The sequence below is a fragment of the Halobacillus litoralis genome (genome assembly GCF_009856355.1).
Classification (GTDB): Bacteria; Bacillota; Bacilli; order Bacillales; family Halobacillaceae; genus Halobacillus; species Halobacillus litoralis_B.
Genome location: NZ_WMEW01000005.1, coordinates 113,516 through 170,468 on the forward strand (window position 1 = coordinate 113,516; position 56,953 = coordinate 170,468).

The 56,953-nt window shown below is 46.6% G+C and carries 62 protein-coding genes, 1 other RNA gene and 2 pseudogenes (2 of these 65 cut by a window edge); 57 read left to right on the plus strand and 8 right to left on the minus strand.

Annotated features, from left to right (window positions below):
* The 7 genes and pseudogenes from GLV97_RS09285 to GLV97_RS09315 all read left to right on the plus strand — a co-directional run.
* A protein-coding gene (locus tag GLV97_RS09285) for a YpiF family protein (protein WP_160835802.1) crosses the window boundary here: on the plus strand, nt 1-308 show its 3' portion. Its footprint begins 148 nt before the window's first position; the window shows 308 of its 456 coding nt (coding positions 149-456); its start codon lies off the left edge, out of view; the stop codon is at nt 306-308.
* A 134-nt stretch (nt 309-442) separates the two neighbouring features.
* Entirely contained in the window at nt 443-949 is a 507-nt protein-coding gene (locus GLV97_RS09290; protein WP_027954407.1) for a ubiquinol-cytochrome c reductase iron-sulfur subunit, read from the plus strand.
* Nucleotides 950-952: 3 nt separating this feature from the next.
* Complete coding sequence (qcrB, locus tag GLV97_RS09295) at nt 953-1,627, plus strand: menaquinol-cytochrome c reductase cytochrome b subunit (protein ID WP_160835801.1); 675 nt, start codon at nt 953-955, stop codon at nt 1,625-1,627.
* A 25-nt stretch (nt 1,628-1,652) separates the two neighbouring features.
* Nucleotides 1,653-2,411: pseudogene (locus GLV97_RS09300) on the plus strand (c-type cytochrome); the annotation flags it as partial.
* A gap of 281 nt (nt 2,412-2,692) precedes the next feature.
* On the plus strand, nt 2,693-3,292 hold the full coding sequence (locus tag GLV97_RS09305) for a DUF1405 domain-containing protein (RefSeq protein WP_160835799.1): 600 nt from the start codon (nt 2,693-2,695) through the stop codon (nt 3,290-3,292).
* Nucleotides 3,293-3,330: 38 nt separating this feature from the next.
* Entirely contained in the window at nt 3,331-4,014 is a 684-nt protein-coding gene (locus GLV97_RS09310; RefSeq protein ID WP_160889556.1) for a hypothetical protein, read from the plus strand.
* A 59-nt stretch (nt 4,015-4,073) separates the two neighbouring features.
* Entirely contained in the window at nt 4,074-4,748 is a 675-nt protein-coding gene (locus GLV97_RS09315) for a zinc metallopeptidase (protein WP_160889557.1), read from the plus strand.
* A 384-nt stretch (nt 4,749-5,132) separates the two neighbouring features.
* On the opposite strand, the gene GLV97_RS09320 is transcribed toward GLV97_RS09315, so the two are convergent.
* Complete coding sequence (locus tag GLV97_RS09320; protein ID WP_160889558.1) at nt 5,133-6,005, minus strand: YitT family protein; 873 nt, start codon at nt 6,003-6,005, stop codon at nt 5,133-5,135.
* A gap of 161 nt (nt 6,006-6,166) precedes the next feature.
* Between GLV97_RS09320 and GLV97_RS09325 the strand changes: the two genes are divergently transcribed.
* The 16 genes from GLV97_RS09325 (at nt 6,167) to nth (ending at nt 20,716) form a co-directional block, all read left to right on the plus strand.
* On the plus strand, nt 6,167-6,499 hold the full coding sequence (locus GLV97_RS09325) for a nucleotide pyrophosphohydrolase (protein ID WP_160835796.1): 333 nt from the start codon (nt 6,167-6,169) through the stop codon (nt 6,497-6,499).
* Entirely contained in the window at nt 6,499-7,299 is an 801-nt protein-coding gene (gene dapB, locus GLV97_RS09330) for a 4-hydroxy-tetrahydrodipicolinate reductase (protein ID WP_160835795.1), read from the plus strand. The genes GLV97_RS09325 and dapB overlap by 1 nt, the downstream gene beginning before the upstream one ends.
* 15 nt (nt 7,300-7,314) lie before the next feature.
* Nucleotides 7,315-7,728 carry a methylglyoxal synthase gene (gene mgsA, locus GLV97_RS09335; protein WP_160835794.1) on the plus strand — a complete coding sequence of 138 codons (414 nt, stop codon included), beginning with the start codon at nt 7,315-7,317 and terminating at the stop codon, nt 7,726-7,728.
* A 7-nt stretch (nt 7,729-7,735) separates the two neighbouring features.
* Nucleotides 7,736-8,866 (plus strand): N-acetyl-alpha-D-glucosaminyl L-malate synthase BshA, encoded by a 1,131-nt coding sequence (bshA, locus tag GLV97_RS09340; protein ID WP_160835793.1) that lies wholly within the window; start codon nt 7,736-7,738, stop codon nt 8,864-8,866.
* Nucleotides 8,856-10,055 (plus strand): CCA tRNA nucleotidyltransferase, encoded by a 1,200-nt coding sequence (locus tag GLV97_RS09345; protein ID WP_160889559.1) that lies wholly within the window; start codon nt 8,856-8,858, stop codon nt 10,053-10,055. Before bshA ends, GLV97_RS09345 begins: the two co-directional genes overlap by 11 nt.
* On the plus strand, nt 10,031-11,023 hold the full coding sequence (locus GLV97_RS09350) for a biotin--[acetyl-CoA-carboxylase] ligase (RefSeq protein ID WP_160889560.1): 993 nt from the start codon (nt 10,031-10,033) through the stop codon (nt 11,021-11,023). The genes GLV97_RS09345 and GLV97_RS09350 overlap by 25 nt, the downstream gene beginning before the upstream one ends.
* The gene (panB, locus tag GLV97_RS09355; RefSeq protein WP_272917340.1) at nt 11,016-11,837 is read left to right on the plus strand and encodes a 3-methyl-2-oxobutanoate hydroxymethyltransferase; all 822 of its coding nucleotides are present in this window, start codon (nt 11,016-11,018) and stop codon (nt 11,835-11,837) included. The genes GLV97_RS09350 and panB overlap by 8 nt, the downstream gene beginning before the upstream one ends.
* 10 nt (nt 11,838-11,847) lie before the next feature.
* On the plus strand, nt 11,848-12,714 hold the full coding sequence (gene panC, locus GLV97_RS09360; protein ID WP_160889562.1) for a pantoate--beta-alanine ligase: 867 nt from the start codon (nt 11,848-11,850) through the stop codon (nt 12,712-12,714).
* 19 nt (nt 12,715-12,733) lie between these two features.
* A complete protein-coding gene (panD, locus tag GLV97_RS09365) occupies nt 12,734-13,123 on the plus strand; it encodes an aspartate 1-decarboxylase (RefSeq protein ID WP_160835788.1) in 390 nt (129 codons plus the stop codon).
* A gap of 83 nt (nt 13,124-13,206) precedes the next feature.
* Nucleotides 13,207-16,014 (plus strand): ATP-dependent DNA helicase DinG, encoded by a 2,808-nt coding sequence (dinG, locus tag GLV97_RS09370; RefSeq protein WP_160889563.1) that lies wholly within the window; start codon nt 13,207-13,209, stop codon nt 16,012-16,014.
* Nucleotides 16,015-16,086: 72 nt separating this feature from the next.
* Complete coding sequence (locus tag GLV97_RS09375) at nt 16,087-16,257, plus strand: YpmA family protein (protein WP_084163023.1); 171 nt, start codon at nt 16,087-16,089, stop codon at nt 16,255-16,257.
* Nucleotides 16,211-16,747, plus strand: coding sequence for a DUF5590 domain-containing protein (locus GLV97_RS09380; protein WP_160889564.1), 537 nt, complete (start codon nt 16,211-16,213; stop codon nt 16,745-16,747). The genes GLV97_RS09375 and GLV97_RS09380 overlap by 47 nt, the downstream gene beginning before the upstream one ends.
* Nucleotides 16,748-16,759: 12 nt before the next feature.
* Entirely contained in the window at nt 16,760-17,944 is a 1,185-nt protein-coding gene (locus tag GLV97_RS09385) for a pyridoxal phosphate-dependent aminotransferase (protein ID WP_160840349.1), read from the plus strand.
* A gap of 21 nt (nt 17,945-17,965) precedes the next feature.
* Complete coding sequence (gene asnS / locus GLV97_RS09390) at nt 17,966-19,258, plus strand: asparagine--tRNA ligase (RefSeq protein WP_160840348.1); 1,293 nt, start codon at nt 17,966-17,968, stop codon at nt 19,256-19,258.
* Nucleotides 19,259-19,351: 93 nt separating this feature from the next.
* A complete protein-coding gene (locus tag GLV97_RS09395; protein WP_224872262.1) occupies nt 19,352-20,047 on the plus strand; it encodes a DnaD domain-containing protein in 696 nt (231 codons plus the stop codon).
* A gap of 9 nt (nt 20,048-20,056) precedes the next feature.
* Nucleotides 20,057-20,716: an endonuclease III gene (gene nth / locus GLV97_RS09400; protein ID WP_160835782.1), complete on the plus strand. Its 660-nt coding sequence runs from the start codon at nt 20,057-20,059 to the stop codon at nt 20,714-20,716.
* Between the two features lie 36 nt (nt 20,717-20,752).
* Here the strand turns inward: nth and GLV97_RS09405 are convergent, their stop codons facing one another.
* Entirely contained in the window at nt 20,753-23,440 is a 2,688-nt protein-coding gene (locus tag GLV97_RS09405) for a PBP1A family penicillin-binding protein (RefSeq protein WP_160835781.1), read from the minus strand.
* A 17-nt stretch (nt 23,441-23,457) separates the two neighbouring features.
* Nucleotides 23,458-24,048, minus strand: coding sequence for a Holliday junction resolvase RecU (recU, locus tag GLV97_RS09410; protein ID WP_160840346.1), 591 nt, complete (start codon nt 24,046-24,048; stop codon nt 23,458-23,460).
* Nucleotides 24,049-24,539: 491 nt separating this feature from the next.
* Here recU and GLV97_RS09415 point away from each other — a divergent pair, with 491 nt between their 5' ends.
* The gene (locus GLV97_RS09415) at nt 24,540-24,806 is read left to right on the plus strand and encodes a hypothetical protein (RefSeq protein ID WP_160835779.1); all 267 of its coding nucleotides are present in this window, start codon (nt 24,540-24,542) and stop codon (nt 24,804-24,806) included.
* Between the two features lie 53 nt (nt 24,807-24,859).
* Nucleotides 24,860-25,222 carry a DUF1798 family protein gene (locus GLV97_RS09420; RefSeq protein WP_160840345.1) on the plus strand — a complete coding sequence of 121 codons (363 nt, stop codon included), beginning with the start codon at nt 24,860-24,862 and terminating at the stop codon, nt 25,220-25,222.
* Nucleotides 25,223-25,270: 48 nt separating this feature from the next.
* Here GLV97_RS09420 and GLV97_RS09425 read toward each other — a convergent pair whose 3' ends face one another.
* Nucleotides 25,271-28,336, minus strand: coding sequence for an efflux RND transporter permease subunit (locus GLV97_RS09425; RefSeq protein WP_160840344.1), 3,066 nt, complete (start codon nt 28,334-28,336; stop codon nt 25,271-25,273).
* Between the two features lie 166 nt (nt 28,337-28,502).
* Between GLV97_RS09425 and GLV97_RS09430 the strand changes: the two genes are divergently transcribed.
* The 8 genes and pseudogenes from GLV97_RS09430 (at nt 28,503) to GLV97_RS09460 (ending at nt 35,161) form a co-directional block, all read left to right on the plus strand.
* Nucleotides 28,503-28,904 (plus strand): cytidine deaminase, encoded by a 402-nt coding sequence (locus GLV97_RS09430; protein ID WP_160835776.1) that lies wholly within the window; start codon nt 28,503-28,505, stop codon nt 28,902-28,904.
* A 751-nt stretch (nt 28,905-29,655) separates the two neighbouring features.
* Complete coding sequence (locus GLV97_RS09435; protein WP_160835775.1) at nt 29,656-30,195, plus strand: CotD family spore coat protein; 540 nt, start codon at nt 29,656-29,658, stop codon at nt 30,193-30,195.
* 93 nt (nt 30,196-30,288) lie between these two features.
* Nucleotides 30,289-30,855 (plus strand): SLOG family protein, encoded by a 567-nt coding sequence (locus GLV97_RS09440; protein WP_160835774.1) that lies wholly within the window; start codon nt 30,289-30,291, stop codon nt 30,853-30,855.
* Nucleotides 30,856-30,934: 79 nt separating this feature from the next.
* Nucleotides 30,935-31,246: a cell division regulator GpsB gene (gene gpsB, locus GLV97_RS09445; RefSeq protein WP_160835773.1), complete on the plus strand. Its 312-nt coding sequence runs from the start codon at nt 30,935-30,937 to the stop codon at nt 31,244-31,246.
* A 94-nt stretch (nt 31,247-31,340) separates the two neighbouring features.
* An RNA gene (gene rnpB / locus GLV97_RS09450) (RNase P RNA component class B) lies at nt 31,341-31,717 on the plus strand.
* A 110-nt stretch (nt 31,718-31,827) separates the two neighbouring features.
* Nucleotides 31,828-32,982 carry a THUMP domain-containing class I SAM-dependent RNA methyltransferase gene (locus GLV97_RS09455; protein ID WP_160840343.1) on the plus strand — a complete coding sequence of 385 codons (1,155 nt, stop codon included), beginning with the start codon at nt 31,828-31,830 and terminating at the stop codon, nt 32,980-32,982.
* A gap of 152 nt (nt 32,983-33,134) precedes the next feature.
* A pseudogene (locus tag GLV97_RS19950) lies at nt 33,135-33,355 on the plus strand (IS5/IS1182 family transposase); the annotation flags it as partial.
* Between the two features lie 306 nt (nt 33,356-33,661).
* On the plus strand, nt 33,662-35,161 hold the full coding sequence (locus tag GLV97_RS09460; protein WP_337194094.1) for a carboxypeptidase M32: 1,500 nt from the start codon (nt 33,662-33,664) through the stop codon (nt 35,159-35,161).
* 44 nt (nt 35,162-35,205) lie between these two features.
* Here GLV97_RS09460 and GLV97_RS09465 read toward each other — a convergent pair whose 3' ends face one another.
* Complete coding sequence (locus GLV97_RS09465; protein ID WP_160840341.1) at nt 35,206-35,754, minus strand: hypothetical protein; 549 nt, start codon at nt 35,752-35,754, stop codon at nt 35,206-35,208.
* Between the two features lie 117 nt (nt 35,755-35,871).
* Between GLV97_RS09465 and GLV97_RS09470 the strand changes: the two genes are divergently transcribed.
* From GLV97_RS09470 to GLV97_RS09490, 5 genes are all read left to right on the plus strand, one after another.
* Nucleotides 35,872-36,639 (plus strand): SDR family NAD(P)-dependent oxidoreductase, encoded by a 768-nt coding sequence (locus GLV97_RS09470; RefSeq protein WP_160889565.1) that lies wholly within the window; start codon nt 35,872-35,874, stop codon nt 36,637-36,639.
* 166 nt (nt 36,640-36,805) lie between these two features.
* Nucleotides 36,806-37,888, plus strand: a complete 1,083-nt coding sequence (locus tag GLV97_RS09475; RefSeq protein WP_160835769.1) for a type III polyketide synthase — start codon at nt 36,806-36,808, stop codon at nt 37,886-37,888.
* The gene (locus tag GLV97_RS09480; protein ID WP_160835768.1) at nt 37,889-38,398 is read left to right on the plus strand and encodes an isoprenylcysteine carboxyl methyltransferase family protein; all 510 of its coding nucleotides are present in this window, start codon (nt 37,889-37,891) and stop codon (nt 38,396-38,398) included.
* Nucleotides 38,399-38,488: 90 nt separating this feature from the next.
* Nucleotides 38,489-38,665 (plus strand): hypothetical protein, encoded by a 177-nt coding sequence (locus tag GLV97_RS09485; RefSeq protein ID WP_160889566.1) that lies wholly within the window; start codon nt 38,489-38,491, stop codon nt 38,663-38,665.
* 145 nt (nt 38,666-38,810) lie between these two features.
* Nucleotides 38,811-39,089, plus strand: a complete 279-nt coding sequence (locus GLV97_RS09490; protein WP_160835766.1) for a DUF6123 family protein — start codon at nt 38,811-38,813, stop codon at nt 39,087-39,089.
* Between the two features lie 14 nt (nt 39,090-39,103).
* Here GLV97_RS09490 and GLV97_RS09495 read toward each other — a convergent pair whose 3' ends face one another.
* The 3 genes from GLV97_RS09495 to GLV97_RS09505 all read right to left on the minus strand — a co-directional run bounded on the left by GLV97_RS09495 (nt 39,104) and on the right by GLV97_RS09505 (nt 40,551).
* A complete protein-coding gene (locus GLV97_RS09495; protein WP_160889567.1) occupies nt 39,104-39,514 on the minus strand; it encodes a ribonuclease HI family protein in 411 nt (136 codons plus the stop codon).
* A gap of 11 nt (nt 39,515-39,525) precedes the next feature.
* Entirely contained in the window at nt 39,526-40,203 is a 678-nt protein-coding gene (locus GLV97_RS09500) for a queuosine precursor transporter (protein WP_160835764.1), read from the minus strand.
* 147 nt (nt 40,204-40,350) lie between these two features.
* Nucleotides 40,351-40,551 carry a cold-shock protein gene (locus GLV97_RS09505; protein ID WP_160835763.1) on the minus strand — a complete coding sequence of 67 codons (201 nt, stop codon included), beginning with the start codon at nt 40,549-40,551 and terminating at the stop codon, nt 40,351-40,353.
* Nucleotides 40,552-40,878: 327 nt separating this feature from the next.
* On the opposite strand from GLV97_RS09505, the gene GLV97_RS09510 reads away from it, so the two are divergent.
* From GLV97_RS09510 to GLV97_RS09600, 19 genes are all read left to right on the plus strand, one after another.
* The gene (locus GLV97_RS09510; RefSeq protein WP_160840336.1) at nt 40,879-42,549 is read left to right on the plus strand and encodes a formate--tetrahydrofolate ligase; all 1,671 of its coding nucleotides are present in this window, start codon (nt 40,879-40,881) and stop codon (nt 42,547-42,549) included.
* Nucleotides 42,550-42,603: 54 nt separating this feature from the next.
* The gene (locus GLV97_RS09515; RefSeq protein ID WP_160840335.1) at nt 42,604-43,458 is read left to right on the plus strand and encodes a DUF72 domain-containing protein; all 855 of its coding nucleotides are present in this window, start codon (nt 42,604-42,606) and stop codon (nt 43,456-43,458) included.
* 8 nt (nt 43,459-43,466) lie between these two features.
* On the plus strand, nt 43,467-44,090 hold the full coding sequence (locus GLV97_RS09520) for an HD domain-containing protein (RefSeq protein ID WP_160840334.1): 624 nt from the start codon (nt 43,467-43,469) through the stop codon (nt 44,088-44,090).
* Nucleotides 44,080-45,039, plus strand: a complete 960-nt coding sequence (locus GLV97_RS09525) for a thymidylate synthase (protein ID WP_160840333.1) — start codon at nt 44,080-44,082, stop codon at nt 45,037-45,039. Before GLV97_RS09520 ends, GLV97_RS09525 begins: the two co-directional genes overlap by 11 nt.
* Nucleotides 45,040-45,061: 22 nt before the next feature.
* Nucleotides 45,062-45,559: a dihydrofolate reductase gene (locus GLV97_RS09530; RefSeq protein WP_160835758.1), complete on the plus strand. Its 498-nt coding sequence runs from the start codon at nt 45,062-45,064 to the stop codon at nt 45,557-45,559.
* Between the two features lie 5 nt (nt 45,560-45,564).
* A complete protein-coding gene (gene mobA, locus GLV97_RS09535) occupies nt 45,565-46,170 on the plus strand; it encodes a molybdenum cofactor guanylyltransferase (protein ID WP_337192725.1) in 606 nt (201 codons plus the stop codon).
* 99 nt (nt 46,171-46,269) lie between these two features.
* Complete coding sequence (locus GLV97_RS09540; RefSeq protein WP_160835756.1) at nt 46,270-46,446, plus strand: twin-arginine translocase TatA/TatE family subunit; 177 nt, start codon at nt 46,270-46,272, stop codon at nt 46,444-46,446.
* 43 nt (nt 46,447-46,489) lie between these two features.
* Nucleotides 46,490-46,678 carry a twin-arginine translocase TatA/TatE family subunit gene (gene tatA, locus GLV97_RS09545; protein ID WP_027954362.1) on the plus strand — a complete coding sequence of 63 codons (189 nt, stop codon included), beginning with the start codon at nt 46,490-46,492 and terminating at the stop codon, nt 46,676-46,678.
* Between the two features lie 110 nt (nt 46,679-46,788).
* Nucleotides 46,789-47,517 carry a twin-arginine translocase subunit TatC gene (gene tatC, locus GLV97_RS09550; protein ID WP_160836470.1) on the plus strand — a complete coding sequence of 243 codons (729 nt, stop codon included), beginning with the start codon at nt 46,789-46,791 and terminating at the stop codon, nt 47,515-47,517.
* A gap of 107 nt (nt 47,518-47,624) precedes the next feature.
* Nucleotides 47,625-47,843 (plus strand): YozE family protein, encoded by a 219-nt coding sequence (locus GLV97_RS09555; protein WP_160835755.1) that lies wholly within the window; start codon nt 47,625-47,627, stop codon nt 47,841-47,843.
* Nucleotides 47,844-47,852: 9 nt separating this feature from the next.
* Nucleotides 47,853-49,007, plus strand: a complete 1,155-nt coding sequence (locus GLV97_RS09560; protein ID WP_160840332.1) for an exonuclease SbcCD subunit D — start codon at nt 47,853-47,855, stop codon at nt 49,005-49,007.
* 1 nt (nt 49,008) lies between these two features.
* Nucleotides 49,009-52,125: an AAA family ATPase gene (locus tag GLV97_RS09565; protein ID WP_160889568.1), complete on the plus strand. Its 3,117-nt coding sequence runs from the start codon at nt 49,009-49,011 to the stop codon at nt 52,123-52,125.
* A gap of 194 nt (nt 52,126-52,319) precedes the next feature.
* Nucleotides 52,320-52,997 carry a uracil-DNA glycosylase gene (ung, locus tag GLV97_RS09570; protein WP_237417216.1) on the plus strand — a complete coding sequence of 226 codons (678 nt, stop codon included), beginning with the start codon at nt 52,320-52,322 and terminating at the stop codon, nt 52,995-52,997.
* A 150-nt stretch (nt 52,998-53,147) separates the two neighbouring features.
* Complete coding sequence (locus GLV97_RS09575; RefSeq protein WP_237416807.1) at nt 53,148-53,654, plus strand: YqfQ family protein; 507 nt, start codon at nt 53,148-53,150, stop codon at nt 53,652-53,654.
* An 88-nt stretch (nt 53,655-53,742) separates the two neighbouring features.
* Complete coding sequence (msrB, locus tag GLV97_RS09580) at nt 53,743-54,702, plus strand: peptide-methionine (R)-S-oxide reductase MsrB (protein WP_160835750.1); 960 nt, start codon at nt 53,743-53,745, stop codon at nt 54,700-54,702.
* A gap of 77 nt (nt 54,703-54,779) precedes the next feature.
* Complete coding sequence (locus GLV97_RS09585) at nt 54,780-55,358, plus strand: TetR/AcrR family transcriptional regulator (protein WP_160840330.1); 579 nt, start codon at nt 54,780-54,782, stop codon at nt 55,356-55,358.
* A 105-nt stretch (nt 55,359-55,463) separates the two neighbouring features.
* Nucleotides 55,464-56,069: an alpha/beta hydrolase gene (locus GLV97_RS09590; protein ID WP_160835748.1), complete on the plus strand. Its 606-nt coding sequence runs from the start codon at nt 55,464-55,466 to the stop codon at nt 56,067-56,069.
* A gap of 69 nt (nt 56,070-56,138) precedes the next feature.
* The gene (locus tag GLV97_RS09595; RefSeq protein ID WP_027954352.1) at nt 56,139-56,342 is read left to right on the plus strand and encodes a DUF6501 family protein; all 204 of its coding nucleotides are present in this window, start codon (nt 56,139-56,141) and stop codon (nt 56,340-56,342) included.
* A gap of 135 nt (nt 56,343-56,477) precedes the next feature.
* Nucleotides 56,478-56,953: the beginning of an amidohydrolase gene (locus GLV97_RS09600; protein WP_160840329.1), read on the plus strand. Its footprint extends 1,117 nt past the window's final position; 476 of the gene's 1,593 nt are visible here — the first part of the coding sequence; its start codon is at nt 56,478-56,480; its stop codon lies off the right edge, out of view.

The window sequence follows — 56,953 nt, forward strand, 5'->3', positions numbered from 1 at the left end:
TGAACTTCATTGAGAAAGAATATAAAGGAAGGGTTTTTCTATCTCCGGATTATACCTACTTGAAGGGTAAGCATGAACACGAGAAAGATCGGTTGAATGAGTGGATACAGCGTTTTAGGGAACAGCCGTTTGAACACGTTTTCCTATTTACATTCGACAGCCGCTGGAAGAAATATGAGGCGGATGTGGACGGCCATTTAATCTGGGTGCCGGGAATGTCCAGCGGAAGCATAAAATCGACAGAGACCCAGGCATTTGTCAAAGAACAGGCCCGCGGAATCAGCGAGCTGATCCAGGCCTACTGGTGACTGGATAAAACTTCCGACAAGGTTTGATATTTTATTGACCAGGCTATAAGATTGCGCTATCATGGTAATGTCCTAGTTAAACCATGTGTGATCGATCCATGCTGCATGGATTACAGCATAGAGGGGGGAAAAGTATGAGCGATAAAAAGAGGGTGTCCCGGCGTCAGTTTCTAAACTACACGCTCACTGGTGTAGGCGGTTTCATGGCTGCGGGTATGCTTGCTCCGATGGTTCGATTCGCAATCGATCCCGTTTTGAAATCCAAAGAAGGCGGAGATTTGAAATCGGTTGCTTCCGTCGATGAGATCACAAAGGAGCCGCAGCGCTTCGAGTGGACCATCGATCAGGTGGATGGCTGGTATGAATCTGAAGTACAGAAAACAGCCTGGGTCTACAAGGATGACAATGATGAAATCGTTGCCCTGTCACCAATCTGCACCCATTTAGGCTGTACAGTGGACTGGGGTTCCAATGATGAGTACCCGAATGAATTCTACTGTCCGTGCCACGGAGGCCGCTACACGAAAGACGGCGATAACGTACCAGGCACACCGCCGACTGCACCATTACCTGTTTTTGAACACGAAACCAAAGAAGGTATGCTTTATTTAGGTGAAGCAAAAGACAGAGGGGGGGCATAACACATGCTTCAGAGAATTTACGACTGGGTGGACGAGCGTGTCGATGTAACCCCGTTATGGCGTGATATAGCGGATCACGAAGTTCCTGAGCACGTCAACCCGGCGCATCACTTTTCAGCATTTGTTTACTGTTTTGGTGGTCTTACATTCTTCGTTACAGTTATCCAGATTTTGTCCGGAATGTTCCTGACCATGTACTATGTACCAGATATCGAGAACGCATGGAAATCGGTTTATTACTTACAGCGAGAGGTTGCTTACGGTCAAATCGTACGTGGGATGCACCACTGGGGCGCCAGTCTCGTCATTGTGATGTTATTCTTACATACACTGCGGGTATTTTTCCAAGGCGCTTATAAAAAGCCGCGTGAATTGAACTGGGTGATTGGGGTCCTCTTGTTCTTTGTCATGCTTGGTCTTGGTTTCACAGGATACCTGCTTCCATGGGATAACAAAGCATATTTTGCTACTCAGGTAGGTCTTGAGATCGCAGCGGCAACACCGTTTATCGGAGATCAAATCCGTACACTGCTTGCCGGCGACCCGACTATTGTTGGTGCTCAAACGCTTACACGATTCTTTGCTATCCACGTATTTTTCCTTCCGGCTGCATTGTTCGGATTAATGGCCTTCCACTTTGTCTTAATCCGTAAACAAGGTATTTCCGGACCACTATAAAATAGCATAAGAAGGAGGGAAAGCTGTGCATAGGGGAAAAGGGATGAAGTTTGTCGGTGATTCAAGGGTCACTGCCGAACAAAAAGCCAATTTACCAAAAGACTATTCAGAATATCCAGGCCGCACGGAAGCGTTCTGGCCCAACTTCCTGTTGAAAGAGTGGCTGGTAGGAGCGGTCTTTCTCATCGGGTTTTTAATACTTACCGCTGCCCATCCGTCACCGCTGGAGCAGCAGGCGGATCCAAACAACGCGAGTTACATTCCGCTTCCGGACTGGTACTTCCTGTTCTTGTATCAATTCCTTAAATATCAATTTGCCGGCGGGGATTATATTGTTCTCGGAGCGATTGTTATGCCGGGTCTGGCATTTGGGGCACTATTGCTGGCTCCATTTCTTGACCGCGGGCCGGAACGGCGCCCTCACAAGCGTCCAATCGCAGTAGGGCTTATGATTCTTGGTTTTGCAGCCACATTCTGGCTGACTTATGAGTCTGTCACACATGCAGATTACGAAATGCGTGCTGAAAAATATGGTGTAAACGTGGAAGCGGTTGAATCAACGATTGATAAATCAGCTCCCGGTTATGCCGTTTATGAAGCCAACTGTCTGAGTTGTCATGGTGATGCCCTCCAGGGGCAGGGAAGCTATCCATCACTAATTGATGCAGAGCTTACTGTTGATCAGGTGAAGGATATCGCAGTCAATGGTAAAGGCGCCATGCCGGCTGGTATCTTTAACGGATCAGATGAGGAACTGCAGCAGCTCGCTGAGTTTGTTGTCGGAGCCGGTAGTGGTGAAGGAGGCTCATCCGAAGGAGAAGGATCTTCCGAGGGTGAAGGCTCATCTGAAGAAGAAGGATCTTCCGAGAGTGAAGGTTCATCTGAAGAGGAGGGATCTTCCGAAGATGAAGGTTCTTCTGGAGAAGAAGGATCTTCTGAGGGAGAAAGCTCTGAAGAAGAAAATTCCGAGGAAGAGAACGGTTCTTCTGAAGAATAAACGAAATAGATCGATGGATGCCGCGCTGAGACATGCGCGGTTTCTTTTGTTACAGGAGGACGGTTCAGATGAAACAGATGATATCATATTTTTTGACGCATCGGCTCTTTTTAATTTTATTATTTTTCATTAATCTTGGAGGAACCCTGTATGGGTACATATGGTATGAGCCGCAGCTGGCGGTTACGGATCCAATCTTTCTTATCTTTGTTCCTGACAGTCCTACAGCCAGCTTGTTTTTCACCATCTTTCTCGGCTTTTATCTTTTCGGGAGAAATGTTCCTTATATAGAAGCCCTTGCTCTTATCACTTTACTTAAGTATGGCGTTTGGGCGGTCGTGATGAACGCTCTGACGTTTATGGAGTACGGCTCTCTGCCATGGACAGGTTATATGCTCATTTTTTCTCACAGTGCCATGGCTGTGCAGGGGGTGCTGTATGCCCCTTATTATGCTATTCGTATCAGACATATCCTTTTTGCTGCTGTATGGACGCTTCACAACGATATTATTGATTACGTGTTTGAGCAGATGCCTGTGTATCCGGCTATTATGGAGTACATGAAGGAAATTGGATATTTCACTTTCTGGCTGAGCCTGGTATGTATTGGCGCTGCTTATTACCTTATGAAGAAGTCCGAACGTCTAAATCGCGCCCGCCTCTCATAAAATTTAAATAATCCAGACAATGAGAGGGGAGAAGTGAAATGGGACAGGTGTGTAAAGTTGTGTTCATATCCCTGATTTTCACACTCATGCCGCTGAGCCTGCATGCTGGGTGGGGTGAGGGAGCCACCGAACAGTGGGATCGATTTTACAACCAGTACAGGTCACTTCTGCATGACGGCAAAAACGAAACGGCAGAGAGGCTTCTGCATAGCAGGGTGCCGGATATGGAAAAATATATCGAAGGGCTGTCTGCGGAGGATCAGGCCGCCTGGGAGCATGTAAGCAGGTCAGAGGAAGAAGGGCGGCTTTCTGAAACAGCTCTCATCTTCTTTGAAGTGCTTGCTTCAGAGGACAAGGAACGAGCGTTGGAACAAAAATTAATGGCGTTTCATATGGGGATGTTTACAGTTCCGGTCGATCATGTCATTCAGGACTGGGAGACGCTGGAGCCTGTTGTGATGCACGTGCATGCCTCGGCTGAAACCGGTCAGGTCAGGCACGCCCTGGAACAGTATCAGCTTCAGCCGACATCGGAATCGGCGGCAGCTGCATCAGCAATGGTGGAAGCACTCATAAATGGCGGCAGTGAGGAAAATGTCTCTTTTATCGGTATGACCGCCGGTGTAGGCGGGTTTATAATCGCTGTACTCTTTTATGTAGGAATACTGAAGCATCCGGCACGTTCAAAAATTAGACACACAATAAAAGAACGTAATAGTTGATTTTCCGGAGGGATTTGACTAAAATTGACCTAAGAACCATTCTTATGGAGGAATGACAAATGAGTTTTATCATTTACTTTGCTTTGATTTTTATCATCCCATTGTGGGCCCAGTCTAAAGTGAAGTCTACGTACAAAAAATATTCACAAGTCCCTACTTCATCATCAATGTCAGGTGCTGAAGTAGCACGAAAAATTCTAAATGACAACGGTCTCTTTAACGTTGCGGTGGAAGAAGTCCGCGGCCATCTGACAGACCATTACGATCCACGTGCCAAGGTGATCCGCCTCTCCTCAGATATTTATCACGGGCGCTCAACAGCCGGTGCGGCTGTAGCGGCACACGAAGTCGGACACGCGATTCAGGATGCTCAGGATTATGCTTTCCTTCGATTCAGGAGTGCTCTTGTCCCTGTAGCCAGCTTTGGTTCCAACATTTCCATCTTCCTTCTTATCGGAGGTATGCTTCTACAGATGACCGGGCTTATTTTAGTCGGGATTGTCTTCTTCGCAGCAGCCGTGCTTTTCCAGCTGGTAACCCTCCCAGTGGAATTTGACGCTTCCAACCGTGCGATGGCTCAACTGGTATCGACCGGTGTTATCCGTAATGATGAAGAGCGGAAGACGAAGAAGGTGCTCAATGCAGCGGCTATGACCTATGTTGCGGGTGCACTTGTTGCCCTTGCCGAGCTTCTCCGTTTTGTTTTCATGTTTATTGGAATGAACGAAGAATAAACGATAGAAAAAGACCTCCGGCTGCGGAGGTCTTTTCTTATCAAGAGAAGTGATTAAAAGTGGTTGTTGTTTCTCACGAATCGCTTGTCGATGGATGCCTGCTGCGGGCACGGCCTCAGCTGAATTGGTCACGAAGATCATTTGACCATGTAGATCTTCGGCTCGCGCTGTTCCCGCAGGCGTCACCATCGAACACTCATTGTGGAATCAACGATGCCCCACCTAAAAAGAGTGATTTTCTTTGATATATATCAAAGAAAATCACTCTTTTTTCTTGTACAATGAAAAAATAGATAAAAGTCAGAGATCCATGTTAGACCGTTACATAGCCTTGCCTATCACAAGTCCTAAGTTTTTCGTTGGCCTCGGCTGCGGAGGTCTTTTTTATTCAATGGGATTTTTATTTTCATCCAGGGTGAAGCCTTCTCCCATGACATCATGGACGTGGCTGACAGCTACAAACGCATGAGGATCAATCTGTTCGATGATGGTCTTCAGCCGCACAATTTCGTTTTTCGCTATAACACAATATAAAACATCCCGTTTAGAACCGGAAAACGATCCGCGGCCGTCAAGTACGGTCACACCACGGTCCATCTCCTGCATAACTTTTTGTGAGATTTCTTGGCTCTTCTCTGATATGATTGTCGTCCCACGGGCGGCGTACGCACCTTCCTGGATAAAATCGATCACCTTCGCGCCGACAAAAACAGCGACAAGAGTATACATCCCGCGAACATGTTCAAGGTAAGTAATTGCAGAAACAAAAATGACGAGAGCATCAAAAACGAACATCGCCCGGCCCATACTCCAGCCAAGATATTTGTTGATGAGTCTGGCGATGATATCCACACCGCCGGTCGTTCCACCGTAGCGGAATATGATGCCTAAACCGACTCCGATAAACACCCCGGCAAATAAAGACGCCAGGGTAAGGTCGTCAGAAAGATCGATGGTAATCATGAATCGCTGGGACAGAGCGATAAATACGGAAACAGCGACAATGCCGATCAAGGAGTATAAAAATGTTGTCCGTCCCAGAATCCGCCATCCGATGAAGAGGACGGGAATATTCAAGACGATGTTCATAATCGCAGGATCCCAGTTAAATAAATACAGCAGTAAAAGGGTGATCCCTGTGAATCCACCCTCACCAAGTTCATTTTGAATGTTGAAATGAACGATTCCGAAGGAGAACACAGCGGAGCCCAGTATAATCAGGATGATATTTTTTAAACGCAGTCCGAAAATCTTCATATTGCCACCTCCATGGTCATGTGCACGATTCTCATTATAGTTGTTTGTCGAATGAGCGGCAATATGAACAGGCAGGAGAAGGTGGAATAAACGGAAAATTTGTCAAATGAGCTCCTTTTGGCTAACATTTAGAGAGAATCCGTGAAGGAAAAGAGGGAAATATGGTGAAGTATACAACACAGGACATCCAAAAACGTGTCGACGATTACATATCACAGTTTAAAGAAGGTTATTTCTCACCTCTCAGCCTGCAGGCAAGGCTTACAGAGGAAGTGGGGGAAATGGCAAGAGAGGTCAACCATAGATATGGGGAGAAGCCCAAGAAAAAGACAGAAAAGGATAAGGCATTGGAAGAGGAGCTTGGCGATGTACTGTTTGTACTCACATGCTTTGCAAATTCTCTTGATATCGATTTATCTGATGCCTTTGAGCAGTCCATGAGCAAGATTGAAACCCGTGACAAAGACCGCTGGACAAAAAAGGAGGAAAAGTAATGGAAACGATAAAGGTGATTGTAGCAGGACCACGTGGTAAAATGGGCAGTGAAGCCTTAAAAATGATTGACCGGGAGCAGCATCTGAGCCTTTCCGCTTGTATCGACCGGAAGTATGATGGTTTGAATGTCAAGGACATTCAGGAGCTTCCTGATCTGGATGCCGTCATTTATACAGATGCAGAAGCGTGCCTGAATGACGTGGAGGCGGATGTACTCATAGATCTCACGACACCGGATAATGGATATACCCATACGAAACTTGCGCTGAACAGCGGAGTTCGTCCAGTAGTCGGCACAACAGGTTTTACGCAGGAGCAGCTTCAGGAATTGACGGACCTTGCAGAGGAAAAGCAGCTGGGTACCGTGATTGCTCCAAACTTCGCCATTGGTGCAGTTTTAATGATGCAGTTCTCCAAGTGGGCTGCCAAGCATTTTCCCGATGTGGAAATCATTGAAAAGCATCATGACCAAAAGCTTGATGCCCCGTCGGGAACGGCAGTGAAAACTGCCGAATTAATCAAGGAAGTCCGTGAACCTCATCATCAGGGGCACAGGGATGAAAAAGAGACCCTGCAGGGAGCGCGTGGCGCTGACGAAGAAGGAATGAGAATCCATAGTATGCGTCTTCCGGGGCTTGTCGCTCATCAGGAGGTTGTCTTCGGGGGACTTGGGGAAACGCTCACAATCAAGCATGATTCCATACACAGGGAGTCTTTCATGAGTGGTGTGAAGCTTGCTGTTGAAAAGGCTGTTGAACTGGATACACTGGTTTATGGATTGGAGCACCTACTCGATTAAAGGGGGATAATGACCATGAATATTGCTTTGATTGCCCATGATAAAAAGAAAGAGGACATCATCCAATTTTCAAAAAAGCACGCTGCTGTTTTCTCCAAGCATGAATTGTTTGCTACCGGAACGACAGGCATGCGGATTGCAGATGAAACAGGGTTGAACGTTACACGCTTCCAGTCCGGTCCGCTCGGCGGTGACCAGCAGATCGGTGCGAGAATTGCTGACGAACAAATGCAGATGGTCATCTTCTTCAGAGATCCGCTTACGGCCCAGCCTCATGAACCGGATATCAGTGCTCTGCTGCGACTCTGTGATGTCCACCAGATTCCAGTTGCAACAAACCTGGCAGGAGCAGAGATCATGGTAAGGGCACTGGATCATGAAGATATCCAATGGAACAGCATCATAGAAGAGAACAGAAAACAGGAGTGAACGTAGTATGGCTAAAATAGGAATCACCTGCTATCCGACAGTCGGAGGATCAGGTGTCATCGCAACAGAATTGGGAAAGCTGCTGGCTGAAAATGGACATGAAATCCATTTTGTTGCCTCACAGGTACCTTTCCGGCTGAACCGGGTGTATCCGAATATTTATTATCACGAGGTGGAAGTCAGCAGCTATCCTGTCTTTCAGCATCCACCGTATGACTTGGCATTAGCGGCTAAAATGGCGGATGTCATCAATCGGGAAGAGCTGGATATTCTTCATGTGCACTATGCGATGCCGCATGCGGTCTGTGCTATTTTAGCCAAGCAGATGTGTAATCGCGATGTGAAAATTATAACAACGCTTCACGGGACGGATATTACGGTGCTGGGCATCGATACGAGCCTTCAGGAAATGATCAAATTCGGTATTGAGCAGTCGGACCGTGTCACCGCTGTGTCCCACAGTCTGGTAGGTCAGACGCAGGAAATGCTACATACAAATCGTTCCATAGATGTGATTTACAATTTCGTGGACGAACGGGAGTATTACCGAAAGTCGAACCAGCACTTGAAAGACCACTATGGCATACGTGATGAGGATGCTGTCCTGATTCACATATCCAATTTCAGGAAAGTGAAACGGGTCCCTGATGTCATCCAGACATTTGCCAGAGTCAGGTCCGAAAGGCCGGCGAAACTTCTTCTGGTTGGCGACGGCCCTGAGTATTCCGCCTGCTATCAGCTTGTGCAGGACCTGGGTCTGGAAGAGGATGTGTTATTCCTGGGAAAACAGGAAAACGTCAGTGATCTTCTTTCCATTGCCGACCTCAAGCTCCTCTTATCCGAAAAAGAGAGCTTTGGGCTGGTTCTTCTTGAGGCTATGGCGTGCGGGGTGCCGTCGATCGGATCGAATATCGGAGGTATTCCGGAAGTGATCGATCATGGTGAAACGGGCTATATCGCTGAGCTGGGGAATATTGAACAGACGGCTTATTTTGCCAACAGAATCCTTTCTGATCAGGAGCATCACCACCAGATGTCTGAACAGGCGAAAAAGGTCGTGCAGGATAAATTTGCAACCGCCACCATCCTGAACGAATATGAAGAATTGTATCGGCAGGTGCTTGCTGATGAAGCCTGATCCTCTTTTTGAACAAGCTTTTGAGGTGATGCGGAAGATTGAGGAAGCTGGAGGGGAAGCTTATATTGCAGGCGGAGCTGTGAGAGATTATGTGAGTGGAAGAGCGGTCGGAGACATTGATATCGCTTCTTCCCTTCCTCCTTCGCGGATCCAGGAAATCTTTGAAAAGGTTATCCCTGTCGGTATTGAGCATGGCACAGTCATCGTGAGACACCGTTCCGTATCCTATGAGGTGACGACTTTCCGGACGGAATCCGGATACGAGGATTACAGGCATCCGGATGAAGTGACATTTGTCTCTGACATTCGCACGGATCTTGCCCGGCGGGACTTTACGATGAATGCGATGGCTATGGACAGACACGGAAAAATCATTGACCCTTTTAATGGGAAGGAAGCAATCCAGCTTCAACAGATCGAAGCGGTCGGCGATCCTTGTGACCGGTTTCAGGAAGATCCTTTACGAATGATGCGTGCTGTCCGTTTTTCAAGTCAGCTTTGTTTCGAAGTAGCAGGAAAAACAAAAGAAGCGCTGGTTCAGCAGGCTCCGCTCTTAGCAAATATATCGATGGAAAGGATCGCCGATGAAACACGTAAAGCTTTTGCTGGGAACGGGGTTAGAAAAGCGGTGGAGCTTCTTGATAAAACCGGTCTGCTTCAACAACTCCCTTCGCTGAATGAAACAGGGATCCAAAGGACCCCGCCGCTTGGTCCGTTGAAAACATGGCCGGAAATTGTCAGTTTCCTCTGGCTTAAGGATCCATCCTTTTCGGTTTCTCCATTTCTTAAAACATGGAAACGTTCGAATCAGGAAAAAAGAGAGACGGATCAATTGAAGGAAGCCTTTACGTTGTTTACCGCTTCCGGTGACGTGACACGATGGCTGGCCTACACTCTGTCGGAACCTTTATACCGCTCTTTTGCCCGTGTGGCAGAAGCAGCAGGTTCAGCCCTGGGGACAATGGAGCGTCTTGTGAATCAGAAAAATCAACTACCTATAAAGGATAGAAAAGACCTGTCATTTGAGTCCGTGGACTTGATTGCTATGTTCCCTGACAAAAAGAAAGGACCCTGGATATCCAAAACGATGAAAGCCATCGAGCGGCACGTCGTTGAGGGGATGCTTGAGAACGATTATGAAAAAATAAAGGAGTGGGTCATCACATGGAATCCACCCGGAAACAATTGATTGAATTATTAACGAAGCAGGATGGTCATATATCCGGTCAGCAGTTATCACAACAGCTGAACATTTCAAGGACCGCTGTCTGGAAGCATATGAATGAACTGAAAAAAGACGGTTATGAAATAGAAGCAGTTCAGCGGAAAGGGTATAAAATCCACTCTTTTCCTGATAAAATCAGCGAAAACACGCTGCAGTGGGGACTGGAAACCCGGTGGATGGGACAGCAGCTGTACCATTACGACCAGGTGGACTCCACCCAGGAAATCGTCCATCAGATGGCCAAGCAGGGAAAGCCTCATGGAACCGTGGTAGTAGCCGATGAACAGATTGGCGGAAAAGGGCGGATGGCCCGGACGTGGGACTCGCCGAAAGGGAAGGGCATTTGGATGAGTTTCCTTCTAAAGCCGGACCTTCCACCTGTTGAAGCACCGCAGCTGACCCTTCTTGCTGCGACTGTCATTGCTAAAATGATTGATGAACGCTCCGATCTTTCGCCGCAGATCAAATGGCCGAACGATGTGCTGATTCATCATAAAAAGGTCTCAGGGATTCTTACTGAGATGCAGGCAGAACAGGATACGATCCAGTACATTGTGCTCGGTATCGGTATGAACGTCAATCAGGAGGAGGAGGATATTCCTTCTGACATCCGTTATAAAGCCTCTTCCTTTAAGATTGAGTCCAGCCGGGAGTGGAATATACAAAAAACGATCCAGCACTTCCTCACATTATTCGAGGCTTCCTATGATCAGTTCATCCGTGAAGGCTTTCAATCTGTCAAGGAAGACTGGGAGACATACGGGTATAGGATTGGAGAGAACGTCACAATTTCTACAATGAAGGAAACTTGGGAAGCGACGCTGCTGGGCATCGAGCCGGATGGTGCTCTGCGTGCCCGCAGAACTACAGGCGAAGAGCAGAAATTGTATTCTGCTGAAATTCATTGGGGAGAAGGTGGATATCTTGCTTAATAAGCAGCAGTTCCTTCAGATGAAACAGGACAGGAAGAAAATAGCAATGGTGACAAGCTATGATTATCCTTCAGCAAAAATGGCAGAAGCTGCAGGAGTTGATATGATTTTGGTTGGTGACAGTCTTGGCATGACAGTGCTCGGATACGATTCCACCATTCCTGTAACCATAGAAGATATGATCCACCACGGGAAAGCGGTCCACCGCGGCGCCGGAAACACCTTCAAAGTCGTGGATATGCCGTTTATGTCTTATCACATTTCAACAGCCGAAACTCTCAGCAATGCCAGGAGGCTTTACCAGGAAACAGGGGCGCAGGCTTTGAAGCTGGAAGGGAGCGGAGACGTATCCCGTGCAATGGCAAAGCTTGTCCAGGCTGGTATTCCTGTTGTCGGACATATCGGACTGACCCCCCAGTCGGTCAATGTGCTGGGAGGATATAAAGTGCAGGGGAAAGATAAAGAGACCGCAGCCAGACTGCTGGAGGAGGCACTGGAAATTGAAGAGGCCGGGGCGATGATGCTTGTACTGGAATGTGTCCCCCGTCAACTGGCCTCTTTCATTACCGAGCAGCTTTCGATCCCCACCATCGGCATCGGTGCCGGGGCAGACTGTGATGGTCAGGTCCTTGTCTATCACGATATTCTTAACTACGGGGTGGGACGCCTCCCTAAATTTGTTAAGAAGTATACAGATGGAAATCAAATTCTTGGAGACGGAATCACCCGGTATGTGCAGGATGTTAAAAGCGGAGAATTTCCAGAGGAAAAGCATACGTTTACAATGAACTTGTCGGGTCTTCCAAAGGAGTAAGTGATTGGGAATGGATGTATTAGGAAACATTGATGAGGTACAGCAGCATGTAAAGCGGGTGAGAATGGAAGGTAGATCTGTCGGGTTCGTCCCAACGATGGGCTATCTTCATGAAGGTCACTTGAAGTTGATCGAGACCGCTCGCAGGGAAAACGATGTTGTTATTTTAAGTATTTTTGTGAATCCTCTTCAGTTTGGAGCGGGGGAAGACCTGGATACATATCCGCGTGATGAAGAGCGGGACAGAAAACTGGCCGAAGAATATGGAGTGGATGTCTTATTTTTTCCAACTACAGAAATGATGTATCCAGAGCCTATGTCGATTCGGATGTCTGTCACAAAAAGGACAGATGTGTTGTGTGGAAAAAGCCGGCCGGGACACTTTGACGGGGTGGCCGCCGTTTTAACTAAACTATTCAATATCGTCATGCCTGATCGGGCTTATTTCGGAATGAAAGATGCCCAGCAGGTCGCTGTCGTTGATGCGCTGATCAATGATTTCAATTTTGATATTAAACTTGTTCCGGTAGCTACGGTGCGGGAGGAAGATGGTCTGGCTAAAAGCAGCCGGAATGTTCATCTTTCTGCCAGGGAAAGAGATGAAGCACCAGCCATTCAGGAATCCCTGCAGGCCGGCAGGCAGATGGTGATGGCAGGAGAGAAAAATCCGGTCCGTATTATCCAATCGGTTACAAAGTTTCTCGAAAGCAGAACTCATGGTAGAATAGATTATATTGAATTACTATCTTATCCTGAATTAACTTCTGTGGACGTCATAGACAGGCCTGTTATTCTGGCTGCCGCTGTTTTTTACGAAAAGGCCAGGCTCATTGATAATGTGGTTTTTGACACGGACGGTAAGATAACAACAGGATGAGGCACAGGGAGGAAACAAGATGTTCCGCACGATGATGAAATCAAAAATTCATCGCGCCCGTGTTACGGAAGCGAATTTAAACTATGTGGGAAGTATTACGATCGATCAGGATATTCTGGATCAGGCTGGCATTCTGCCACATGAGAAAGTCCAGGTCGTCAATAATAACAATGGGGCGAGACTGGAGACGTACGTCATTGCCGGGGAGAGAGGAAGCGGGGTTGTCTGCCTGAACGGCGCAGCTGCCCGACTTGTACAGCCGGATGATATTGTGATTATTGTAGCTTATGCCATGCTCAGCGAGGAAGAGCTCGATGAATTTCGTCCGAAAATTGCACTTATGAATGAACGGAATCAAGTCGAGGAAATGATCGAGGAAGAGCCGCCTTTATCAACTCTTCCACTTTAAAGAAAGCTGAAAGCATGAGAAGAGGATCTGTGCCTGTCCGTGAAGGCAGGGTCCTTCCTTTTTGTGGTGAAAGTAGGGGTAACATGACAACATTTGCAATCGTAGATTTAGAAACAACGGGAAACGCATCACCAAAAGGAGACCGGATTATTGAAATCGGAATCGTTCTTATGAATGAGGAAGGTTCCGTGATTCGTGAGTTCTCTTCTTTGGTCTATCCGGAAAGAGAGATTCCGCCTTTTATTACGTCTCTCACCGGCATTGATGAAGAAGATGTCATGGATGCGCCACTGTTTTCCGAAATAGCTGAAGACATTCATCCATTATTCAAAGATGCTTATATCGTGGCGCACAATATCGAATTTGATCTTGGTTTCTTAAATGATGAACTGCAGAGGTGCGGATTCCCACGCTTACATAATCCCATCATTGATACAGTGGAACTGGCCAGAATCATGCTGCCGACATCTTCTGCCTTTAAACTCGGTCATCTTGCCGAGAAGCTGGACATGGGCCACGACCGGCCGCACAGAGCGCTGTCGGATGCCCAGGTCACTGCCGACTTGCTGCAGCACCTGCTGAATCAGCTTGGGGTTCTTCCGGAAAGAACACTGAGCCAGCTGTTGAAAATCGAGGCTAAGCTGAAAAGTGATCTAAGGCCCTTTATCGAAACCGCGATAGAAGAAGCAAGGTATCGAAACCAAAAAGATCCTGATATCGAAATCTTGTACGGGATCGCCGTTCGGACCCGCCGTCCGGATCAGACAAGCTCCTCTTCCACCTTTTCATTCCCTCCCTTTAACCAATGGAATAAAGAGGTATATGAAGGGGAAAACGGGTTGAAGTCGATCGTCCCCGAGTATGAAATCAGGAAAGGACAGCAGGAGATGACGTCCCGGGTTCATCAGGCACTGGAGGAGGAACGTCATGCAGTGATTGAAGCGGGGGCAGGTACCGGCAAATCTGCAGCTTATCTTCTTCCTGCAGTCTATCGGGCTGTGAAAAATGGAGAACGGATTTTAGTAACGACTCATACCAACAGTCTGCAGAAACAGCTTCTTGAAGAAGAGATTCCGAAAATTGAACGCATGTTTCCCAGGCCGATCCGTGCGGTTCTATATAAAGGAAAAGGGCATTACATCAGTTTGATCCACTTTCAATATGAACTTGAACGCAGCTATCAGGATAATTATGATACCGCACTGACGAAAGCGATGATTCTCGTCTGGCTCACCAGAACGAGGACAGGCGACATCGATGAAGTTCAGCTGCCCTCCAACGGCCGTCAGTTCTGGCATAAAGTCTCTGCCGAACAGTCATCCAAAACAGAACAGCTGGGATATACCGATGATTCCTTTTTTCAGTGGGCGTTAAAAAGAGCGGAGCAGGCTGATATTATCATTACAAACCATGCCTTGTTCTGCCTGGATATCATCAAGGAAAAAACATCGCTTCCTTCCTATGACCGTGCGGTTGTTGATGAGGCTCACCACCTGGAAGCTGTAGCCGGAAGGTATTTCGGCTTAAGGATGAACTACAGGGACCTTCAGAGGTATTTAACTCAGACGACAGAGCTCGCCCAGAAAAGCCTGTACAAGGAATGGTCCCTGCCTCAGTCCTTTTACAACCATCTGCAGAAGCTGCAAAAGGCTGTGGATGAAGCCAAGGAAGAGCTCAGTCAATTTTCCAGATACATCTATCAGCATGTGAAAAAGCAGCGGCCTTCCAACAGAGGGAAAAGTGATGTGGGGAGAACCCAGCTGATCCTTCAAAAAGAGTCGTCGGCCTCGTTCATTCGAAGCGCGAGGGAAATGTCCAACCGCTTTTTGTCTGCTGTATTCATCATGACTGAGCAGATGACATCGATGCAGAATGAACTGCAGATTCTCCTTACTTTAAAAGAGGATCACGGCATTCCTATACTTCTATCCAGAATTCATACACAAAAGGATGTCTGTCTGGATATCCGCAGGCAGATGGTGGACTACTTTGATATTCAAGATGATGAAAGCGCCCGTTGGATAGAAATAGAAGGAGAGGGAGCAGCGAACTCCATCTATTTATACAGTGAGCCATTAAACACACCTGATATTTTAAAGGAACGGCTTTTCGATATGAAGAAGAGCGTCGTGCTCACCAGTGCCACCCTTACAACCGGAGATTCCTTTAAATATGTTCGTCATTCGCTGGGGCTTGGAAATGAACCAAAAGTGATTGAGACCTCGATCCCTTCACCTTATCCTTTCCATGAACAAGTGCAGCTGTTGATTCCTGACGATTTTCCTGATATCAAAAACGCTCCGGACACATTCATTGAAGCACTTAGTGAAGCGATTTATTCCACTGCCCATGTCACAAACGGGCGCATGATGGTCCTTTTCACTTCATACGATATGCTCCGGCGGACGTACAGTCTTTTAAAAGAATTCATTGATCCTGAAGAATTCATGATTTTTGCCCAAGGGATTTCCAGTGGGAGCAGGGACCGTTTGAAGAAGAACTTCCAGGCTTTTGACCAGGCCATCCTACTCGGTACAAGTTCATTTTGGGAAGGTGTTGACATCCCCGGGGATGACTTATCATGTCTGATGATGGTCCGTCTTCCATTTGCTCCGCCCGACCAGCCTGTCCAGAAGTCAATGGATCAACGCCTGAAACAGGAAGGAAAAAATGCGTTCATGGAGAAGTCCCTCCCGCAGGCCATTATTCGATTCAAGCAGGGCTTCGGCCGTCTGATCAGGAGCAGCAGTGACCGCGGTGTCGTGATCGTATGTGACCAGCGTCTGATGGAAGCAAAATACGGGAAGCATTTCTTATCATCACTTCCGGACATCCCGGTCGTTTATGACTCAACCAAAAAACTTATAGACCGGATTGAAAACTGGCTGTAACTGATACCCGCGGCCGGGAAGAGCTGTTATAATTACAATCGGGCTGTGGCCCGGTAAAGGGAGGATGACACGATGGAAAACAAAATAGAAACCTTATCAACGGTCAAAATCAAGAAGACAGATGACCTCTATAAAGTGGTGGACACATTGAATCGTACATTGAAAGAAGATAATCTCATGTTTGGAATGGCGCTGGATGATGACGATGCTGAAACCGCAGTCTTCACCATATACCGTACCTAGATGGCTGAAATGGGGAGGCGGTATCCTCGCCGGTCTTGTCCTGCTTTTTCTTATTTTTTTCATCTGGATGTATACACAAATTAATCAGGACAGAACGAGCGGACACGATGAGGCTGCAGAATTTGCTGTCCAGGAAACGAATCTGTCATCTGTGGAGCAGATTGAAACGTACAATGGGGAAACAGAAGTATTTGTTGTAAAAGGGAAAGCGTCCGACGGGGAAACCTCGCTCGTTTTCATCAATGAAGCAGTCGATACGGTTTTAACCGATGTGAAGCAAGCTGATATTCTGTCACAAGAGCAGCTGATCAGCAGGTGGTCATCCAGTTGTTCTAACTGCCGTTTCAAGGATATTTCCTATGGTTATGAAGAGGAGCAGCCTGTCTATGAGCTTGTATATATAGATGAGCAGGGCAGATATGTGCTCGATTATTTTACATTAAGCGGAGAATCCTTTGATCAGAGGTTTGCCTTCCGACAAAATAATTAAGGAGTGAGGTTCATGAAGTTAGCAGAACGCGTACAATCATTAACACCATCCACTACACTGGCGATTACAGCCAAGGCGAAAGCGCTGAAGGCAGAGGGGCACGATGTGATCGGCCTTGGAGCGGGAGAACCGGATTTCAATACTCCTTCTTATATTTTAGATGCCGCTAAACAGGCCATGGATGAAGGGTTGACAAAATACACCCCGGCCGGTGGAATTCCTGAATTGAAAGTAAGTATCACAGAGAAGTTGAAACGTGATCAGCAGCTGACGTATTCCAATGAACAAATCATTGTGACAACTGGTGCCAAGCATGCCCTGTTCACGCTTTTCCAGGTTATTCTGAATCCAGGTGATGAAGTGATCGTTCCTGCTCCATACTGGGTCAGCTATCCGGAGCAGATCAAACTGGCCCAGGGAAATCCGGTCATTGTTCCCGCTGAAGAAGCCAATCACTTTAAATTAACACCTGAGCAGCTGAAAGCATCGATTACGGACCAGACCAAAGCGGTGATTATTAATTCACCGAGTAACCCAACAGGGATGATGTATTCTGAAGAAGAACTGAAGGCTCTTGGAGATATTTGTCTTGAGCACGGGCTGTTAATCGTATCGGACGAAATTTATGAGAAATTAATTTATACCGAAGAAGAGCATGTTTCCATTGCGCAGCTTTCCGATGAATTATACAATCAGACAGTGATCATCAATGGTGTATCCAAATCCCATTCCATGACAGGCTGGAGAATCGGATTCGCGGCAGGACCTAAGGAAATTATTAAGGGGATGACCAACATGGCTTCCCATTCCACCTCGAATCCAACTTCCATTGCCCAGTATGCAGCGCTTGCCGCTTATCAGGGCTCGGAAGAAAAAGTGGACGAAATGAAAAAAGCATTTAAGGAAAGGCTGGACGTTCTCCATAAGCTTCTTCTGGAGATCCCTGGTGTAAAGTGCGCCAAGCCTTCCGGTGCTTTCTACTTATTCCCGAACGTGATCGAAACAGCTTCTCTGTGCGGCTTTTCATCTGTCGATGACTTGGTGAAGGCTCTACTGGATGAGGAAAAAGTCGCTTTGGTTCCAGGCTCCGGATTTGGAAGCCCGGAAAACGTGAGGCTATCCTATGCAACTTCTCTGGAGCAGCTGGAAGAAGCAGCCGGGCGTATCAGACGATTTGTCGAGAAACATCAATCATAAAGCAGTGTTGGAGGTATTAGTGTGAAAACAACGATTTCAGAAGCAGCAAAACATATTGGCGAGGAAGTGACGATTGGAGGCTGGCTCAGCAATAAGCGCTCCAGCGGAAAGATCGCTTTTCTGCAGCTCCGTGACGGAACAGGGTTTATGCAGGGCATTGTCGTAAAAGCTGACATCGGTGAGGAAAAGTTCCAGGAAGCCAAAGGGCTTACACAGGAAACGTCCCTCTATGTGACCGGCGTTATTGCTGAGGACACAAGGTCTCCCCTCGGCTACGAAATGCAGGTGAAAGGATTTGAAGTGATTCAGGAAGCGGTGGATTACCCGATTACACCGAAGGAACACGGAACAGAATTCCTTATGGATCACCGGCACCTGTGGCTGCGTTCCAAGCGTCAGCATGCGGTAATGAAAGTGCGTAACGAAATCATTCGTGCAACGTATGAATTTTTCAATACAAATGGGTATGTAAAAATTGACCCACCAATCCTTACCGGTTCTTCAGCAGAAGGATCTACAGAACTTTTCCATACGAAGTACTTCGAAGAAGATGCGTACCTTTCTCAAAGTGGACAGCTTTATATGGAAGCGGCGGCCATGGCATTCGGGCGCGTGTTCAGCTTTGGACCGACGTTCCGTGCGGAAAAATCTAAAACACGTCGTCACTTGATTGAGTTCTGGATGATAGAGCCGGAGATGGCCTTTATGGATCATGAGGACAGCTTGGAAGTCCAGGAACAGTATGTCAGCCATGTGGTCCAGTCCGTGTTGGAAAACTGTAGAATTGAGCTGGATACACTCGGCCGTGACACAGAGAAGCTTGAAAAAATCAAGGCTCCGTTCCCTAGAATCAGCTATGATGATGCAGTAACACTGTTGAAAGAAAAAGGCTTTGATGATATTGAGTGGGGAGAAGATTTTGGTGCTCCCCATGAAACGGCAATTGCGGAAGCCTATGACAAACCGGTATTCATTACGAATTACCCGGCAGAGATCAAAGCGTTTTACATGAAACCGGATCCTGAACGACCGGAAGTTGTATTGTGTGCGGATATGATTGCGCCTGAAGGATATGGCGAAATCATCGGAGGGTCTCAGCGTATCGATGACCTTGAACTGATGAAACAACGTTATGAAGAACACGGCCTTTCCGGAGATGCCTATAAGTGGTACCTGCAGCTTCGTGAATATGGCAGCGTTCCGCACTCAGGATTTGGACTGGGCTTAGAGCGTACAGTCGCCTGGATCGCAGGTGTCGAGCACGTACGTGAAACCATTCCATTCCCTCGTCTGCTTAACCGCCTGTACCCATGATAAAATAGACGGCAGAGAAAAACACCGATGTTCAGCCTATGGCTTATCGGTGTTTTTCATTCCCGAAGCAAGTATAGGAACGGAGGGATTTATTTGGGAAAATACCAAAGCTTTCAAGACATCCTTGATAACCAAATTGTCGTTCCCAAACAGCTGCTGATGCATTATCACCAGTTGAATATGAATGAAACTGAATTGGTTGTCCTTCTGCAGATCCACAGGTTCGGAACAGAAGGAAATGATTTTCCGACCCCTGAAGAAATTGCAGAGCATTTATCCATTACAAGTCAGGACTGTTCAAGGGTGCTGCGCAGCCTTATTCAAAAACGATTGATGACCATTGAGCAGAACCATAATGAACAACAGGTGCTCAATGAGCGTTATTCTCTTGAACCCTTATGGGAAAAATTGTTCACTGTGAATGCAGGGCGTCCTCAAAAAGAGACGAATTACGATGATAATATTTTTCCTTTATTTGAACAGGAATTCGGGCGTCCTTTATCACCATTTGAAATTGAAACGATCAATATTTGGCTGGATGAAGAAGAACAGTCACCGGCTTTAATTAAAGCGGCATTAAGAGAAGCTGTATTAATGAGCAAGCTTAACTTTAAATATATCGACCGTATCCTCAGGGAGTGGAAGAAAAAAGGCATCCGTACGGTGGAGCAGGCCAGGGAACAGGGGAGACAGTTCCGGCAGGGCCAGCCGGCGCAGCGGACCCAGAAGCAGGAAAGAAAAAAGAGGGACATCTCTCTTTATTACAACTGGCTGGAGGAGGATTCATAAAAAAGGCTCATGTTAAATAAATCACAAATACGTTACTGCCTGGATATTTTCGAATCGATGTATCCGGATGCAGAATGTGAACTCAATCATACCAACCCATTTGAACTTCTCGTAGCTGTCGTTTTATCCGCACAGGCGACGGATGCGCTGGTGAACAAGGTAACGCCGGATTTATTTGCAAAATATAAACGCCCGGAAGATTACGTGAATGTACCACTTGAAGAACTGCAGAACGACATCAAGCGGATCGGACTATTCCGTAACAAAGCCAAAAACATTAAAAAGCTGTCGGAAACCCTGCTAGAAAAGTATGATGGTGAAGTACCCCCTACGAAAGAACAACTGGAAAGTCTCGCCGGGGTAGGGAGGAAAACGGCAAATGTTGTCGCCTCTGTCGCCTTTGATGAACCAGCTATTGCCGTAGACACCCATGTGGAACGCGTTTCTAAACGACTTGGCATCTGCCGGTGGAAGGATTCTGTTCTTGAAGTGGAAAAAACATTGATGCGTAAAGTGCCCGTCGATGAGTGGAGCGTTACCCATCACCGGATGATTTTTTTCGGACGCTATCACTGTAAAGCTCAGCGCCCCAGCTGTGAAGAATGCCCATTGCTTTCTTTATGCAGAGAAGGCCAGAAACGGATGAAAAAGAAAGAGAAAACTTCATAAAAACAACCGTACGCCCTATGGCGTACGGTTGTTTTTTTACTCTTCTTCCTGATCTTCACTTTCATTTTGCTGGAGTTCTGTATCATTTTCTTCCTGAGGCGGCTGCTCTTCTGAGCTGCCGCCTCCATTATTTTGTTCGGAATTTTCACCGTTGTTATCCTGGTTGTTTTCTTCATTATCCTGTTCATTTCCGGTGTTTCCGTTATCTTGATCCGTATTCTGTTCTTCTTCAGGGGTTTCGTTATTCCCCTCGTTTTCTTCTTCATTCCCTGAATTCTCTTCAGGTTCTTCCGTTTCTTCTTCTGACTGCTCATCAGAAGGTGCTTCTTCTTCACTGCCTTCTTCACTGTTTTCTTCGTTCTCTCCGGATTCCTCCGTTTCTTCTTCTTCCTGTTCCTCGTCCCCAATAGAACCAGGGGTCTGAACACGCACAGTGGCAGCATCGCTGTTTTCAGCCTGTTCATTATCACTGATGGCAACGACAGAGAATTCGTAGGTGGCTGCAGGATCGATGCTGGTGATTTCCACGCTTGTATCTTTTGTCGTTGTTAATTGCCTGCTCTCACTGCCGTTAATGGAGGCAGCGACACGGAAGGTTACACCATCGGTATTACCATAATCCCAGCTCAAATCAATCGTAGAGGATTCTTCATTGAACTGACCGGATAAGCTTTGAACAGGGTCAAGTTTCTGGAAGACCTGAGACACTTTGGATGGTTGGTTATCAGCAAGGAACAGCTCGGTAACAATCCGGCTCTCAGGTGTGTAATCACTCGGAAGACGGGCAGGATTGGAGCCTTCTTCAACATCCACCCAGGCAACTGAATCAGGTTTTTTGAAGTCAGCTGTATCCTTCCCTTGAGAGATCTGTGTCATCAAAGGCTTGAAAATCTGCTTTGGAATATTTCTAGCCGCATCTGACAGGCCGCGGGAATTATCTTCCCCGTATCCGGTCCAGATCGATATGGAATAATTCGTTGTATACCCGCTGAACCATGAGTTGTTGGCGACATCTCCAATGTTTGTTGTTCCGGTTTTACCGGCTTCAGGAAGACTTGGTACATTGGCACTGGTACCCGAGCCTTCACTCATGGTAGTCTGGAGCATATTGGAAACCATATATGCCGTCGCACTGCTCATAGCGGAATTCGGCTCTGGTTTTAGGTCAATCGTGCCTTCCCCTGGAATTTCAACACTTTCAACAGTGTAAGGCTCGACATAGACGCCTTCATTACCAAAGGCCGCATAAGCGCCTGCCATCTGCAGAGGATTCATTCCGGTGGACCCTCCTCCAATGGCGTCGTTTAAGGACATGCCATCTTCACCGAAGTCAACACCAAGACCTTCTGCAAAGCCCTCGGCCTTATCCACGCCGACTTCCTGCAGAAGCTTAATGGTAGGGATGTTCAAGGATCGGCTCAAGGCATAGCGGGCGGAAACCCACCCTCTAAACTGATTATCAAAGTTATTCGGCGACCAATCGCCAAAGTCTGTTTTTTCATCATTTAGTTGATGATAGGTGGAAATTTTATTGTATTCAATGGCCGGTCCGTAGGCAGCAATCGGCTTAAACGTGGAGCCCGGCTGACGATTAATATCCGTGGCAAAGTTAAAGCCTTCTTTCTGGTAGTTACGACCACCGCCGATGGCCTTGACAGCACCTGTCTTTGTATCTGTCACGGCCACTCCGGTTTCGAGTTCATCATCCGGCCACGGAATGGATCCTTCATTGCTGAGAAGCTGCTGCACATAATCCTGGGCATCGGTGTCGAGGGTGGTGTAAATGTTCAGACCGTCTTTATAAATATCGGCTCCGTCCATTTTCTCCTGGACTTCTTCGGCTACTCTGTCAATGAAGGCCTGATATGGAGTCGCTTCTTCCTGCTGTCTTTCGATAAGCATGTCTTCGATTTCAACACTTCTTGCCTCATCGGCTTCCGTTTCTGTGATTTTGCCATGCTGCACCATTAAGCTCAACACAGTATTCATTCTGTCTTTAGCCAGATCAGGATTTTCAAAAGGCATATAACCGCTCGGACGCTGGGGCAGACCTGCAAGTAAGGCAGCTTCAGGCAGGGTCAGTTCACTCAAATCTTTTTTGCCGAAATAGGTTTCAGCGGCTTCCGCTACACCATAGGAGCCAGCTCCGTAGTAAATCTTGTTCAAGTACATCTCCAGAATTTCCTCTTTGGAATATTCCTGGTCCAGTTTGATGGCCAGATACTGCTCCTGGACTTTTCGTTTGATCGTTTTTTCGGTGGTCAGAAAGGACTCCTTCACGACCTGCTGGGTGATTGTACTGGCACCTTCTGCACCAAATCCACCTGTAATATTGGCCAGGACGGCGCCGCCGATCCTTTGGAAGTCGATACCGATATGGTCATAAAAACGCACATCTTCTGTGGCCAGCACAGCATCTTCCAGGACTGCCGGAATATCGTCGTACGTAATTTTCGTGCGCCTTTCATCCCCGGCAAGATCAGCAACGAGCTCACCGTCATCATCATAGACTTTCGAAGAAAATGGATCAGATAATTTCTCTTCATCGAGGGCGGGGGCGGAAACAGCATAATAAGTAAATAATGCGCCGACACCGATCATCAGGACGATACCTATAGTCAAGAGGGTCATAAAGACCTTTTTGAACTTTGAAGTTCCTTTGGTTTTTTTTGATGATTTCATTTGTTTTCGTCGTGCTGTACGCGACTGGCTATCGTTTGCCATGTTACATTTCCTCCATTTCAGAAATAAAGCTTATCCAACACCCCGGCGTAATCAATCCGGGCCTGGTAACGAAAGGGAATACGAACGCCTTCCTTGTAAATACTGTTGTAAGGGATCGATTTCCGACCTCCGTTCTGCTGGTCATCCCAGAAGGCGAAAAGCATCGATGAAGGAAGCAGGTACACCTCATCCCTGGGGGTGAACTTGATAATAAAAAAGCTGATCCCCCCGTGCTTTTCGACGGCTTTCATATGATCCACCTGATGCTGGTGGACATTGCTGAGTGGAAAGGACGTTTTGTTTTTCGTTTCCTTGGCCTCAAAATCAATGTATCTGCCACGATATACGCCATTATAGTCGGTTGTGGATGCCTGTTTGAAATAAGCTTCCTTAATTACGGCCGCACTACGCTTCGGGTAATCCACTTGAACAATCTGAACAGGTGTAGGTTTTTTATGGATCACCGCCAGCCCGGCCTGCAGGTAATATTCATTCGTTAAATTAATGTCTTCTTCAAGGGTCATTCCTCTGTTGCTGAACTCTGGTTTTGTCTTTCCTTGGGGGGCAGCATGCCGGCTTGGGCTGCGTCTCCCGTTGGGATAATTCAATATTCTTCCCTCCCTGTAGCCATGAGAGTATCATACCAAAATTTACGCGCCAAGCATATATACTAATGGTTCAATTCTTATAGACGTTTGAACCAGAGGAAAGTTTCATTTTGTCACAATTCCGACACAGAAAGATTCAGCACCAGGGAAATTTCCCTATAATCACGTATTCTAAACCTGTATATATAGTCCTTCGATAATACCGGTTTGTTTCTGAGGATAAAAAAACTGCTGCTAAAAGAAATAGCAGCAGCATCATCCTTATGTGGCCGGTCGGTTTTCTCCCGCCAGTTTAGGATTGTCCGTTTCGGCCTTGACCGGTTTTTTCTTCTTCTTTTCTTTTTTTCCTGCCATGTGTTCTCCTCCTTTGATGTCGAAGGTGCTGTTGGTTTTGACTTGTTTTGTTGCTTTAGTTCTAGTCTTGTCATTCTTAAAGGAGATATGCATGGAGGAGAGAAAATGTTACGTATCCAAAAAAGGGGGAGATGCCCATGACCAAACCCATTGTCGTCACGCCTGAGGAATTTGAGCGTCAGCTTTTTCAGCTGCAGGAAAAATTCTCACTCCTTGAAAGAAGAATGTCCTTAAAAGCGGATGAGATTGTCTTTTCCATGACTGTCGCCCACCGGAAAGAAGTGGATGAACTAAGAGATGAGGTTTTGCACCTGCAGGGTGAGCTCAGACATATGAAGAAGGAGAAACGTCAGGCATACATGGGAAGAATCGCCCAGCAGGCTAAAAAGAGGTCTGTGGGATAAAATTGATGCCATCCCCGCGCACATGGTAGAGTAGAGGAGAAAGGTGTGGGAGGATGTCGTTAGAAAAATTCACAATGGAATTAAAGTCCATAATTGATAAGCAGCATCAGCGCTTTCTTTATACAGATGGCCCTGTGGATAGAAACAACCGGGAGTTTTTTGCTCATGTGAAGGAAGAAACGAAACCGATGTTTGAGGTGAACCATCAATGGATGGAGGAAGCTGAACAATTTGTGAAAAATAGAGAATCGTCTGTTCACCCCAATCAGGTGAAATCAACGCATGAGAATATTGAGATGATCATTCTCCATAGTTATTACCTGGATGTGGAGCGCAAACGTTTTAAGGAATTGTATCAATCATCTCATTATGTCCTCGATATGATCTTGAGTGATATTGAAAAAAGATCCTCATAAGTAATAAAAAAACCGGAGCTGATTTTTCATCAGCTCCGGTTTTTTATGTCACGCCTGTTTTTCTTTCTTTGTCAGTTTGGCGAAAATCAAATAGAACGAAGGTACAAGCAGCAGCGTGAGTATCGTTGAAAAGGCAAGTCCGGAAACGATTGAAACAGCCAGAGGCCTGAATAAGACATCGCCTGAAAAGATAATCGGTGTTAACGCAGCGATGGACGTCAGGGAAGTCAGAACAATTGGTCGAATCCGTGCCCGGCCTGCTTCAATCACAGCTTCTGCTGTCGTCGCATAGGAGGATAGGTTCTGCTCAATGAATTCCACTAGTATGACCGAATTTCGAACGACAATACCTGACAGGGATACAATACCGAGGACAGCCAGGAAGCTGAGCGGCTCTCCGGATATGAACAGACCTACAATGGCTCCTGTGACCGCCAGGAAGACCGTACCGGTAATCAAGAGCGGCATAAATAAGGAATTGAACTGAACGGCAATGGTTAAATAGATCAGGAACAGAACGATGACAAACAGCTTGGATACTTCAATAAAGAATTCCGTCTGGGCATCATTTTGTCCTGATTCTACAAGCGAATACCCTTCAGGGAGATTCTCCTTAATAGAGGCTGTTACATCCTCAGCTTTACTGGAAAATTCATCCTCGGATCCTTCCTGTGGGTAGGCTTCGATCGTTAGGGTGCGTTCTCCATTCAAGTGAGGGATGACTCCGATCCCTTCCGTTTCCTCTACAGTGACAAGTTCATCCAGCGTAAACATCTCTGGAGGTCCGTTTCCACTGTTCGCAGCAGCTACACGGAGTTCATCAAGCGCTGCGCCTTCTTCGCTGCCATCATCGAGGATCACTTGAAGTGGCAGACGTGTAACGCCATTGTCGAAGGTGCCCAGTGGCGCACCGGAATTAGCCAGTTGAAGTTGAGAAACGACGGTGTCTACAGCAATTCCATTTTCGGCAAGCAGCGATCTGTCTGGTACATATTCGACAAAGGGTTGATTTTTATCAGCATTGATGGTGACAATTTCAGATTCTTCAATAGCAGAGAATTCTTCTTTTGCCTGTTCGGCTGTTTCAAACAGCTGATTGATCTCCGGTCCTTGAATTTTCACTTGAACAGGGGGAGATGGCGGCGGCCCCGATACAATGGTCTCAAGGAAAATTTCCGCCTCTGGGAATTCGTTGCGGAGCGGTTCCTCCCATTTTTCAATGAATGCAGAAGCACTCGTTTCATCCCTGTCCACCCGGACGAGGACCTGACCGGTGTTTTCTCCAGTCTGCTGGAGTCCGGAGCTGAACAAGTTTGGAAGACCTGTACCTGCGTATGTGGCTGTTTCTGTTACAGGTTCCTCCGAATCTTCGATGAAGCGGACCATATCCTGCAGAGTTGTTTCCGTGTCCTCAAGCGTTGTGCCTTTAGGATTTTCCACATTGATGGTCACTTCAGGCCTGTCGGCAGCCGGGAAAAACTCAAAAGGAATCTTAATGGCAAGCAGGGCAAGCAGGATACAGATCACGATTCCGGATGCAGCCGTTACCCATGGGCGTTTTGTGGTCTTCGGAAGCAGTCGGCCGGCATAGACACGTTCAAGCCGGTCGAACAGTCCGCCGAGCAAGCCTGTCTTCGAATTTTTCTTTTGTTTCTTATTTCGTTTCCTTGCGTACTGAACCGTCGGTATCAATGTAAGTGCGATGATCGTAGACGCTGTTATCGTGAAAATCAATACGGAAGGGAGGGCTCTGATAAAATCGCCGTTGGTCCCGGAAAGGAACATGAGCGGGAAAAAACTGAAAATGATCATTAAAGTAGAAGTTATGATCGATTTCCCCACTTCTCTTACTCCCCGGACGGTTCCTTCAAGAGGGCCGTCCCCCAGCTGGAATCTCCGCTGAATATTATCGTTAACGACGATGGCGTCATCAACGAGGATACCAATGGCTATGATCATACCGATGATGGATATCTGGTTAAGGTCAACCCCCACATATGGGAGAGGGATCAGTCCGATGATGATGGAAACCGGTATTGCCAGTGCTACGAGTACAGCGGATGAAAGAGGGAGGCCGAGCACCATAATGACAATAACAGCAAGCAGGGATATTCCAAAGGAAGTGATTAAATTCGTGAACACTTCTTCGATGACGGTACTTTGTGTATAAAACTGCTCTACGTCTATGTTTTCAGGCAGATCTCCGCTTAATCCCTCTACTTCTTCTGTAATCTGTTCCTGAAGAGCTGATATGTTGACTCCTTCCTCAGCAAGAATCGTTACAGAAAGAGCCGGTTTTCCCTCATAGGTAATACGGTCTTCCAGTGCTTTGTTTGTGACCGACGTTTCCCCCACATCTGATAAGGCTAGAGGCGAGCCGTCAGGGCTGGTACCTATATTCAATCCGCCCAGTTCCTCAGCACTTTCGTACTTCTGAAACAGCAGCTGTTTGATTTCACCATCGGTTTCTTCTGTACCTATAGCGGCGGGGCTGATTTCCTGCTGCAGTTTCTGGATGACAGTCACCGGTGTGAGCTGGTTTTCACCAAGTGCTTCATTATCAAGCGAAACCGTTAACTGCTGTTCCGGGAGTCCTTTCACCAGAACAGACTGTACACCGGAGATAGAAGTGAGCCGTTCTTCCCATATCTTGATGTCAGGGCGCAGGTCATAAAGGCTTTCCTGTGCATCCGCTGTCAGGTTATAGGAAGCTACTGCAGACATGGTCGTATCCGTATTCACTTCAGGCTCCTGTACCTCGTCGGGGAAAGCTCTGGAAACGTCGGAGACCGCTTGTCTAATTTTAGAATTCACCGTATCTACGGATGCTCCGCCCGCGAGCGTGGCAGTCACTGAGCCGAATCCGGACGTAGAGGCGGAAGTCAGTTCATCCACACCTTCAATCGATGAAAGCTCCTCCTCCAGTGGATTGGTAATGGTACTTTCTACTTCCTGAGGGGTAGCTCCGGGATAAACGGTGGAGATGGAAGCTACGTTGACGTTGATTTCAGGAATTTCCCGTTTGGGAAGCTGCAGATATGTGAAGATACCTGTAAACAATAGTAATAAGATAAATACCCATACAATCTTGTTGTATTGTAAGAATGTTTTCATATCCTTTCCTCCTTTGTATTCTATGTGCTTCTCCAGTATAAGCTTTTTTCTGACACATGTGTCAAATATTGATCTGCTGAATGTGCCCGGCACATCTATTGAAATCGCTTTACTTTTGTTTTTTATTCATATATAATGACTTTCCCACTAATAGGGAGGGATGACGTTGGAACAAAAACAGTTGATGAAACATGCCGTTGAAGCCAGAGGTACGGCTTACACACCTTATTCTAAATTTCCAGTAGGAGCTGCAGTCCTGACAGAGGACGGCACTCTGTATACAGGATGCAATATTGAAAATGCCGCTTATCCAGTGTCCTTATGTGCAGAAAGAGTAGCGATTTTCAAAGCCATTTCCGATGGACATAAAAAATTCAAGTCCCTTGCTGTAGCAGCCGACACAGGGAGGCCTGTACCTCCTTGCGGATCCTGCCGTCAAGTGATGAGTGAATTCTTCGATTCATCCGTTACCATTTATACAACCAATTTAACCGGCGATACGAAAACATTCACGATGGATGAAATTCTGCCGTTCTCCTTCGCGCCTTCTGATCTTCCTGAAGAGTGATGGATCCTTTGAAAAAGCAGAGATTTGATCTTCTCAGACTGTCGATAAAGTTCTCGACGGTCTTTTTTTATATGGCTCTGTTAAAGTCTGTTGTTGATATTTCAAACGATTACTAAATCGTCTCCGTCTGGAATTAAGGGGCCGGTCCGTTGTTTACTCAGAGCATGGGATGGCAGGGAAAACCGTCCGCTTTCCGCGGGGAACGATGAGCCTCCTCGAACTTCGTTCTCCGGGGTCTCACCTTGTTCCTTTTTCCCGCAGGAGTCTACCTGTTTTCCCTGCCATCCCTTTCATAGTGGTGTAACGGACTTCGGTTATGTCCATTCTAAATACCCTTCTTAGCAGAGGCAGCCTTGGGAATGGCGAGACTCCTGTGGGATGAAGGTACATCGTGAGACCCCGGAAGGCGCAGCCTGAGGAGGCTCACGGTACCCCACGGAAAGGGAGTCATTCCCCAGGCCGCCTCACACAAATCCCATGACAGAAAGGGGGAATAGGAGCTCACATGTTAAATAACAACACCAAGCCATAACAGAGCCTTTTATATAAACATGTGACATATTTACAGGTAGAAGGTGAACCCGGCTGTGAGGATAAGTGTTACTCTTCAGGCTGAGGAGAAAGCTCGACCTTCTTATGATTCATTGGTGTACAAGCCTCATGAGTGGAAGATATGATGATTTCGCCTAGTACATCCTTCCCTTTTATGACATACGCTGATAAGGAATAACAGAACAAGGAGTGAAGGAGAATGCATCATCATTCAATGCATGACTCTTGCGGCTGTGGACCGATGTCACAGTGCAGCAACCGCTGTCCAATCGTATGTCCGGTCCAACACTGTGTCGTGGACAATTTCTTTTGTGAAAACCAGGATTATATCCATCCGACACACATTCTCGTGAGAAATAACCACCTGTTGAACAATAACCATTACTTCCCATATATGGTTTCCGAACAGAACAACTTCCAAACACAGGAATTTGCCTATCCTCAAGGATCTTCTCCAGACTATAACTGGATGGAAAACATGAACCAGCAGGGTGCGGGAGCAATGGGAGAAATGGAAGAGGGCGGAATGGCAGGTATGAACGGACAAATGCCGATGATGGATCAGGGCCAGATGCCTGGCATGAACGGTCAGATGCCGATGATGAACCAGGGCCAGATGCCTGGCATGAACGGTCAGATGCCAATGATGAACCAGGGTCAGATGCCTGGCATGAACGGACAAATGCCGATGATGAATCAAGGTCAGATGCCGATGATGGGCCCGGGGTTTGGAGAGTGAATCAATAAGCCACCACACCAGTGGCTTATTTTCTTTTTTGCTTTTACATAGGTAAAATAAAAACATCACGAACGGATTAAAGGTGGTTCAGGAATGAAAACATTAGTAGTTACCGGTTACAAGCCTATGGAGATGGGGATATTTAAACAACAGGATGAAAAAGTCATTTTCGTAAAGGAAACGATCAAAAGACGTCTTCTTACATATATCGATGAAGGTCTTGAATGGGTGCTCGTTTCCGGGCAGATGGGCGTGGAGCTCTGGACGGCTGAAGTCGTTCTTGATTTAAAGGAAGACGAGTATGCCGTCAACCTGGGAGTTATTCCACCCTTTGAAAATCAGCAGGAGCGCTGGCCGGAAGATCTGCAGATGATTTATGAGGAAGTCACGATGACGGCTGATTTTTTCCAGCCCGTCTATAATAAAGGGTACGAAGCGCCGTATCAGTTCAAGGCGAGAGATCAATTTCTCATCGAACATTCAGATGCCTGTCTCGTTTTATATGACGAAGAAACCGAAGGCAGTCCGCGTTTCTTCTTAAATATGGCTGAAAAAGCTGTAGAAAATGGAGGTTATCAGATTTTATATATTACCCCCTTTGATCTGGAGGAAACCGTAGAGGAAATGCGCATGGCGGATCCTGATTTCTGGAGCCAGTGATTATGTTCCAAAAATGAAATTGACAATTGGGCCTCCATTTGAAAAAATATAGGTAATGTGTGGAACAGAGGTGAAAAAAATGAACTTAGAAGAGTATCATTTGACAGGGAAGGATATACTGGAGAAAGACTTTAAAACATCCATGCGGGGGTACAACCAGGAAGAAGTGGATGAGTATCTGGATTTAATTATTCAGGACTATGACCGCTTTCAGCAGGAGATTGAACGCCTCCAGAACGAAAATGACCGTTTAAAGAAAATGTCCTCCAGAGAGACAGCCTCCAGGCAGAAGCAGAATACAGGAAGCACCCCGCAGGTCAATTATGACATTCTGAAGCGGGTGTCCAACCTGGAAAAAGCTGTGTTCGGAAACAAATACGCGGATGAATGACAAAAAAATCCACATGACAAATGAAAAGTATTCTGGTATACTCTATCAGTGCGTCATTAAAGCGTAAATGAAACAGATGACAACATACATTTGAATACTCGGGTAATCGCTGCACAGCTTGACTGTGCAGAGGAAAGTCCATGCTCGCACAGACTGAGATGTCTGTAGTGTTCGTGCCTGACGAAACCATAAGTCAGGGGAGTTCTTTAGAACTTACGGCAGGGAAAATTCCTACGTCTAATGATAGGGAATGACTACCTTGAAAGTGCCACAGTGACGGAGCCGGTATAGAAATATACCGGGTGGAACGAGGTAAACCCCGCGAGCGAGCAACCCAAATTTAGGTAGGGGCACTTTTTAAAGGGAAATGAACCTGAGAAAAGGCCGTTTTACGGCAGATAGATGATTGCCACCGGAGTACGAGGCTGACCACCGCTGGCAGTACGATGGAACAGAACATGGCTTACAGAGTATTCAAAGGTCGTTCATTATGTATAAGCTACCCTTCTGGAAAGCCCTATGCTTTTTAGAAGGGTTTTTATTTTGATTTTCATATGTAAATGAGAAAGGCAGGGAAAAAAATGCCGAAGAAAGTAACGTTAATTGCGACAGCAGCGATGGGTCTTGAATCCATCGTAAGTAAAGAAGTAAAAGCACTGGGATACGAAAATGTTGAAGTGGAAAATGGCCGGGTGGTCTTTGAAGCCGATGTGTCTGCCATTCCACGGGCAAATTTATGGCTTCGAACAGCGGACAGGGTCAAACTGCTTGTAGGAAGATTCAAGGCGACCAGTTTTGATCAATTGTTCGAAGAAACGAAAGCCCTGCCATGGGAAAGCTTCATTGAAGAGGATGGAGAGTTTCCCGTAATCGGAAAATCTGTGAAATCCAAGCTTTACAGTGTGCCGGATTGTCAGGCAATTGTAAAAAAAGCGATTGTTGAACGTTTGAAGAAAAAGCACGGAGTGGCCTCCTGGCTCAAGGAAACCGGATCTTTTTACAGGGTGGAAGTGGCGATTCATAAGGACGAAGCCCTTCTTACGATGGACACATCCGGTTCCGGTCTCCACAAACGCGGATACAGAGTAGGTCAGGGGGAAGCACCGCTGAAGGAAACGTTAGCTGCAGCCCTTGTTCAAATTACAAACTGGCATCCGGATAAACCGTTTGTCGATCCATTCTGCGGATCTGGAACCATTGCAATCGAAGCGGCTTTGATCGGACAGAACATTGCACCAGGGTTCAACCGCGAATTCGCATCGGAAGGATGGGGGTTCATCCCTCAAAAAGCCTGGGATGATGCCTTTCAGGAAGCGGAAGATGCAGCCAACTATGACCAGCCGCTGGACATTACGGGCTCCGACCTTGATCCGAAGATGATTGAAATCGCCAGGAAAAACGCGATGGAAGCTGGACTTGGCGATCTTGTGACATGGAAGCAGATGCAGATGAACGATTTGAAACCAAAAGAGGACAGTGGGTATATCGTATCCAACCCGCCATATGGGGAACGGATCGGTGATCGTGAAGAAGTGGAACAGATGTACAGGGATCTTGGTACGATCATGCGTGATTATCCTTCATGGAGCGTCTACATTTTGACATCCCACGAAGGATTCGAAAAGCTGTACGGCCAGTCCGCGACGAAAAAGAGAAAGCTCTTTAATGGTTACATTAAGACGGACTATTATCAATATTTCGGTAAAAAGAAAAAACAGACGGCCAAAGGTTTTTAAATGGTCAAAAGATAAGGCTGCCCGGCTTTTCGGGCAGCCTTTTTATTTTCTGATTTCTTTTATTATTCACCTTGGTCATTTGTCAGCCTGAAATAAACATCTGTATAGGCGGTGATTCTTTGTTTCATTCAAGAAAAGAACGACTAAACGAAATGGAAATCGTAACTATAGAAGATCTTCTCTCGGAAAATCACTTACTCCGTAGGATCGACCCATACATAGATTTCTCTTGTTTCCCCGAAAAAGTACGTCCCTGCTATTCTAAAGACAATGGGCGTCTTTCCCTTGATCCTCTTGTATGATTCAATAATGATGTTCATCGGTTATTTTCATGGCATCCGAACGTGAGTTGGAACGGCAGATTCAAACAAGTGCTCCTGATCGAGAACCGCATGAGCTTCACTATTGCCGCATGAGCGGAAAAGAAAAAGGGAAGCACAGGCGCTGCTGACGGCTGCCTGCTGGAATATGAAAAAGAATCCCCAAGGAGCGGTGCTCCTTCCACTCCCGGCGGTAAGAAAGAAAAAAACTTGTAAAGAAACAGGGGTTTCTCTACTTCTCTACAAGTTGAGACTGTCCGGTTTTCCGGGCCGTCTTTTTACGATCCCTGTATATGTAAGGAAAGACTGCTATAATGAGAGAGCATCTACATAAGTAATAGGGAAAAGGAGAGATTGCTGTGAGCAGTCATGCGGAAACGAAATTTTCAGCCTTATTGAAGGAACAAGCGTCCTATGAGGAAGCGATCGGTTTAATGGCTTGGGATATGCGGACGAAAGCACCGAAGAAAGGGGTGGACGGACGTTCAGAGGTTCTGGGTGTCCTTTCAGCCAAGGTCCATGAGATTCAGACCTCTGAAGAAATAAAAACGTTGATAGACGAATTGAAAGGGCGCGCATCCAGTTCAAAGATGGAGCGGGCCGTAGAAGAAGCGGAAGAGGCTTATCTGCGTACAGTGAAAATACCGGCAGAGGAATACCGGGAATATGTGACCCTGCAGAGCCAGGCGGAATCCATCTGGGCGGAAGCGAAAGATAACAATGACTTTGCCTTGTTCCAGCCTTATTTAGAAAAGCTGGTAGATTATAAGCGGCGGTTTGCCGAGTACTGGGGATACGAAGATCATAAATATGATGCACTGCTGCACAGTTATGAGCCGGGCATGACCGTCCGTATTCTTGATGAAGTCTTTCCGAAAGTAAGAAAAGCGCTGACAGGACTGCTGTCTGACATACAGGCCTCTGATAATAAACCCGACCCAGCGGTTTTGGAAGGACATTTTCCAAAAGACAAGCAGGCAGCATTTAGTGAAGAGATGCTGAGGCGGATGGGGTATGATTTTGATGCGGGTCGTCTGGATGAAACGATCCACCCATTTGCAATCGGTTTAAATCAAAATGATGTGCGCGTAACAACGAAATATGATGAGCAGGATTTTCGAACCGCTGTATTTGGTACGATCCATGAAGGCGGCCACGCATTGTATGAACAGAACATTTCAAAAGATCTGGCCTTTACTCCACTGGCGGATGGAACGAGCATGGGGATCCACGAATCACAGTCTCTCTTCTGGGAGAATTTTATCGCAAGAAGTGAAAGCTTTTGGAAAAACCACTATTCTCTTTTCCAGACTTATGCGCCGGACAGCTTCAAAGATCTGCCTTTCCATGATTTTTATAAAGCTGTCAATGAAGTAAAGCCCTCATTTATACGGATTGAAGCTGATGAACTGACCTACTGCCTTCATATCATGGTCCGCTATGAGTTGGAGAAAGCTTTGATCGGCGGAGAGATTGAAGTCAGGGACCTGCCAAAGTTATGGAATGAAAAGATGGAGGAGTATCTGGGTATCATTCCTTCCAGCGACAGTGAAGGTGTACTCCAGGATATCCACTGGTCAGGAGGAGATTTCGGCTACTTTCCTTCCTACGCTCTTGGATATATGTATGCCGCCCAGATTAACGCAGCAATGAGGAAGGAAATCGACGTCGATGCATGTATGGAAAACGGGGACTTTGAGCAGATTCGGAAGTGGCTGACAGCTAACATCCACAAGTATGGGAAGCTGAAGAAGCCGCTTGAAATCATTCAGGATGTGACGGGAGAAGGGTTGAATCCTGACCACCTCATCACGTACGTCACAGAAAAATACCAGAACATCTATCAATTATCCAGGTAACTAACAAGATAACCCAGCTGCATGCAGCTGGGTTATCGCATCATTTATGACATTTCACCAATTAAATCCGGAGCTGCAGGGAAGCCTGCATCTGTAAGGATCTGACCAAATTGCTCATTGAATTCCTCTGCTTTTTCATCTGCAGTTGAGAAGTCGGCCTCTTCTATGTTTTCATCCAATGCTTTTTCTACTTCTTCGTAGTAAGCCTGCAGAGAAGGCATGGCTTCCTGGATTTTTGTTTTCGTTTCATCAGGAAGTTCGGTTTCTACCGTGTAGTCTGAAGCAGCAGCTGCTGCTTCACCAGCCGCTGTTTTCGCTTCTTCACCTGCTGAAGTAATGGCTTCTGCATCCGGATCTTCTGCAGAAATAGCTGCCTGATAGGCGGAAATTTTCTGCTGGTGCGGCTTGAACGTGTCAGTCAATTCCATTTGGGCATCCATCAGTGACTTTTTCAAATCCTGGCTGTTATCTTCTTCTGTTTCAGTCGTTTCTTCGTTCTGACCTTCCGAATCACTGCTTTCTTCTGTGTCTCCGCTGCATCCGGCTGTTACGAGCGCCGAAGTCAGACCGAGAGCTATCAACCATTTTTTCAAAGTTATGACCCCCTTATGTAGTTACAACGTTTATTGTAGAAAAGCAGGAGAAAAATGTAAAGAATTAGCAAAAATGTTACAATATACTGAAAATTTATTTGCATAGGAGGAAAAAAGATGTATCTGCCAAATTTCAGGTTGGAACACCGATTAGCGGTTGTAACTGGAGGAACGAAAGGGATTGGAAGGGCCATCACCCTGGCCTTTGCTGAGTCTGGAGCCGACGTCATCGTTATTGCAAGAAACAGCAGGGAGCTTGATCAAGTGAAAACTGACGTGCAGGAACTGGGACAGCAGGCTTTTACGATCGCAGAAGACATCAATCACTATAAGGAAATCATCAGGAAAGTGGATGAAATCAGAAAGGACCGTTCGATTGATATATGGGTGAACAATGCCGGCATGAATATCCGCAGTGAAGCGGCATCGGTGTCGGAAGAGGAATGGGATCAGATCATCAATACCAATATGAAAAGTGCTTTCTTTCTTTCCCAATATGCCGGACGTTCTATGATGGAGAACCGCGCTGGTAAAATCATTAATATTTCTTCTGTAGGGGGGCATACCGCGCTCCGGACAGGTGTTGTGTATGCCATGACCAAGAGTGCATTGATTCAGATGACCAAAAACCTTGCGCTCGAATGGGGAAAGCACAATATCAATGTGAATGCCATCGGCCCCTGGTATTTTCCTACATCGTTAACGGAGAAGCTGCTTCAGGATGAGGAGTACGTCAGGGATATTTTGGCACGGACTCCGTTGAACCGGATCGGAAAGTTGGAAGAACTGAGTGGTACCGCTGTATTCCTGGCCTCTGATGCAGGGAATTATATAACAGGACAGACGCTTCTTGTAGACGGCGGAATGACGATTTACGGTTTTTAAGAGCGGAGAGAAAAGAGAGCATGTTCGAAGGAATTTTATCGCTTCATACTCTCACTTAAAACTTAGTAGCAACTCCGAACAACAGAAAAAGAAAAAACATCAATAAGAAAAAGCGTTCAACATAAAACTCCTTTTTCTACACATAGTAAGAAAAAGGAGGATAAACATGCCATATATTATTGCAACCGGAACCGCCTGCGCAGAATATGCCTGTCCTCAAGAAGATGTGCAGCAGTTGGTGGAACAATTATTTCCCATTAAACCGCATGAAATGAAGCGGCTGCTTCCCATATTCGAACATGCACAAGTAGAAGAGCGGCAGTTTGCCCAACCGTTGGCGTGGTACAAAAAGAAGCATGGGCTGAAAGAAAGAAATGATCTTTACGTGAATAAAGCGCTCCAGTATAGTTTGGAAGCTGTCAGGAACTGTATGAGCCAGGCGTTCGGTGAAAGGGAATTCGATCCTTCTCTAATTGATCATATCATCTTTGTATCTTCAACAGGGATTGCCACTCCAACACTGGATGCCTACATAATGAATGAACTGCATCTAAAGGAGAGTATCAAACGGACTCCGTTGTTCGGCCTTGGCTGTGCAGGTGGTACCAGTGGAGTGGCCAAAGCTTATGAATGGCTGCTGGGACACCCGGACGCATGTGTATTGGTGGTGTGTGTAGAACTCTGCAGTCTGACATTTCAGCTGGAAGATGCGACTACGAGCAACTTTGTAGGGACGGCATTGTTCGGTGATGGTGCTTCTGCGGCCCTTGTCACGGGAGATGGGTGGAAGCAGAATGAACAAGTCGATTATACTGTTCCATCCATATTAAGCTCCAGTTCCAAGACGAAATGGAACAGTGAGGATGTTATGGGCTGGCGGGTGGTGGACAATGGCTTTGAAGTCATTTTCAAGAAGAGCATTCCCCGGTTAGTCAAGGATTTCTGGAGTGTACACGTAGACGAAGTATTAGCACAGCATCAATGGAACGTAAGTGAGCTGCCCTTTTTAGTGGCACACCCGGGAGGGAAGAAAGTCCTTGAGGCATACGAAGAAGTTCTTCATGTGGAAGGCTCTGTGCTGAATGCATCCAGAAATGTACTGGCCCGGCATGGGAATATGTCTTCTCCAACAGTGCATTTTGTACTGGAACGGATCATGGAGCAGCGGCCTGAACGGGGAACGCGCTCATTGATGACCTCCCTCGGGCCGGGATTCAGTTCAGAAATTATCAGTTTGGAGTGGGTGTAGATGGAGATGATGCTGTGGCTCATTCTTTCATTGATTATTTTTCAACGGATTGGAGAACTCATCCTTGCTGCCAGGAATCGAAAATGGATGCTGGAACAGGGCGCAAAAGAATGGGGAAGCAGTCATTATTATTTGTTCATTCTTCTGCATGCCTTGTTTTTTCTATCTGTCATAGCGGAATATACATGGACTTCTTTTACATTTCAACCCATCTTTTATCCAGCGCTGTTCCTGTTCGTCGTTCTTCAGGGAATGCGGGTATGGTGTATATCTACGCTTGGGAAGAGGTGGAATACAAGAATTCTCGTACTGCCGGATGAAAAACCGATCAACCGTGGGCTGTATAAATATATCAAACACCCGAATTATGTGATTGTGTTTTTTGAGTTGATGGTGATACCTGTCCTGTTCCACGCCTACGCGACGGCACTTGTTTTTCCTTTTCTTCATCTGATGGTTTTGACGGTGCGGATACCAGAAGAAGAAAAAGCCTTAAGAGAGCGGGTTTAACGGCTCGGTCCTGTTGCAGGGCGGCAGGAGCTCTGTTATAATTTCTAAATAGAAATGAAAATCATTTTCATTTGGAAAGGTGTGCCGATGATGGTTCTGCTTCTTCTCGTTGTAACGATGGTATACAGTACCCTTATGGTTTATATGCTGCGAAACATCGGAGCAAAGCCTGCCGTTCCTGTGATCGACAGGTTCAAATTCCAAAAGCGTGCATCTCTTGAGGAATCCAGAAAAGCATATGAAACATCGATTTCCGTCAGGTCTTAAGGCCTGACTTTATTTTTGGAAAAAGGATCACCGACAGAAGAAATTTGTCGAATAAAAATGCTATAATGGGACGGACAGGAAGAGTGACTTCCATTCTTTTGCGAACGTGAAGGTTTTATACGATTTATGCACGAAGGAGCGTCCTATGAATCGAAAACATGACTTGGCTTATTTTCTTGAGGATCTATGGAGCAGAGGTTTTAAACTGAGTGATGAGGATGTACAGTTTATTTATTTTGGTAAGAATTCTACAAATGCAGCCGAATGGAAAACCATCATTGCCGTCCGCACAACATTGAAAGCACAGCAGTTCTTTGATGCCAGCTTTTTCATCAGCGTACTCGAACTGATTGCAGACACATCCATTAACAACAAGCGTCAGGCCTATGAGGCGGTGGAACAGAAACTGGCTCTAAAGAAGTGATAACAAAACCCAGATCAATGCTGATCTGGGTTTTGTGCATGTTTCAGCAGACACTCACGGGCGAGCTTATCTGCATGGCGGTTTTGTTTATCTGGTATCCATTTATAAAAAACAAATGAAAAGGCTTGTTCCAACTCCTGGATGTGTTCAAATAACGGCAGGAACTTTTTATTCTTCGTATATTTTCGATCCAAAGTATCGACAGCGATCTTTGAATCAGAGCGGATGGATATGATTTCATCTGGATATAAAGACCGGCACAATTCCAGAGCACGGGCAACAGCCAGGAATTCTGCTTCATGATTGCTCCATGCTCCAAGAAAGAACTGATGCTCCTCTATTTGATTATCGGCTTTGATCACAATGCCTGCAGCGCTCAAGCCGGGATCACCGCTGCACGCCGCATCTGTGTGTACTTCAATCATGAAAGGTCTCCTTACTCCGCACGTGGGAATTTTTTTGCTAAATAGAAGAACGGGGTATCGAGGGCGGATACAATAAATTTAATGATATAGGTTGTCAGGAATATCTCCAGCCATATTTCAAAAGGATACACGCCGTAAAAAGCGATGAAGCAGAAGACCGCCGTGTCCAGCAGCTGGCTGATCATGGTACTTCCATTGTTTCGGATCCATAAATACTTATCATCCGCGAACTTTTTCTTCAACCCGGCATACAGCCACACATCGAAATATTGACTCACGAGATAGGCGGCCAGACTTCCGGCAGCTACTCTCGGTACAATTCCGAACAAAGTCTCCAGTGCGGGCTGGGCGATGTCATTCGATCCAGGGGTGAATAACAGGGCGCCCTGCATAATGATTGTCATCGCAAGAAGAGAGCTGAATCCAAGCCACACCGCTTTTCCAGCTTCTTTTTTTCCGTATTTTTCATTTAATATGTCGGTAGCCAGAAAGGCTGTTCCATAGACAATATTTCCAAGTGTCGCCTGAAGACCGAAGATTTCAATCGTCTTCACTACCTGGATGTTGGCCACGACTGTAGCCATACCGATCCAGACGAACAGGCCTGTTCTGCCGAAGATCCGGTATACACCAAGCAGAAGTATAAAGTTTATCAATGCAAAAATGAGCCATATGATTTCGTTATTCATGCTGCATTCCTCCTAGTTTTGGTAACGCGGGAGTTCCCGAACCGCGTATGCGTACAACAGCGCTAAATTATACGACGGAAAGGGGCGGAATGCAAGTCTTTCAGCCCATGAAAAAAGCAATCTCCAAAGAGATTGCTTCTGGGTCATTTATGATTTTACAACGTTGGCCGCCTGTGGGCCGCGGTCGCCTTCAACGATTTCAAATGTTACGGCTTGTCCTTCTTCAAGGGATTTGAAGCCTTCTTCCTGGATTGCAGAGAAGTGAACGAATACGTCGTTACCACCCTCAACCTGGATGAAGCCGTAGCCTTTTTCAGCGTTAAACCATTTTACTGTACCATTCTGCATGTTGTTTCCTCCTAAATCTTGCACGTCAAACGTGGGAATTACAAATACAGGACCGAAATAAAAAACCATACAAATGCGGAAAATAAATCCCGGTCATTTCTATGGGTCATACCAGTCATTTATGTTTCCGATCTTCATATTTGCTTAATACAAATATATCTTATGAGAAAAAAAGCGTCAACATTCAGACTATACTTTTTTCTTGAAAAAACCTTTTAAATACAGAAGGGGAAGCGTATACACGATAGAGAGAAGGAGAGTGTGGATGACTATAACTCTCAAGCTGTGTAAGGTACAATAGAGAAGGAAAAAGAAAGGATGATACATATGAAGAAAGACATCGATATAGCCCTCGAAGCAGAAATGAAACCGATAAAGGAAATCGCTGCCAGTCTGAACCTTTCCGAAGAGGACTGGGAGCCTTACGGACATTATAAAGCGAAGCTTTCTGAAAAACTTGGAGAGAAGCTGGAGGCGCGTCCCGACGGAAAGATTATCCTGACTACTTCCATAAATCCGACTCCGGCAGGGGAAGGGAAGTCTACGGTAACGGTCGGTCTTGGCCAGGCATTAAATAAACTGAATAAGAAGGCGGTCATCGCGCTGAGAGAGCCTTCCCTTGGACCGACCATGGGCCTGAAGGGCGGAGCAGCTGGAGGAGGGTATTCCCAAGTCGTGCCGATGGAGGAAATCAACCTCCACTTCACGGGAGATATTCATGCCATAACATCCGCAAACAATGCGTTGTCTGCGTTTATCGATAATCACATTCACCATGGTAACGAGTTGAATATCGACCCGAGGCGGATTTCGTGGAAGCGTGTTGTTGATTTGAACGATCGTGCGTTAAGAGAAGTGGTCGTCGGCCTGGGTGGACCTGTCAAGGGGGTGCCGAGGGAAGATGGCTTCATGATTTCTGTAGCTTCTGAAATTATGGCTGTTCTCTGTCTTGCGTCTGACCTAAATGATTTAAAGGAACGTCTGGCGCGCATCGTCATCGGCTATACGTATGATAGAAAACCTGTAACGGTTAAGGAACTCGGTTATGAAGGAGCCCTTACTCTTCTATTGAAGGATGCCGCTAAACCGAACCTTGTCCAGACTTTGGAAAACACCCCCGCCATCATTCATGGAGGCCCGTTTGCTAATATTGCGCACGGATGCAACAGTGTCATCGCTACAAAAACAGCCGCGAAGCTGGGGGACTATGTGGTTACAGAAGCTGGTTTTGGAGCAGATCTCGGAGCAGAGAAGTTTCTTGATATCAAAACGAGAGCCGGTGGATTTGAACCGGATGCTGTCGTTATTGTAGCGACGATCCGTGCGTTGAAGATGCACGGTGGTGTAGATAAGAAGGAACTGGACAAGGAGAATCTGAACGCCCTCCAGGCAGGAACAGCGAATTTGAAAAAGCATATGGAAACGATTGAACAGTTCCGGGTCCCTTATGTGATTGCGATCAACGAGTTCCCGACAGATACAGAAGAGGAAATCCACGCTTTGACTTCCTGGTGTGAACAGGAGGGGGCGCCGGTTTCTCTCGTACAGGTTCACGAGAAAGGCGGCAGCGGAGGTGTGGACCTTGCTGAGAAGGTCATGGCAGCAGCCGATCAAAAACACCAGCCGCTTTCGTATACGTATGACCTTGAGGATTCCATCGAGCAGAAGATTAATAAAATTGCCCGCACCATTTACGGAGCATCCGGGGTGGAGTTTTCGGCGAAGGCGGAAAAACAAATCAGACAGATGAACAAATTCGGTTATCATCATCTCCCTGTTTGTATGGCCAAAACCCAGTACTCTCTATCCGATGATCCAGCGAAGCTTGGCCGGCCGGACCATTTCAAAATTACAGTACGGGATTTATACCCTTCCATCGGGGCCGGTTTTCTTGTCGCATTGACGGGTGATGTAATGACGATGCCCGGCCTTCCTAAACAACCAGCCGCCCTCCGAATGGATGTGGATACGTCCGGTGTTGTCAAAGGACTGTTTTAAATCTCTTGTTTTCGTCCGCTTATACACGGTAATAAACAGTGAGGAGGGATAACAGTGACGATAAACATTGGCTTAACCGGATGGGGCGACCATCCGTCGCTCTATTCAGAAAATACCAGATCGGAAAACAAATTATCAGAATACGCCTCTCATTTTCCTGTAGTGGAAGTTGATACAGCTTTCTATGCGATCCAGCCTGTCTCCCGCTATGAAAAGTGGCTGAAGGAAACGCCTGATTCCTTTTCCTTCGTTATTAAAGCTTTTAACCAGCTGACAGGACATGACAGAGAGTCAAGGTCCGTACAGGAAGCAAGAGATCTTATTCTCCGTTATGAAGAGTCCATCCAGCCGGTATGGGAGGCAGGAAGTGTCCATGCACTCCTATTCCAGTTTCCGCCTTGGTTTGATGTGAGAAAAGAAAACATCCGGAAACTAAGATACATAAGGGAATGGCTGGAGTCTTATCCGATCGCTCTGGAATTCCGGAACCGGACATGGTTTCAGGATGAATACAGGGAGCAGACGCTTTCATTTATGAAGGACCAGCAGTGGATCCACAGCATCTGTGATGAGCCTCAGGCCGGGGAAGGTTCCGTTCCCAGGGTGCTTGTTCCTACGCACCCGGAAAAGACGCTCGTCCGGTTTCATGGCCGTAACACTCACGGGTGGAATAAAAATGGACGTAAAGACTGGCGTAAAGTCCGCTTTTTATACCGCTACAGCCGGGAGGAACTGACTGAATGGGCGGAAAGGGCGAGGGAGCTTGAACAACAGACACCGGAGCTCACCCTGCTCTTCAACAATAATTCCGGCGGAGATGCCGCAGACAACGCAAAACAGTTTCAGGAGCTTTTGGACATTCAATATGAAGATTTAAATCCCAGGCAGATGGATCTGTTCAATTTTTAGGAGGTTCTATGAAAAAAGCGGAGAGGATTGAAAAAATCAAGGCCTATGCAGCCGGACAGTTTGCAGAGGATGCGACCGGGCATGATTATGAACATATGAAACGGGTGGCTCACTGGGCTGCTTCCATAGCCCGGGAGGAAGAAGGAGATCCTTTCATGTGCGAAGCGGCCGGCTGGCTTCATGATGTTGGAGACCGGAAGTTGACAAAAAATCCTGAACAGGCGTTGAAAGACAGGGATGCGTTCCTTCTATCCTTATCTTTCACAGAGAAAGAAATAGAGGAACTGGATGCATCCATCCGTGATGTGTCGTTTTCAAAAGGGTGTGTCCCCGTCACACGTACAGGGAAAATCGTGCAGGACGCGGACCGGCTGGATGCAGTAGGAGCCATCGGTATAGCAAGGACGTTCGCCTACGGCGGCGCACATGGACAGCCGTTGTATTCACCGGACGGAGTAAACGATTCGTTCAGTCATTTTGAGGAGAAATTGTTGAAACTCGCTTCTCTGATGAACACGGAAACGGGAAAAAGAGAGGCCCGCAAACGTCATTCATTTATGGTACAATTTCTTGAAGAAATGCGAAATGACATTCATATCACCGATGAGGGGGTTCAGCACCATGACAAATAATGAACAGACTTATCTCGATCTGTGCCGTCTGGTATTGGAAAAGGGCACGGAAAAATCCGACCGGACCGGGACAGGTACCTATTCAGTGTTCGGGCACCAGATGCGGTTTGACCTGAAAGAAGGGTTTCCACTGTTAACGACGAAAAGGGTGCCTTTCCGACTGATCGCCAGTGAGCTTCTCTGGTTCATTAAAGGAGACACAAATATTAAATATCTCCTGCAGCACAATAATAACATCTGGAACGAATGGGCTTTTAAAAACTGGGTGGAAAGCGATGACTACCAGGGGCCGGATATGACAGACTTCGGCCGTCGAAGCCAGCAGGATCCGGCATTCCAAAAGGTTTATGCCGAACAAATGGACTTGTTCAAGGAAAAAATTCTCACCGATGAAACGTTTGCAGATACATATGGTGAACTGGGTTCTGTTTATGGAAAGCAGTGGAGGGAATGGAAGACCAGCAGAGGGGGCACCATTGATCAGCTGAAAAATGTTATCGAGGGCATCAAATCCAACCCGGATTCCCGCCGTCATATTGTCACAGCATGGAATCCGGAGGATGTGCCTTCCAATATGGCCCTGCCTCCATGTCATACAATGTTCCAGTTTTATGTGGCAGACGGCGCACTCTCGTGCCACCTCTACCAGCGGAGTGGTGATATTTTCCTCGGGGTTCCGTTCAATATTGCAAGCTATGCCCTTTTGACACACCTCATTGCCCATGAATGCGGGCTTGAAGCAGGAGAGTTTATTCATACGCTCGGCGATGCCCACATTTATACGAACCATATCGAACAAATTCATCGTCAGCTCAAAAGAGAACCGCGCCAGCTTCCGAACCTCCAGCTGAATGCGCAGATTTCCAGTGTGTTTGACTTTGAGATGAAGGATATTACTATGGAAGGCTATGACCCTCATCCGGGGATCAAAGCTCCGGTAGCAGTATAATGAACAGAAAGGCTGTGGGATTATGATTTCATTTATTTTTGCAATGGACCGCAATCAATTAATCGGTAAGGATAATGATCTTCCGTGGCACATCCCCAATGACTTTAAATTCTTTAAGGACATGACTTGGGGTAAAACCATTATTATGGGAAGAAAAACATTTGAATCATTTGGCAGACCGCTTCCTGAAAGAAAGCATATTGTTCTCACCTCAAACGAATCCTATGACAGGGAAGGCTGTACAGTGATCCATTCCATGGATGAAATTTTGAAAATGGAACAGCAGCATCCGGATAAGGAATGGTTCGTGATCGGAGGCAGTGTTCTATTTGAAAAGATGCTCCCCTATGCAGACCGGATGTACCTGACGTATATTGATGCTGAATTTGAAGGAGATACGTATTTCCCTCCATTTAATTACGACCAATGGACGTTGTCCTCCGAAACGAAAGGCATGAAAGATGAGAAAAACCCTTACGACTACTACTTTCGAACATACGACAGGAAGAGAATTTCTTGAAGTGCGTGGGCGGAGCTGTTCTGAATGAAGGCGGATCCACCAGAATGGGCAGGGATAAAGGTTCCATGATGCTCGGTGGAACAAGGGTGCTCGAGAGGATTTTGTCCCGGCTTGGTGAATGGACACCTGTACTGGTGGTCAATCAAAAAGAGACACACCCGGTGTATCCGACAGTTAAAGAACAATTTGATCAGGCAGGTCCTCTCGGTGGCATTCATGCGGTTTTGAATCATGCTGAAAAAGAGTGGACCGCAGTAACCGCCTGTGATACGCCGTTTCTCTCAGCGGAGGTTTATGACCACCTGCTCAAGTATACGGATCCGCAAACAGACGCTGTCATTCCTGTCTACAACGGCCGGCGTCATCCGTTATCGGGCTTATACAACAAACGGTGCGTCCATACCCTCGGCACTTTTGTACAGAATGGCGGAAGGAAAGTGGATGACTTTTTGGAGAAGGTGAGAACGAAAGAAGTGCATGAGTTTTCATCGATCTCTTCCGAAGTTTTAGACAAGCACTTCTTTAACATGAATACACCTGAGGACTATGTCAAGGCGGAGAAATGGTTGAAAAAAGATGAAGGGTTAGAGACAAACCCCCGCCAACAATGATATGATAAGGCTATCAAGAGAATTTTTCCAAGCTTAAACGAATGGTTCCTGCTGCGATGCCAAATGGATCAGTCGTTTTGAGAAAAAGGCGGTGAGGATATGCTCTCAAGTATTGGTATACCCGGTTTAATCTTAATTCTGACCATCGCTCTAGTGATTTTTGGTCCGAAGAAACTGCCTGAAATCGGCAGGGCTGCCGGAGAGACCTTAAAGGAATTTAAGAATTCTGCCCGTGATTTGACCAGTGATTCAGAGGAAAAAAAGACAGAAAACTAACCACCACACAGGTCACCAGCCTGTATTAACGGAGTGATTTTCCATGTTATCAAGTATAGGAGTACCAGGACTGATTCTCATTCTGATCATCGCCCTTGTCGTGTTCGGCCCTTCCAAGCTGCCTGAAATCGGCAAGGCCTTTGGAAGCTCCCTGAAGGAATTTAAAAAAGCGACAGGTGATATCATGTCCGATGAAGACAATGGAAAAACAGAAAAGAAAAAGACAGACTAAATGAATAAGGGAGATGTAGGGGACTTCCCTTGCATCTTCCTTTTTGTCAGGCTGAACGAAGCCTGGAGGTGATTGATTTGTCCGAAGAAAATGTATCTCAAGATATCGAAATGAATATAACCGACCATTTAAGTGAGCTTCGTAAACGTGTGATCTGGACATTCGTCTTTTTTGCCGCCTTTTTTATTGCCGGCTTTTTCTATGTAGATCAAATCCAATATTTTTTCATCAAAGACCTTCCCTTTGAACTGAACATGACCAGTCCAGGGGAAATCATCTGGATCATCTTCACTTTTGCTACACTGGTCGCTGTCGTTGGGACTCTTCCCATTCTGTCCCTGCAGCTCTGGTTGTTTATCAAGCCTGCATTGACACCGCGGGAGCGAAAGGCGTCCTTATCCTACATACCCGCGATCTTTGTCCTTTTTCTCGGTGGATTGACGTTTGGTTACCTGGTTTTCGTAGAATTGATCCTTCCGTTCCTGTTGTCACTGAACAATGGGATGTTCAATGAAATTTATACGGTGGAACGCTACTTTCGATTTTTATTCCGGGTAACCATACCGTTTGCTGTATTATTTGAAATTCCTGTCATCGTCATGTTTTTAACAAGTCTTGGGATTGTAAACCCGGTCCTTCTTGTGAAGATCAGGAAATATGCCTATTTTGTGCTGGTTATTATCGGTACGATTATCTCTCCGCCGGATTTCATCCTGCAGCTGGTGGTAGCCGTTCCTTTAATCATCTTGTATGAAATCAGCATCGTATTATCGCGTATGGTTTATCGGAAAAAGCTTGAAAAACACAGAGAATTTATGGAATCGGATATCGAAGAGTAGGAAAGATCCCCGTCCGGGGGTCTTTTTTCTTCAAGAAAGACCGGCTTGAATTTTTGCCGGCTTCTTTTATTCATGATAAAACTAAAGAAAGAGACAGGAGGATTCTTATGAAATCTTTTTATCATTATATGATGCGTTATCGTGGAAACAAAAAAATGGATGAGGAGAAGCAGCTGGCTGAATGGATGTTTAAAGATCACAGCTTCCCCAAACAGTCAGTCTCTTATGATGAAATCAGCCGCTACCTGGAATGGAATGCTCCTTTTGCAGGAGCTCTCAGTCTTTTTGACCGGCTGTATGATGAATATGAACAAGTAGAAGAATGAGGTGACTCTATGAAATTCCTTCATACTGCCGACTGGCATTTAGGAAAAATCGTCAATTATGTACATATGACGGATGATCAGCGTTATATGCTCAAACGTTTCATTGATATTGTGAAAGAAACAGAACCGGACTGCATCATTATCGCAGGCGATCTCTATGATCGTTCCATCCCTCCAAAAGAAGCCGTGGAACTTTTAAATGATACATTGACCGTGCTTGTCAATGATCTGCAGATCCCTGTCCTTGCGATATCAGGAAATCACGACAGTCCCGATCGTCTTCAATTCGGAAGTGAAATGTTCCGGAAGCAGGGGTTGTTTTTAGATTCTAAACTGAGAAAAAATCGGGAGCCTGTAACCTTATATGATGACCACGGCCCCGTTCATTTCCATTTGATCCCTTATTTAGAACCGGCAGAAGCAGCCAAAGTCTTCGAGGATACCTCTATAAAGTCCCACCATCAGGCGGCAGAAAGAATAATAGAAGATATCGAAGAGCGTTTTGCTTCACATGAGAGACATGTATGGGTCGGGCATTCGTTCCTTGCGGGAGGCATGGAGTCAGAATCAGAGGAACGCTTGTCGATGATTGGAGGAAGTCCTTATGTCGATGCAGGTTTGTTCACCCGTTTTGCTTATACAGCGCTCGGTCACCTGCACCAGCCTCAGCGGGTGACCAGGGATTACATCCGATACAGCGGTTCACTTTTGAAATATTCTTTTTCGGAAGCCAGCCATCATAAATCCGTCACCCTTGTTGATATGAATGCGGAAGGAACCTGTGAGATACAAAAGATCCCCTTGCATCCACTCCGGGATTTCAAAGTCATTGAAGGGTATTTTGAAGAATTGCTTTCAGGAGAGGCCGTCTCCAATCCCGAGGACTATCTGCATGTCCGCCTTCTGGATGATGGCCAGCTGCTCGATCCGATGGGGAAACTACGCCAGGTCTATCCGAATATCCTCCATTTAGAAAGGAAACGGTCGATGTCCAACCCGGCGATGGACGACTTGGAACATATGAAGAAAAGGCAGACCCTTTCCCACTCTGAACTTTTCGCTTCTTTCTATGAAGATATTAAAGGAGACCCGCTTCCTGAGAAGCGGAAGGATATGATTGAACAGGCTGTTGATGCTTTGAAGAAAAAGGAAAGGGAGCAGTAATATGAGAGCTGTAACGATAACGATGAATGCTTTTGGGCCATACAGAGATAAGCAGACCGTCGACTTTACGACCCTTGGGAATGAATCGATCTTTTTAATTACAGGACCGACCGGGGCGGGTAAAACGACGATCTTTGATGCGATGTGTTTTGCTTTATACGGCCGGGCGAGTGGAAGCGACCGCGACCAGGATACACTGAGAAGCCACTTTGCTTCCCCTGAGGATCCCACGTATGTCGATTATCTTTTTGAATTGAGGGGCCGGACCTACCGCGTGAAGCGTCTTCCAAAGCAGCAGAAGAAAAAAGAACGCGGCGAGGGGTTTAAAGAGGAACCGGCGAGGGCTGAACTTTACCAGGTCATTGATGAAGAAGAGCGGCTTCTCGCTTCAAAAATCAAAGAAGTGAACGATACGATTGAAGAATTGATGGGGCTGGATTACGAGCAGTTCCGGAAAATGATTATGATTCCCCAGGGGGAATTCCGGAAGCTGATCTCAGAAAACAGCAAAGAAAGAGAAGAAATTCTGCAACGCATATTTAAAACGGAATTTTTCGCAGAACTGACCTCCCACTTCAAAGCGGAAGCAAAGAAACTGGAAGAGGAGATGAAGCAGTTCGAGTGGAGAATCGAGCAGGAGAAGGAAAAGATCCACTGGCACCCGGATCACGAGGAAGAAGAGCAGAGTCAGGAGCTTTCCAAAGTAAGAGAACGGCTTCATCAGCGGATTATGGAACAGGAAATCGGCTGTAACGAGAAGCAGGAGAAGCTTCAGGAGTTAAAAAAGGAGGTGGAATCTTTTCAGGAAAACGTCTACCAAAAACAAAGGGTGACGGAACTTTTCCAGGAAAAGGAGCACCTTCTCGGTGAACAGCAGCAGCTGACCGACCTTCAGCCTGAAATCAACCGGCTTCAACAGGAGAAACAGCGGGCGGTAAAGGCAGCGGAAATCCGCCCCTATGAGAAAGATTATGAAAACCGCAGAGCTGAACTGGAAAAATGGCAGACAAGCCTGCAGCAGAAAGAAGAGCGCAGAACGTCACTCCTTCAGGAATACCAGGAAGCTGAGGAAAAATACCGTGCGGAGGAACAGAATGCCGCGCATCGCGAAACGTTGAAGAATGAGTGGAAAAAGAAGCAGGAGGAAGAAAAACGGCTTCAGGAGTATCTTTTGCTTGGAGAAGAGCTGCAGAAACATAACAAGCAGATCGTCAAGCATCAAGAAGCGGTCGCAACGAATAAGCAGCAGCAGAAAGAAACGGCTCAAACCGTTGACAAGTTGAAGGAGAGCGTTAAAGAAGCCCCTTCTCTCGCCGAAAAAGAATACGCGTTAAAGCAGAAACTGGAAAACGCAGGTCATAAGAAGCAGAGACTCCAGCAGTTGAACAGGGAATGGGAGCAGCTGAAGAAACTCCGTAAAACATATCAGTCGTTCATGGCCCGGTTCGAAGCCGTAAAAAAAGAACAGCAGGTATCCAAGGAAGCGTACGAGTCTGCTCTTGAGGAAATTCGAAGCCACCACGCCTACACGCTTTCCTTAAATCTCGTTGCGGACACCCCCTGCCCGGTCTGCGGGTCAAGCCATCATCCCCAGCCTGCCCAAAAGCCGGCGGCTGTTAAAAGCAGCGATGAAATCCAGCGCCTTAAAGAAGCATTTACCCAAAAGGACCAGCAGCTGACTCAGCTGCAGGAGGAATTTGTCCAGGTGAAATCAGAGGGAGAAACCCAGCGGCAGCTTACGGATCACTTGTTCCAGGAACTGCAGGACGATATGGAGGACAGGTCTGAAGCATCGATTCAAAAAGCGGTGGAAACGGCTTCAGAACACCTCGACCGTATCAAAAAGGATCTCCACACCCTCGGGGAGAAGAGGGCACGGATCCAGCAGGAAAGCCGGCAGCTGGAAGAGCTGGAGGGTAAGATGATCCAGCTTCGCCGGGAAGCCGAGCGCCTTCAGGAAGCCCTTCAGTCTTCACGCCATCAGGCTTCGGATGTGCAAGCCAATATTCATGCGATGGAAAAGGATGGTTCCTTTAAAACAACGGATGCAGAAGCGCTGAAAAGTGAAGCAGTGAAACAGGAAGCTCTCTACCTTGAAGCAGAACAGAACTGGGAGAAAGCTCAGACCCTTTATCAGCAGAAACGCGATGAATGGCAGCAGATTCAGACATCTGTCGAAGAGGGTCAGTCTTATGTAGAGGAGATGAAAGCCGCCGTTGAAGAGCGGAGAAATCTGGTTAATCAAACGCTTGACCAATTTTCCTTCCCTTCTTTGGAAGCGTATCGACAGGCTCTGAAATCGTCTGCTGAACTGGAATCTATAGAAAAGAGAATTCAGGATCATGACAAACGAAAAGGGATCGTGGATGAACGGCTCCGCGTGTTGAATCAAGAACTGGAAGGTAGTGAGAAACCTAATATGGATGCCCTTCATAAGCTTCTGGAAGAAAAAAAGGAGGCAAGGGATGCATCTCAGGAGCAGCTGAACGAAATCCAGGTCATGTTGAAACAGAACAAGGATGTTGAAAAAAATATGGCACAGCTGGTAGAAGACATGGGAGCGCTGGCTGCGGATTACTATGATGTAGCTGAGCTCGCCCAGCTTGCTGCAGGGGATAATCCGATGCGGCTTTCCCTGGAGCGGTATGTCCTGGCCTCTTTCCTTGATGAAATTCTAGTCCAGGCGAATATCCGCCTGGACCAGATGACCGACCACCGCTACCAGTTAATCCGAAGCGGGTCTATTGCCAAAAGAGGGGCTCAGAGCGGTTTGGATCTTGAAGTCATTGATCACCATACAGGACAGCAGCGATCCGTCCGGACGTTATCGGGAGGAGAAGGTTTCAAAACTTCTCTCAGTCTCGCTCTTGGTATGGCCGACGTTGTTCAATCCCATGCGGGTGGAGTCCAGCTTGATACCTTGTTTATTGACGAAGGCTTCGGAACCCTGGATGAAATCTCTCTGGAGCAGGCCATCGGTTGTCTGCGGACGCTTCAGGATGGAAACCGCATGCTCGGGATTATTTCCCACGTGTCACAGTTGAAAGAAGAGATTCCAGCTAAACTTCAAGTTCATTCCGGACCAAGAGGATCGTCTCTTCAGTTTGTTTTTCAATAAAACGGGAAATGGTTTCGTTATTTAGATCATGAGGAAAATATCCAGCGTAAGTATACAGGGGTGGACGTTGTTCAACAGATTTCGTACTCCGGGAAAGATCTGTGTGCATATTTTTTGTCAAAGCATGCGCTTGCCCGGGAAATAGTTTGTCCACTCCGGTTACAGATAGAGAGGAGTCGATGAGGTTGTTTACCATGAAAAATGATTGGGAGCCGCTGCTTGAACAGGAGAAGAAAAAACCCTATTTTCAGCAACTTCAGGAGAAAATCGCAAAGGAATATGAGCAGAAAGAGGTTTTCCCAGACCTTGAACACGTATTCGCAGCAATGAAGGGAACGGCTCTGGCAGACACGAAAGTCGTCATCCTCGGGCAGGACCCTTATCATAATGAAGGTCAGGCTCATGGATTCAGTTTTTCGGTCCTTCCACACGTGACCATTCCACCTTCGCTCCGCAACATCTATAAAGAACTGGAGAATGATCTCCATATACCGAAGCCTGAACACGGGTGTCTGCGTGCCTGGGCTGCAGAAGGTGTTCTGTTATTGAACGATGTCCTGACGGTTAGGGCGCATGAGCCCCACTCCCACAAAGGCATCGGGTGGGAAAAGTTCACGGATGCGGTGATCCAGCAGGTCAATGAGCGGGAAAGACCTGCCGTGTTCCTATTGTGGGGAAAACATGCTCAGAAGAAAGGCAGTTTTATTGATCGGGAGCGCCATCTCGTTCTGGAATCTCCGCATCCCAGTCCCTTTGCCGCCCACCGTGGATTCTTTGGCAGCCGCCCTTTTTCCAAAGCCAACGATTTCCTGAAGGAGCAGGGTGAGGATCCTGTCAATTGGAAACTACCGGCAGCCCCCGAAGAGGCTTGAGCCCAGACCATACGGCAATCCCGGGCATATGGTACAGTATTCTAATGTTTCGGAGGGGTTTTTATGTTTCCTACTGGTCAACCACCATACCCTCCCATGGGGGCGTTCCCGGGCTTTCAGCAAACAGCTGGACCTCAGATGATGCGGTCCATGGCACCTTTGGCAAATGCCGGGTCCCGCGGATTCGGCGGTCTACCGGGTCTGCTTGGTAAAGGGGGGCTGGGTGCCGGCGCTCCTGGGTTTTTCGGGAATGCGGGTTTCGGATCTGTGCCCGGGGCAGGTCTCCTTGGAGGCGGGGGCTTGGGCGGTCAAGCACTGAATGCGGCCGGAGCTGCGGCTAAAACAGGAGGAGCCGGATGGCTTGGGCATATGCAGACAGCCCTGAAGGCCGTCCAGACAGCAGCGCCGATGATGCAGCAGTACGGGCCGATGCTCAAAAATATACCGGCCATGATCAATATGATGAAAATTATGAATGAGCCGGACGAAGACGACACAGAAGAATCATCAGGGAAATCAAATGAATCAAGCTCCTCATCCTACAGCTGGGAGTCCAAAGAGAGCTCAGGACGGGTTGAGGGGAAGCGTAAAGAAACAAGCGATACTCCACATAAGAAAAAGGGTCAAGGAACATCACAGCCTAAATTGTTTATTTAGGCTGTGCGTGTGGCTTGATTTTTTTTTATGAATTAGCAAGAATAGGAACAAAGGTTATTGACTACACAATGCCGGAGGAGGCTTTATATTGACTAACACATTACAAAAAGCAACATTCGCCGGAGGATGCTTCTGGTGCATGGTGGAACCTTTCGATGAACGACCTGGGATCGAATCCATTGTTTCGGGATACACGGGCGGTCATACGGAAAATCCAACGTATATGCAGGTGGTTTCAGAAACGACCGGACACAGGGAAGCTGTCCAAATTGTATATGATCCTGAAATCTTTCCCTACGAAAGACTCGTAGAATTGTTCTGGCAGCAGATTGATCCCACAGATGCCGGAGGACAGTTTGCGGACCGCGGCCATTCCTATACAACGGCGATCTATTATCATAATGAAGAACAAAAGGAAATCGCTGAACAAAGCAGGGAAGAGCTGAAGAAATCAGGAAGGTTCAGCCAGCCCATAGCCACAGAAATTCTTCCCGCTGCTGTCTTTTATGAAGCAGAGGATAAGCATCAGGACTATTATAAGAAAAATGCTTTCCACTACAAGCGTTACAAAAAAGGATCCGGACGTGCCGGTTTCATTAAAGACAACTGGAGTTACAAGAAAGACCCGGAAGAATTGAAGGAACGGTTGAGTGATATTCAATATAAAGTAACACAGGAAAATGCAACGGAGCGTCCTTATCATAATGAGTACTATGATCATGAAGAAGAAGGCATCTATGTGGATATCGTTTCTAAAGAGCCTCTGTTCAGCTCAAAGGATAAATACGATGCCGGCTGTGGATGGCCGAGCTTTACAAAACCAATCGAAAAGCAGCAGGTCAAAGAGGAAATGGATAGATCCCACGGCATGTTCCGTACGGAAGTCCGAAGCGGTGGAGCGGACTCCCACCTCGGTCATGTATTCGACGATGGTCCGAAAGATCAGGGAGGACTCCGGTACTGCATCAACTCGGCAGCACTTGAATTCATTCCAGAAGATCAGATGGAGGAAAAAGGATACGGATATTTGAAACATCTTTTCCGCTGAATATCCCTGTCTAGAGAGTCAGGGTTAGAAGCAGTTTTCATCCAATGCTATAATAGTTGGATGAGGAGGAACGAACCTTGGGCAGAAAACGAATCCTGACAAAAGATGAAATTTTAACCGTAACCGGAAAAGTGCTTAGAAACGGGGGCATTCAGGAGGTTCACTTCAAAAAAATTGCGGCTGAGCTTCAAGTCAGCCGCAGCACAATCTATGAGTATTTTAAGAATAAAGAAGAGCTCATCCTCTCTTATATGAGAGCAATGATGGATGAAATGAATCGGAAAATTAATGAAGTACCTCCCGACCTTCCTCCTAACGAGAAATTGAAACAGCTGCTGCATATCTTTCTGGAACATGCAGATACGTATCACATTGACCAGATGATTCACGAGCTTCAAACGAGTGATAAGCAGGTGGCGCTGTTTTACAAAACCGAAGTCCATAAGGATCTTATGAAAACCCATCAGCTGATGGGCACCTGGATTGAAGAAGCGAGAGCCGCCGGAATATGGACGACGGACGTCTCTTCGGCGCTGATTTCCGACGTCATTTTTCACTCCATTTTGTTTTCCAACAGAGAAAAAATCGGACCGGATGAAATGACCCGGCAGTTGTTCCATATGATGGAACATGGTTTATCCCGTGACAAAGAATAAACCCACCGTTCCAAGGACAGTGGGTTTATTCTTTTGACAATATCTCGAATTGAAGATAAAATAATTTTAGTTATTCTCAGATCAAATGCAAAACGGAGGGATAGTATGAAATTAAAGCACATCTATAAAGAAGGAAAAAATGAGAAGGTTCTTCTTCTGCTGCACGGGACAGGCGGGACGGAAAACGACCTTCTGCCACTTGCGGGTATGATCGATCCTGAAGCCTCCGTATTGTCTGTCCGGGGGAATGTTTCTGAAAACGGGATGCCCCGCTTCTTTAAGCGGCTTAGAGAAGGAGTGTTCGATGAGGAGGATTTAATCGAGCGGACGAAGGAACTCTATGAATTTCTTGACGAAGCAGCAGCTCATTATGGTTTCCGTCGTGAACAGATCGTAGCCGCAGGGTATTCCAATGGAGCGAATATTGCCGGCAGCCTTCTTTTTCATTATGAAAAAAGCCTGCTCGGCGCACTGTTGTTTCACCCGATGGTGCCAAGGCGCGGCGTAGACCTTCCTGATCAGACCGGTGTGCCTGTGTTCATTGGTGCTGGTGAGAACGATCCGATCTGTCCCCCTTCTGAAACCCATGATTTAAAATCGCTGCTTCGTGCTGCTGGAGCCCACGTTACGGATTACTGGGAGCGGATGGGGCATCAGCTTACCGAACAGGAAGTCCGTGCAGCCGGGGAGTTTTATAAGACGCAGTTTTAATGGTGTCTGTATTGAGTCACATCCTTGTTCCGTGTATGATAGAAGGCAGGGAACAAAGGAGGTAGTGCTGTGATTCATAAAGATTGGGAAAATAATAAAACGATAAAACGGATTGAATGCGTTCATAATGACGCGGCTAAATTCGTCGTGAACAATGTCCTGACACCAGGGAAAGTATACGATGTTAAAAATGAAAGTGAAGAATTTTACTTTGTTGTAGACAACTCCGGCAGAATCGGCGGTTTTTACAAAGACTACTTCAAAGAAGTGTAAGGCAAGCTGAAGGGGACCCCTTCAGCTTTTTTTATTGGTTTTAAACAGGCTTCATCCTGGATGGCTGGAGGTTTACGTTCAAGAACAGCAGGGGTATGGGAGAATAAACCTATAGGAAGAAAGGATGCCCTCTTTATGATTATTAATAATGTCCGAATCTATCAGCCTTCCCATCCCTTTGATGATGACCGGACCTATGCGGTCAAAATAAATGGAGACACGTTTGAGACCATTTCCGAACAGCCTTTAAGTGGAGATGAGGTCATAGATGGCAGAGGGAAGGTGCTCGCTCCTTCCTTCAATGACAGCCATATGCACCTTCTGCGCTACAGTCTGTTGAAAAAAGAACTGGATTTAACCGAAGCGAAGAGCTGGAAGGAAATGAAACAGATGGTGGAGGATCATTACGATAAGATTGAGCAGAACGACTGGATTTACGGAAAAGGGTTCAATGATGGCAGTTTTGACGATTTGGACGGACTGCTTACAGCAGAGGATTTGAATGAGATTCACATCGATGCCAATATGTATTTCATGCATCAGGATGGTCACGAATGCGTGATCAGCCAGAAAGCATTGGAGCGCCTGAAAGGGGAGGAGGCGTTTAAACA

Bases quoted from the DNA above. Each gene is read 5' to 3' on its own strand.
- GLV97_RS09290 (WP_027954407.1), top strand. From the start codon at position 443: ATGAGCGATAAAAAGAGGGTGTCCCGGCGTCAGTTTCTAAACTACACG.
- qcrB (WP_160835801.1), top strand. From the start codon at position 953: ATGCTTCAGAGAATTTACGACTGGGTGGACGAGCGTGTCGATGTAACC.
- GLV97_RS09305 (WP_160835799.1), top strand. From the start codon at position 2,693: ATGAAACAGATGATATCATATTTTTTGACGCATCGGCTCTTTTTAATT.
- GLV97_RS09310 (WP_160889556.1), top strand. From the start codon at position 3,331: ATGGGACAGGTGTGTAAAGTTGTGTTCATATCCCTGATTTTCACACTC.
- GLV97_RS09315 (WP_160889557.1), top strand. From the start codon at position 4,074: ATGAGTTTTATCATTTACTTTGCTTTGATTTTTATCATCCCATTGTGG.
- GLV97_RS09320 (WP_160889558.1), bottom strand. From the start codon at position 6,005: ATGAAGATTTTCGGACTGCGTTTAAAAAATATCATCCTGATTATACTG.
- GLV97_RS09325 (WP_160835796.1), top strand. From the start codon at position 6,167: ATGGTGAAGTATACAACACAGGACATCCAAAAACGTGTCGACGATTAC.
- dapB (WP_160835795.1), top strand. From the start codon at position 6,499: ATGGAAACGATAAAGGTGATTGTAGCAGGACCACGTGGTAAAATGGGC.
- mgsA (WP_160835794.1), top strand. From the start codon at position 7,315: ATGAATATTGCTTTGATTGCCCATGATAAAAAGAAAGAGGACATCATC.
- bshA (WP_160835793.1), top strand. From the start codon at position 7,736: ATGGCTAAAATAGGAATCACCTGCTATCCGACAGTCGGAGGATCAGGT.
- GLV97_RS09345 (WP_160889559.1), top strand. From the start codon at position 8,856: ATGAAGCCTGATCCTCTTTTTGAACAAGCTTTTGAGGTGATGCGGAAG.
- GLV97_RS09350 (WP_160889560.1), top strand. From the start codon at position 10,031: ATGGAATCCACCCGGAAACAATTGATTGAATTATTAACGAAGCAGGAT.
- panC (WP_160889562.1), top strand. From the start codon at position 11,848: ATGGATGTATTAGGAAACATTGATGAGGTACAGCAGCATGTAAAGCGG.
- panD (WP_160835788.1), top strand. From the start codon at position 12,734: ATGTTCCGCACGATGATGAAATCAAAAATTCATCGCGCCCGTGTTACG.
- dinG (WP_160889563.1), top strand. From the start codon at position 13,207: ATGACAACATTTGCAATCGTAGATTTAGAAACAACGGGAAACGCATCA.
- GLV97_RS09375 (WP_084163023.1), top strand. From the start codon at position 16,087: ATGGAAAACAAAATAGAAACCTTATCAACGGTCAAAATCAAGAAGACA.
- GLV97_RS09380 (WP_160889564.1), top strand. From the start codon at position 16,211: ATGATGACGATGCTGAAACCGCAGTCTTCACCATATACCGTACCTAGA.
- GLV97_RS09385 (WP_160840349.1), top strand. From the start codon at position 16,760: ATGAAGTTAGCAGAACGCGTACAATCATTAACACCATCCACTACACTG.
- nth (WP_160835782.1), top strand. From the start codon at position 20,057: ATGTTAAATAAATCACAAATACGTTACTGCCTGGATATTTTCGAATCG.
- GLV97_RS09405 (WP_160835781.1), bottom strand. From the start codon at position 23,440: ATGGCAAACGATAGCCAGTCGCGTACAGCACGACGAAAACAAATGAAA.
- GLV97_RS09415 (WP_160835779.1), top strand. From the start codon at position 24,540: ATGACCAAACCCATTGTCGTCACGCCTGAGGAATTTGAGCGTCAGCTT.
- GLV97_RS09420 (WP_160840345.1), top strand. From the start codon at position 24,860: ATGTCGTTAGAAAAATTCACAATGGAATTAAAGTCCATAATTGATAAG.
- GLV97_RS09425 (WP_160840344.1), bottom strand. From the start codon at position 28,336: ATGAAAACATTCTTACAATACAACAAGATTGTATGGGTATTTATCTTA.
- GLV97_RS09435 (WP_160835775.1), top strand. From the start codon at position 29,656: ATGCATCATCATTCAATGCATGACTCTTGCGGCTGTGGACCGATGTCA.
- GLV97_RS09440 (WP_160835774.1), top strand. From the start codon at position 30,289: ATGAAAACATTAGTAGTTACCGGTTACAAGCCTATGGAGATGGGGATA.
- gpsB (WP_160835773.1), top strand. From the start codon at position 30,935: ATGAACTTAGAAGAGTATCATTTGACAGGGAAGGATATACTGGAGAAA.
- GLV97_RS09455 (WP_160840343.1), top strand. From the start codon at position 31,828: ATGCCGAAGAAAGTAACGTTAATTGCGACAGCAGCGATGGGTCTTGAA.
- GLV97_RS09470 (WP_160889565.1), top strand. From the start codon at position 35,872: ATGTATCTGCCAAATTTCAGGTTGGAACACCGATTAGCGGTTGTAACT.
- GLV97_RS09475 (WP_160835769.1), top strand. From the start codon at position 36,806: ATGCCATATATTATTGCAACCGGAACCGCCTGCGCAGAATATGCCTGT.
- GLV97_RS09480 (WP_160835768.1), top strand. From the start codon at position 37,889: ATGGAGATGATGCTGTGGCTCATTCTTTCATTGATTATTTTTCAACGG.
- GLV97_RS09485 (WP_160889566.1), top strand. From the start codon at position 38,489: ATGGTTCTGCTTCTTCTCGTTGTAACGATGGTATACAGTACCCTTATG.
- GLV97_RS09490 (WP_160835766.1), top strand. From the start codon at position 38,811: ATGAATCGAAAACATGACTTGGCTTATTTTCTTGAGGATCTATGGAGC.
- GLV97_RS09495 (WP_160889567.1), bottom strand. From the start codon at position 39,514: ATGATTGAAGTACACACAGATGCGGCGTGCAGCGGTGATCCCGGCTTG.
- GLV97_RS09500 (WP_160835764.1), bottom strand. From the start codon at position 40,203: ATGAATAACGAAATCATATGGCTCATTTTTGCATTGATAAACTTTATA.
- GLV97_RS09505 (WP_160835763.1), bottom strand. From the start codon at position 40,551: ATGCAGAATGGTACAGTAAAATGGTTTAACGCTGAAAAAGGCTACGGC.
- GLV97_RS09510 (WP_160840336.1), top strand. From the start codon at position 40,879: ATGAAGAAAGACATCGATATAGCCCTCGAAGCAGAAATGAAACCGATA.
- GLV97_RS09520 (WP_160840334.1), top strand. From the start codon at position 43,467: ATGAAAAAAGCGGAGAGGATTGAAAAAATCAAGGCCTATGCAGCCGGA.
- GLV97_RS09525 (WP_160840333.1), top strand. From the start codon at position 44,080: ATGACAAATAATGAACAGACTTATCTCGATCTGTGCCGTCTGGTATTG.
- GLV97_RS09530 (WP_160835758.1), top strand. From the start codon at position 45,062: ATGATTTCATTTATTTTTGCAATGGACCGCAATCAATTAATCGGTAAG.
- GLV97_RS09540 (WP_160835756.1), top strand. From the start codon at position 46,270: ATGCTCTCAAGTATTGGTATACCCGGTTTAATCTTAATTCTGACCATC.
- tatA (WP_027954362.1), top strand. From the start codon at position 46,490: ATGTTATCAAGTATAGGAGTACCAGGACTGATTCTCATTCTGATCATC.
- tatC (WP_160836470.1), top strand. From the start codon at position 46,789: ATGAATATAACCGACCATTTAAGTGAGCTTCGTAAACGTGTGATCTGG.
- GLV97_RS09555 (WP_160835755.1), top strand. From the start codon at position 47,625: ATGAAATCTTTTTATCATTATATGATGCGTTATCGTGGAAACAAAAAA.
- GLV97_RS09560 (WP_160840332.1), top strand. From the start codon at position 47,853: ATGAAATTCCTTCATACTGCCGACTGGCATTTAGGAAAAATCGTCAAT.
- GLV97_RS09565 (WP_160889568.1), top strand. From the start codon at position 49,009: ATGAGAGCTGTAACGATAACGATGAATGCTTTTGGGCCATACAGAGAT.
- ung (WP_237417216.1), top strand. From the start codon at position 52,320: ATGAAAAATGATTGGGAGCCGCTGCTTGAACAGGAGAAGAAAAAACCC.
- GLV97_RS09575 (WP_237416807.1), top strand. From the start codon at position 53,148: ATGGCACCTTTGGCAAATGCCGGGTCCCGCGGATTCGGCGGTCTACCG.
- GLV97_RS09590 (WP_160835748.1), top strand. From the start codon at position 55,464: ATGAAATTAAAGCACATCTATAAAGAAGGAAAAAATGAGAAGGTTCTT.